A 55,347-nucleotide genomic window follows, 5' to 3' on the forward strand; every position below is an offset into this window, starting at 1 on the left:
TGGGCGTCGTCGCCGGCGGGACGTCGACCTGGGCCGCCCTGGTCGACGCCGCCGGCGCGGTGCTGGGCGTCGGACGCGGCGAAGGCGCCAACCCGAACGCGCACGCGCCGCAGGTCGCCGCGGACCGGATCGCCGGCGCGATCACCGCGGCGCTCGGCGCCCACGACCCCGGCGCCGTGCGGGCGTGCGTCGTCGGCATGGCCGGGGTGAGCAAGCTGAGCGACGAGAGCGTGGCCGCGGTCTTCGACGCGGCGTGGACGCGAATCGGTCTCACGTGTGCCGTCCGGACGGTCGCCGACGCCGAAGTGGCGTACGCGTCGGCGACGCCGGCGCCGGACGGGACGGTCCTCGTCGCCGGCACCGGTTCGATCGCAGGCCGGATCCGGAAACGGCGTCTCGCGGGCACCACCGGCGGCTACGGCTGGCTGCTCGGCGACGAAGGATCCGCGTTCTGGCTCGGCCGCGAGGCCGTCCGTTCCACTTTGGAGGCACTCGGCCGCGGGCGGCCGCTCGACGGGCTCCCGTCGGCGGTGCTCGCCGCCGCGCTCGGACCGTCCGGTTTGGACGTCCGGGCCGACGCCGGCCGGCTCGCCGCGTCCCGCGCGTTGATCACCGCGGCCAACGCCGAGGCGCCGGTGCGGCTCGCCCGGTTCGCCCCGCTGGTGAGCGCGGCGCACGACGCGGGCGAGCCCGCGGCGCGCGAGATCGTCGCCCGCGCGGCCGAGCTCCTGGTCGCCAACGCCCTCGCCGCGCGCGAGCCCGGCGAGTCGACCCCGGTCGTGCTGGTCGGCTCGGTCTTGACCGGGGCGAGCCCGGTCGGCGCACTCGTGCGCCGCCGTCTGGCCGATCTCGAGGTGCTGACCAGCTCCGATGGCGTGCTCGGGGCGGCCTGGCTCGCCGCCGTGGACGCCTTCGGCGAGGGCACGCCACGCCCCCGGCCGTAAGGATCTCGAGCAAAACGCGGCGCAAAGCCGCGAAAACGTCGACTGAACCCGGGTAGTCCGGGTATCGTAGGCAGTGGCCCCCGGACCCTCCCCCCTCGCCGGGGGCCGCCTTATGCCCTGGGTACGTCGTCCGGGCGGGGTTCGGGAGCCAGGCGCAGGCCGGGGTGCTCCGGCGGCAAGGTCCGGTAGAGCACCCAGCCACTGACCGCGACGGTCAGCGCGACCAGCGGCCACGAGAGCACCGTCCGGGCGACACCGAGCGCGAGCACCTGGCCCGACCACCACAGCAGGCCGTAGACGGCCACGCGCAGCGTGTACTGGCCGAACACCCAAACCCAGCTGGCCCGCGAGTACGCCTTCAGCAGCGCCGGGTCGCGGCGCCAGCGCGTCTTCTGGCCCAGCACCAGGCCGACGACGACGCCGAGCAGCGGCCACCGCACGACGATGCTGGCCGCCCACAGCAGCGCGCTGGCCACATTGGACATCAGCTGCAGCAGGAAGAAGTCCTGCGCGCGGCCGGTGTGCAGGGCGATCAGCGCCGCCGCGACGACGGCGGCCAGGCTGACGACCAGCGCGCGCACCTTGCCGCCGCGGGCGACCCGGTAGATCCCGAGCGCGACGGCGACCACGATGGCGGCGCCGGCACCCCAGGCGACGGACTGCCCGGCCGCGAGCCAGCCGGCGACGAAGCCGACGGGCGGGATGCTGGCGTCGAGGGCGCCCCGGCGGCCACCGAGGATCTGCGCGAGCGACTCACGGGGTTCTCCGGACACGTGTCCAGCCTGCCGGATCGGCTCCGGGACACCCCGCCGAGGGAGATTTTCGCCACATCGGGGCCCCTGTTTGTGTCCGATTGTGCGGTTTCACGGCATGCCGAAGGTGAAGACTACGTAATAGAGAGGCGCAGAAGGCCGACAAGATAAGACACTGTTACCGCAGGCTGAACGCCCGGGGGTGGAGCGGGTTTGCGGTCGACGGTTAGTTGAGGTGTACAACTACATGTCGGGGTGTGTCGGTCGCAGGGACGGGAAGGGGACCCAACGTGTACGGATTCGACAGCTATGTGGCGCTCGGTGACAGCTTCACCGAGGGCCTCAACGACGACCTGCCGGACGGTTCCTTCCGGGGGTGGGCCGACCGGCTCGCCGAGGTGCTGTCGGGCGGCCGGAGCGACTTCCGCTACGCCAACCTGGCCCTGCGGGGCAAGATGCTCGACGAGATCCTGGACGAGCAGCTGCCGATCGCCCTGGAGCTGAAGCCCGACCTGGTCACGCTCTGCGCCGGCGGCAACGACATCATCGTGCCGGGCGCGGACGTCGACGCGGTCACCGCACGCCTGGAGGAGGGCGTGGCGAAGCTGCGCGAGGCGGGCATCCCGGTGCTGATGTTCAACGGCCCGGACACGAAGGTGCTGTCGGTGATGTCGGTGCTGCGCGGCAAGGTGGCGATCTACAACACGAACCTCTGGGCGATCGCCGACCGCTACGGCGCCCGCATGGTCGACCTGTGGACGATGGGCCCCCTGCACGACCGCCGCGCCTGGAGCGACGACCGCCTGCACTTCTCCCCGGAGGCCCACCGCCGGATCGCGCTGAAGGCAGCGGAGGTCCTGGGCATCCCGGCGGCGGGCGACTGGCGCGAGCCGTGGCCGGCCGATGCGGTCCCGAGCCGCTGGATCGACTCGCGCCGTTCGGACCTGACGTGGACGAAGGTGCACCTGCTCCCGTGGATCCGCCGGCAGATCCGCGGCGAGTCGATGGGGGACGGGCTGTCACCGAAGCGGCCGCAGCTGGCGCCGCTCGTGCCGTTGGACGTGCTCGAGGTGCCGGACAGCGCTCAGCAGCAGGCCAGCTGAGGGGTTGCTTTCGGCCGGGTCCGGCTCGCCGGGCGGGGCTCGGCTGGGTCGGGCTCGGTGGGAGCGGCTGGGCTGGGGCTCGATGGAGGGGCGGCTGGGCTCGGTGGGGCGGCTGGGCTGGGTCGGGCTCGGTGGGGTGGCTGGGCTGGGCTCGGTGGGGTGGCTTGGGCGGCATTGGTGCTGGGGGGGCTGGGCGGGCTGATGGTGCTCGGCGCCGGGGACAGGTCGATCAGGCCGGTGTCCAGCGGCGTCCAGCGGATGCCGCCCATCGCGATCGGTGCCCGGCGGAGCTGGCGAAACTCGCTTGAGTTCGCCTTCCGGCGCCCCTCGTTGGGGCCGCCACTGCGGCCGAGCTCCCGCCGCTGAAACGCGACTTCGGCGGGCCTGCGCCCCCCGGGTACCACTCTATCCGCCGTCTCCGACGGAAAGTGGCCGGGCGATCACTGAGGCGCGAGTTGTCCACATGTCGACTTGGCTGGGGACAACTTGTGGATCGCCACCCGGATTCAGGTCGCCAACCTTCCGGACCCGGCTTACAGTCCCCTTATGTCCGGTGGTCGGCGCTGGATCCTCGGGGTCCCGATCGCGGTGCTGGTCACAGCACTGCTGGCGGGGGTCGCCACCTGGACTCAGTCCGGGAGCATGGAACGCGACCTCACCGCGCGGGCCCAGACCGCGCTCTTCGAAGCCGGGCTGCCCACCGGGGACGTCCGGTTCGACGGGCGCGATGCCACCCTCACCGGCTTTCCGCCCGACCAGGCGCTGAGAGCACTCGAAGTCGTGCAAGGCGTCGAGGGTGTGCGGGCCGCCCAGGTCAACGGGGATGTGACGCCGGTGGCGCCGAGCACCAGCGCGAGCCCGCCGCCGCCCACGACCACCGCCACCAGCAGCAGCCCGCCGCCGCCGACCACCACCACTACCGCGCCGCCGCCCACCGACAAGGCCGGCGTGCAGGCCGAGATCGACCGGATGCTCACCGAGACGCCGATCAGCTTCGAACCGGACAGCGCCCGGCTCACCGCCGACGGGGAACAGGCCGCCCGCAGCATCGGGATCGCCCTCGCCAAGGCGCCGGCCGGCTTCCGGTACCGCGTCACCGGGCACGTCGCCCGGGGGCCCGGCGGCGAGAGCGCCGCGCTGAAGCTCTCCCGGGACCGGGCCCGGGCCGTCGCGCGGATCCTCACCGGCAATGGGCTGGCCGTCAGCCGCGTGACCTACCGGGGGCTGGGCGACACCCGGCCGGCCACCGGCGGCGACGAAGACCGGCGCGTCGAAATCACAGTCGTCTAAGGGGTGATGGCAGATGGTGTGGCTGTTCGGGCAGATCTGGCTGTGGCTGATCGTCGCCTTCGCCCTCGGTGCGCTCACGTCCTGGCTGCTCCAGCGCGTGGCGCACCGCCCGCGGCCCCAGCCGGAACCCGAGCCCGAGCCCGAAGCGCAGTACGAACCGCCGCCACCGCTGTCGACCGAGCAGACGCAGTTCATCCCCGCCGCCTGGGCGCAGCACGCACCCGAGCCCCGGCCGGCCGCCGCCGACGAGCCCGAGCCCGTCGGGCACCGCGAAGGGCACCTGCCGCTGCCGCCGCAGCGCGGGGCGGAGGCCGAGGACTGGCCCACCGAGGACGAACCGGCCTGGCCCGAGTCCGAAGAGGCCACCCCGCAGTGGCCGCACCAGCCTGGGCGCGGTGGCTGACACCCATCCTGGTAAATTCGGCTACGCACTGTGAGGGCGAGGCTGAGGAGGGGGTGGCGTGACGCTCCCCCATTGGACGGCGCAGCAGGTCCTGCCGCCGGGCCGGCACGCGTGCGACCTCGCCGACGTCTACGAGCGCCTGGTCTTCGACGCCCCGCACCAGAACGAGCGCGAGATCCTCTTCAGCGCGCTCAACAGCTACCTCGGCGTCGCCCGGCGGATCATCCCGTCCGGCCGCGCCTGGATCGGCGGCGAGCTCATCACCCGGACCGCCCACCCGCCGCAAAGCCTCGACGTCGTCCTCATCCCGGACGAGTGGGGCGCGCTCAAGCGGCTCGACGACGGCGGCCGGTCCGCGCTGTACGGCCTGCTCACCCTGCGCGGCGTCATCGTCGGGCAGCCGGCCATGTACCTCGACCAGGTACAGCCGGTCGGCGGCATGCTGGACGGCTTCCTGTGCCGTCCCGGCGACGAGGACGTCTGGGCCGAGGTCTGGGCCGAAGGCGGCAGGGGCTACCCGGAGATGATCTGGTGAGGAACGAGTTCCGGCGCATCGCCGACGAAATCCCCGGCGGCACGTGGCTCGACGACCTGGCCCGCGCCTCGGCGATGGCGGCCAACGCCAAGTTCGAGCGGACGTCCCGCTCGCCGCTGCTGCACGTCTCGGTGATCGGCGAACAGACCATCGACGCCTACACCTTCTCCGACATCAGCCGCGCGCTGCAGGACGCGACGGCGAAGATCGGGCACATCATCCGGAACCCGTCCGGCGAGGTCACCCAGGTCCAGCAGACCGACCGGGACAAGGCGCCGCTGATCCAGCGCGGCCAGGCGGGCAACGCCATCTTCTTCGGCTTCCCCGAGCCGGTGGCCGACGACGCGCTGATCGTCGACGGCATCGAGACGCTGTCCGAACGCGCGGTCAAGGAGCTCTGCGACTTCCTGCCGGCGAACGGCTCGGACGACGGCGCGCTCGACGCCGTGCTGCTGCAGCGCGACACCGTCCGCAACGCGGTGAGCGACATCGTCAACGCCGTCGCGAAGAACGCGGGCATCGGGATGGCGCTGACCCCGACCGCGGGCGAGCAGGTCACCCGCAGCATGACCACCGAGCAGGCGCGGATCCTGCAGGGCAGCCTCCGCGAGTCCCGGGAAGAGGTCGGCTACGAGACGGTCCGCGGGCGGCTCGACGGCGTCCGCACCCGGCGGCGGATCTTCTACCTCGACCGCGAATCGGGCGGCACCATCCAGGGCGCGGTGGCCCCGGATCTGCTCGACCAGATCAAGGAGAACCTCGACCGCCCGGTGACCGCCCGGTTGCGTGTCGTGCGCACGACGACGATCGACGGCCGCCGCGGCCGGCCCGTCTTCGAACTGCTCGAAATCACCCCGGAAGTAAGCCTTTTCGACTGAGAAGTCCGGTATGCGACCTTCGTCTTGAACACTGGTACCTACGGACGTCGTAGGCCTCACAGTGGTGCCGGGATGTCGGTACGATATTTACGATACCCGCTGCGAGGTCGGCAAAGACCGCGCCGAACAGTGGGAACTCCGACATTCTTCCCATTGATCATCGGGCCACGCCATGCCCGCGATGTCAGGAAATATCGACACCTGACCCGAAATGGTGGGACAATGACTTTTTCCAGAATGTAACAATTTCGTTCGGGGCCACACTTATGGGTTAACGTCGTCGCACTCCCACCCGAAGGGGTCCGCATGATGACCGACCCGCAGTACCCGCAGGCCGCCGCGCGCCACGGAAGACCCGCGCCGCCGGTGACGGCCACGGAGCGTCGTCGAGCCAACGCGAAGTCCGGACGGAACATCCTGGCCATCGTCGGCCTGCTGCTCGGCGTGGCCGCCCTGGTCATCACGTTCGTCCCCGGCGTCGAATTCGTCGCGTGGCCGCTGGCCGGGGTCGGGCTGGTCCTGGCGATCGCCGGGCTGGTCCAGGTCAAGAAGGGCACCGCGGGCGACCGTGGGCTGGCGGTCACCGCCACCGCCGTCTCGGGCGCGGCGCTGCTCACCGCGGCCGGGATGCTGCTGTATTCGACCTTCTTCAGCGGCGGGGAGACCGGGCTCCACCTGCCCGCGGTGGCCGGCGACAAGCACGCCGTCACCTTCCAGGTCACCTCCGCCGGCGGGGCGACGGTGCGCTACGGCAGCCTCAACGACCAGCGCACCGAAAATGCCCCCGCGAGCACCGACGCGTGGCAGGGCCAGGCTTCGTACAACAATGGCTCGTACTTGTTGACGCTCACCGCGGACACGCGAAATGCGGATGTCACCAACGAAATCAAGTGCGCCATTATGGTCGACGGCAAGAAGGTCGCGGAAAACAGCGGGACGACGATCGCGCTCTGCACGGCGAACGTGGGCTGAGCGCCTGGCGACCGGCCGGCCTACCCCCATCTCGGCCGGCCGGGCCGCCACGAGCCGCTCCTGGCGGCTCCCGGCCCCGCCGCGGTTTCCCGCGCGGGGCCCGGCACCGGCGTCTCAGCCTGCCCCTCCCCTAGGGCTCAGCCGGCACCGCCGAACCTACGCGGACACCGCCCGCACCCACTAAGAATCCACTAAGGATTCAGCGCGCGGGACCCCGCCGTGACCCATTCGCAACCCGGCCCCGGAAAACCACCGGAAAAGCCTTCACTGGAGATCGGCGAGTTCGGCGCGAACCTCACCGACGAGCTTCGGGTGCACCCGCTCGTAAATGCGCACGGACAACGCCAGTTGTTCCCGCGCGCCGTCGATGTCGCCGCGGGCCCGCAGCACCCGGCCCAGCGTCAGCCGCAGCGCGCCCTCCCGCGCGACGAACCCGCGGCTGATCGCCAGGTCGATCGCCTCCCAGACGTCCCGTTCCGCCGCTTCGGCGTCCCCGGTCCGCAGGCTGAGCTCGGCCAGCTTGTCCAGCGCGGCGACGACCCGGTCGTCGTCGCCGAGTTCGCGGTCGATCCGCAGGCCGGCGCGCTGGTGGGCGATCGCGTCGGTGAGCCGGCCCGCCCGCTTCTCCGCCTGCGCGCAGCTGCTGAGCGCCTGCCCGCGCAGGGTGACGTCGGGTGCTTCTTCCACGGCCCTGGTGAGCCGCTCGATGGCGGTTTCGTGCCGGCCGAGCCGGCTCAGGGCGCGCCCGAGGTGCAGGTCCACCGAGGTGGCCAGCCGCCGGTCGGCCAGCACGGCCGCGAGCTCCGCCGCCCGTTCGGCGTCCGCGAGCCCGTACCCGGGCAGCTCGAAGGTCAGCGCGATCTCGCACCGCGCGAGCCGCAGCCAGCACTGCCCCGCGACGTCGCCCGCGGCTTCGGCGGCGGCGACGCCGAGGTCGGCCATCCGTGTCCACTCGTCGAGCAGCGGGCAGGAGACCCGGTAGGTGTGCGCGAGCCGAGCCAGCCGCCAGACGTCGTCGTGGCGGCCCGCGGCGTACGCGGCGTCGAGGACGGCCAAGAGGTTCGGCCACTCGGCCGCGAACCAGTGGTTCGCCTCGTCGAAGCCGGGCAGCGGCGGCAGCACGTCGTCGGCGAGCACGTTCGAGAAGTCGAGCGGGTCGGCGACCCGGCCCAGCCGGCGCCGCGCCCGGTCGGCCACCGCCTGGTAGTAGCGGATGGTCCAGCCCAGTGCCTCGTCGCGCTCCTTCTCCCCGAGCTCCTTTTCCACGAGCTCGCGCAGGTACAGCCAGACGAGGTCGTGCGGTACGAAGACGTCCCGCTCGGTCTCGGCGATGAGGTTGTGCGCGGCCAGCGCGCGCAGCCGCCGCCGGGCCTCGGCCACCGGGATCTGCGCGACCGCGGCCATCACGTGCGGCCCGACCAGCACCCCGGGGATCGCGCCCAGCTGCAGGAACGTCTGGGCGATCTCGTCGGGCAGCCCGCGGAAGGAGACGTCGAACGCCACGCGCACGCTGTCGTCGGCGCCGTCGACCTGCAGCCCCGCCAGCCGGGTGCGTTCGTTGCCGAGTTCGTCGACGAGCTCCTCCGCGGTCCGCTGCGCGCCCGCCGAGAGCCGGGCGCCCGCGATCCGGAGCGCGAGCGGGAGGTAGCCGCACAGCCGCGCGAGGGCGTGGTTGAGGCTCGCCGGACCGGCGAGCTCCTCGATCAGCTGCACGGCGTCGTCGGGCGCGAGGGTGCCGAGCACGCGCTGCTTGGCCGCGTTCGACACGGCGAGCCCGTCCAGGCGCGATCGGCTGGTCACCACCGTCATCGTCCGCGCGCTCGGCGGCAGCAGCGGACGCACCTGCTCGGCGGTGCGGGCGTCGTCGAGCAGCACCAGCATCCGCCGTCCGGCGATCAGCGACCGGTAGAGCGCGACGCGTTCGTGCAGCAGCTCCGGGATCTTCGCGGTGTCGACGCCGAGGCCGAGCAGGAACTGCGTGAGCAGCTCGGCCGGCTCCAGCGGCGGGTGATGCGGGTCGAAGCCGCGCAGCGACGCGAACAGCACCCCGTCCGGGAACCGCGCCGCGACGCGGTGCGCCCACCACACGACCAGCGTGCTCTTGCCGACGCCGGCGGTGCCGGTGACCACGGCGATCGTCGTCTCCCCGGCTTCGACGCGGGTCACCAGGCCGTCGAGCCAGGCCAGCTCCTCGGCGCGCCCGGCCAGGCCGGGCACCGCGGCGGGCAGCTGCGAAATCGCTTTCGCCGGCTCGCTGCCGACGGCCGGCGCGACGACGTTGCGCGCCGGGAGGTCGTCGTTGAGCACCCGTTCGTGCAGCCAGCGCAGTTCGGTGCCCGGCTCGACGCCGAGGGTGCGCAGGGTCGCCCGGGAGACCGTCCGGTACAGCTCGAGCGCGTCGCCGCGGCGCCCCGCGTGGTACAGCGCCCGCATCAGCTGGCCCGCGGTGCGTTCGGCCAGCGGATCGGCCCGGACGATCGGGCTGAGCTCGACGATCAGCTCCGCGTGCCGGCCCAGTTCGAGGTCGGCGTCGACGCGGGCGCCGTGCACGGCGAGGCGGAGGTCTTCCAGCTCGGGCGCCCGCAGCGAGTCGGGCACCCCGCCCAGCGCCGGGCCCTGCCACAGCGCGAGCGCTTCGGCGAGCAGCGCGGCCGCGACCTCCGGCGTGGCCACCGACGCGCGGTCCAGCAGCGTGCGCGCCCGGTGGACGTCGATCCGGTCGGGCTCGACGTCCAGCCGGTAGCCCGGCGGGGTGGTCAGGATGCGCGGGCCGTCGAGGTCGCGCAGGATCCGCCGCAGGTGGGAGACGTTGCCGTGGACGATGGTGCGGGCGGTCGCCGGCGGGTCGTGACCCCACAGCGCGTCGATGATCTCGTCGAGCCCGACGACCTTGCCGGGCTTGAGCGCCAGCAGCGCGAGCAGGCCGCGGACGCCGGGACCGCCGATCGGGACGGGGTCGTCGCCGTCGAACAGCTGGACGGGCCCGAGCAGCTGGAGGCGGGTCCGGGCCATGCGCGCGCCCACCTCCCCGGTTCTGCGATGTGCCGGCGTCGCCCCCGCCGGAGACGTCAACCTACCGTGCTCGGGGGACGGCGAATACCACCCGGCCGGGCCGGGACCAGGACGTTTCGTAGCGCTGCGGAATCCGCAGCACCGGTGTCCGGGCCGTACGGCATCCACTGGCTTACCCGTCCGGACGAGGCGCGTGCCCGGCCGCACCACAGGGCGCACCCGGCCGGGTCGTGCGTGTCGTCCATCCGGGTACCCGTGGCGTCCACGTGGGTACGCGTGCCGTCCGCCGGGGTACGAACAGGACAAACCCCGTACCACCGGTCCCGATCCGGTGGTACGGGGTCTGTTGAAACTTCGGCCGGGCCGCCAGGGGGCCGGTCCGCCCGTCCGTCGCCATCGATGACCGGGCGGGTGTGCTCACCCCGAGCGAAGCACCCGCCGCCGGTCGTCAACGAAGACGTGTTGCGCGGACCACACGCCCACGCGGTGGCGACACGGTAACAAAGCGCACCGGACCGGTCACCGGCGGGGCTGGGTGAACCTCACCTCGTGATCGGCGTCGAGTCGCGGCCGGCGATGAACGCGGGCCGCGGTGCGCCGGCCGCGAACGGCTCCTGCAGGGCGTTGTCCACGCTGTTGAACACCAGGAAGATGTTCGAGCGCGGGTACGGGGTGATGTTGTTGCCGGAGCCGTGCATGATGTTCGAGTCGAACCACAGCGCCGAGCCCGCCTGGCCGGTGAACTGGTCGATGCCGTGCTCGGCCGCCAGCTTCGTGATGTCGTCCTCGCTCGGCACGCCCACCCGCTGGTCCTTGAGCGAGCTCTTGTAGTTGTCGTCCGGCGTCTCGCCGGCGCACTGGACGAACGTCCGGTGCGACCCCGGCATGATCATCAGACCGCCGTTGAAGGGGTAGTTGTCGGTCAGCGCGATGGAGCAGCTGACCGCGCGCGGCGACGGCATGCCGTCCTCCGCGTGCCAGGTTTCGAAGTCCGAGTGCCAGTAGAACCCGGTGCCCTTGAACCCGGGCATGTAGTTGACCCGGCTCTGGTGGACGTACACCTCCGAGCCGAGCAGCTGCCGCGCCCGGTCCAGCACGCGCGGGTCGCGCACCAGTTCGGCGATCAGGTCCGAAATCTCGTGGACGTCGAAGATCGACCGGACCTCACCGGTCTTCGCCTCGGTGATCACGCGCTCGTCCCGGGCGAGCTCCCGGTCGGCGGACAGCCGCACCAGCTCCTGCCAGTACGTCTGCACCTCCCCGACCGACAGCAGGTCGTCGACCACGGTGTAACCCTTGGTCTCGTGGTTCGCCAGCGTGGCGGCGTCGATCGGGCCGTCGGCTTCGGTACCCCACACGGTGGGGTGCACGCGCGGCAACTGCTCCGGCGTACCGGTGATCCGGGTCGGATAGGTGTCGTCGACCCGGGTGTCCGTCAGCGTCACGGGCTTCGCCTCCTGTTCCTCTCCGGTGCTTACGCGTCCTCGGTGATCAGCGGGTACACGCCGTTTTCGTCGTGCACTTCGCGGCCGGTCACCGGGGGGTTGAACACGCACACGCACTTGATCTCGGTCTTCGGCCGGACCTGGTGCTTGTCGTGGTCGTTGAGCAGGTAGAGCGTGCCGGGCTTGAGCTCGTACACCTTGCCGGTGGCCAGATCCTCGATCTCGCCCTCGCCGGAGGTGATGAACACCGCCTCGATGTGGTTGGCGTACCAGAAGTCGTTGACCGTCCCCGCGTAGAGCGTGGTCTCGTGCACCGAGAAGCCGACGCCCTCCTTGGCCAGGACGATCCGCTTGCTGCGCCAGTTCTCGGTCTTGATGTCGGCGTCGGTGTCGGTGATTTCGTCGAGCGTGCGCACGAGCACGGGCGAACTCCTTACTTCTTCAGGACGGCCTTCACGGACTCGTCGATGATCGACAGGCCCTGCGTCAGCTCGTCGTCGGTCAGCGTCAGCGGCGGCAGCAGCTTCATCACTTCGCCGTCGGGCCCGGAGGTTTCCATCAGCAGGCCGCGCGCAAACGCTTCCGCGCAGACACGCCCGGCCAGGTCGCCGTTTTCGAACTCGAGGCCGCGTGCCAGGCCACGGCCCTTGGCGATCAGGTTCGCTTCCGGGTACGCCTCGACGATGCCGGAGAACGCGGAGGCGATGCGCTCGCCCTTCGCCTTGGTCGACTTCTCGAGCGCGTCGTCGCTCCAGTAGAGGTCGATCGCTTCCTTGGCGGTGACGAACGCCGGGCTGATCCCGCGGAAGGTGCCGTTGTGCTCGCCCGGCTCCCAGACGTCGAGCTCCGGCTTGATCAGCGTCAGCGCCATCGGGATGCCGTAGCCGCTGATGGACTTCGACAGGCAGACGATGTCCGGCGTGATCCCGGCGTCCTCGAAGGAGAAGAACGGGCCGGTGCGGCCGCAGCCCATCTGGACGTCGTCGAGGATCAGCAGGATGTTGTGGCGCTTGCAGAGGTCGTCGAGCCCCTTCAGCCACTCCAGGCGCGCGGCGTTGATGCCGCCCTCGCCTTGCACGCCTTCGACGATCACCGCGGCCGGCTCGTTGAGCCCGCTGCCGGAGTCCTGCAGGAGCTTCTCGAAGTAGAGGAAGTCCGGCATCGCGCCGTCGAAGTACTGGTCGTACGGCATCGGGGTGGCGTGCACCAGCGGGACGCCGGCGCCGCCGCGCTTCATCGAGTTGCCGGTGACCGACAGCGCGCCCAGCGTCATGCCGTGGAAGGCGTTGGTGAAGTTGATGACCGCTTCCCGGCCGGTCACCTTGCGCGCCAGCTTCAGCGCGGCCTCGACGGCGTTCGCGCCGCCTGGACCGGGGAACACGACCTTGTAGCCGAGCCCGCGCGGGTCGAGGACCTTGTCGCGGAAGGTCTGCAGGAAGTCGCGCTTGGCCACGGTGAACATGTCCAGCGCGTGGGTGACGCCGTCGCGCTGGATGTAGTCGATCAGGGCCTGCTTCAGCTGCGGGTTGTTGTGCCCGTAGTTCAGCGCACCGGCCCCCGCGAAGAAGTCCAGATAGGGCTTCCCGCTTTCGTCGTACAAGTGGCTGCCCCGCGCGCGGTCGAACACGACCGGCCAGCCGCGGCTGTAGCTGCGTACTTCGGATTCGAGCTCTTCGAAGATGCTCATGTGTTTCTTTCTCTCCTACTCGCCCGGATTCGTCGGCGGCGTCAGCGGACCGATGCGGTAAAGCTCTTCCGGCAGGTGCCCGGCTTCGGGGAATTCCCCGCCGTCGAACAGCACACTGGTTTCCATTGCGGCGTTCCACCGCTTCGCGAACGACGTGAACAGCCGGATGGACGCCTCGTTGTCCGGGGTGATCGTGGTCTCGAGGTAACGCACACCCTCACCGACCAAGCGCGTGTACAGCGCGTCGAGCAGGGCCCCGGCCAGGCCCTTTCCGCGCTGGGACGCGTCGACCGCGACCTGCCAGACGAGCGCCGCCGCGGGCTCGTCCGGTCTGCGGTAGGCGATGACGAAACCGACCGCCCGGCCATCCTCACGCGCGACCACCGAAGACCCGGCGAAATCGCGGCACCACAGCATGTAGGCGTACGGCGAGTTGAGATCCAGCTTGGCGGAATCGCGCGCGATTCGCCACAGCTGCGCGCCGTCCGCCTTGGTCGGCGATTCGATCAAGTGCGTTACGGACATACTCAGGAAACGTAACAGAGATTTTTCCGCATGCCAGCGACGCAGCTCACGACCCCCGCGATGACCTGCGACGACGCCGAGTACCCGGTGAGCAGTCACACAAACATGTTTGGAGTGGACGGTGCCTGGGCAAACGCCCGCGGCGGATCGTCAGCGTGAGCGTCCGGCGACGTCGAGCGCGCCGGCCTTCGCCCGGCGGCGGTGGCCGAGGCGGCGCACGATCGCGCTCACCGGCATCACGATCGCGGGCAGGATCAGCAGCCCGGACACCACCAGCCACCACACCGCGCCTTCGCCGCGGCGCCAGCCGGCCACGACGTCACCCAGCCAGCCGAAGAACGGGCGGGCGAGCGGGGGCAGGAACGCGGCCAGCAGCAGCGCCGCCACGACCAGCGCGCTCAGCGCCGCGAACAGCGACCGCACCTTGCGGCCCGTCGTGAGCAGCGCTGTCGCCAGGTAGACGACCGCTCCCGCGAGGACCGGGAGGCCGATCCACTGCAGGACCGCGCCGCCGTTGCTGCCGATCACCAGCCCGGCCAGCAGCGCCAGCACGCCGGCCACGAGCGAACCCGCCGTGCCGAGCCGTGACGCGCCCTGCGCGACCCTCGCCGTGCTCCTGGCGACCGTCCGCAGGATGCTCGCCACGGTCTGCGGCCAGCCACCCGGCAGCCGGAACGCGACGGTCCCGGCGTTGACCGTGGCGGCGCCGAGCGCGACCAGGGTCCGGGTCAGCCGCGCGGTGCCCTGTTCCCCGGCGAGCTTTTCGGCCGAGACGCGGCAGCCCTGGAACTGCGCCTGCGCGGCGGCCACGTCGACCCGGGGCAGCTCCTCGGCCAGCGCCTTCTCGATGCCGGGGCGGTCCTCGGCGTCGTAGCGCGCCGCGAGCGTGACGACCGGGAGTTCCTCCGCGGCGATCGCTTCCTGCCGCCGCCGGGCCAGCACCATGGCCGTCACCGGCATGCTGAGCGGGCGTCCGGCGTCCGGCTTGTCCACCGGATTGAGGTCGGCGTCGAGGCCGAGGAAAGCGAGTTCGGCCGTCAGCTGGTCGGTCAGCTGCCCCGCCTCGGCCGCCGTGCAGCGGTCGCGCTCGTCCGGCTTGCGCCAGCCGGGCTTCAGCACCGCGAGGAGCTCGTCGCGGAACCGGTCCCGGCCGACGACGTCCCGCAGCGTTTCGAGGCGGACCGGGTCGAGCAGGCACTGGACCAGCCAGCCGGCGCCGTCGATGCGGCCCCACATCCAGTCGCTGGCCCGCCACGACGCCTTGTAGAAGGCGCCGAAGTAGCTCGCTTGCATCCCGGTCAGCTTGTCCCACGACCGGCGCCGCGTCATGTCGAGCAGCGTCCGCGAATCGGCGCTGACCTGCACGAGGTCGACCCGCTGGTCGACCGACGGCGCCTGCGCGAGCAGCCCGCGCGTCGCCACGTGCAGGGTGAGCAGCCGGCCTTGCACGACGTCGTCCGGCACGTCGGGCGTGAGCGCGAGCCAGTCCAGCAAGGTGGTGACCGTGCCGCCGTCGTCTTCGGCGGCCAGCGCGCGCAAGGTCGGGGCCGCTTCGCGCAGGCCGGCGACCACCTTCGGCCACGCCTCGGCGACGGCGGCCGAGCGGCCCAGCCCGGCCCACTCCTCGGCGAGCTCGCCGATCCACGTCTCCAAGGTGCTGCTCGCGCCGGGCGGGGTGTGCGCGGCGACCCACTGCGCGAGCCGCACGCCGCGGCCGGAGGTCCGGCGTGCCTCGTGCAGCTCGGCACGCGCGTCGTTGAGCACCTTCGCCTGCGCGCCGTCCGGCCGGAGCCGGAAGCCGGCGTTGACCAGCTGCAGGCCGGTCGCGACGGCGTCGTCGAGCGCGGTCGTCCGGTAGCCGACGAGGGCGGCCACGGGCAGGCTGGCGGCCGGCGGCCCGGCCGGGACGCCGCTGCTCAGCCCGGCCACCGCGATCGTGCGCAGCTGCTGCGACATCCCGGACGCCCACTCGCGGTCCGGGGTGTCCGCGTCGGACAGCGCATACCGCCGGGCGGCGGCCCGCACCAGCTCGGCGGCGTCCTCCGCGGTCCGGCGCTCGAGGTAGGCGGCAGCGATCCGCGCGTCCACCAGGCATTCCGGCCCGCCGCGCAGGCCGAGGGCGGCCAGCGAGACCCGGGTGTCACGCGCGCGGAGCACGGCGTCGTTGTGCCGGGTCAGGTCGTCGAGCTCGGCGCTGATCGACTGGCTCATCACGGTGTTGACGACCCTGGCCATCGCACCCGACAACAGCGGCGGGTTCGCCGCATCGCACCCGACGGCGTCGGTCTCCCCTTCGCCGGTCGGCACGACGTAGAGCAGCAGCCGCCGGACGTCCACGTTCGACGTGCGTTCGAAGATCTCCCGCAGGGCCGGGCGCAGCGGCTTGTTGAGCAGCACCCCGCCGTCGGTCAGCCAGTGCGACCGGGTCAGTTCCGTGTACGGCGTCATGTCGGGGTGCAGGCGGTCGGTGCCCTCGGTGCCGATCGGCATCCGGGACAGCTCGAACGCGCCGGGGAAGGACGCGGTGGAGCGGGCCGCCAGCGCGAGCGGCCCCTCGACCCCGGTGGTCCACAGTGGACCACAGAAGCGGAAGAGCATCCGGTGTTCGGTGTCCCGCACCAGGTTCCCCAGCGCATCGTCGAACCGGGTGGTCTCGCCGTCGATCATCGTGCCGGTGAGCAGCACGGTGATGTCGGGATCGTCGGCAGGCGGCGTGCCCTGCGCGGTGATCTGCCGCAGCGCCCGCTCGACGTCCCCGAGCAGCACGCGGTCACCGTCGAGCACCGACCGCGGCTGCGGCTCCCGCGCGTCCCGCACGAGGTTTTCCAGCGAACCGGTGGAGATCCAGGTGTCACGCAGCACCTGCGGCGTGGAGCCGAAGGCCTCGGCGAGCCCCAGGCAGGCGGCGTTGATCCCGCCGGCACTGGTCCCGGTCAGGACGTCGATGGAGACGCTCGCCCGCAGCACATCGAGCAGCCCGCGGTAGAGGCCGGCTCCGGTCCGCGGATCACGCCGCGACTCCCGCAGCAGCTGCGACGTCTCGGTGGCGACCCCGCCCATCCAGATGGCCAGGCTGGCCCCGCCGACCATGGTCATCGCGAGGCGGATTTCCTGCTGCCACGGTTCCGCGGTCCCGTCCATGGAGTCTCCCGGCGGTCGGTCGTCCTGACGCAGAGTAGAGGCGAAAGGTGAGCGCGGGGATACCAGCGGGTGTACGGCTGTTCGGGTGGACTTGTTCGCCCGTCAAGCCGCCAGGTGCTCCAGGACCAGCACCTGCGCCTCGCCGACCGCGAACCCCAGCACCGCCCCCGTCGCGATCAGGATCCACTCGTCCTGTTCGAACGCCGGCCGCAGCAGCCGTTCGAACTCCCGCGGGGACAGTTCCTTCATCTTCGACACCAGTACGTTGCGGATGTCCATCGCGTCCGTCGCGTAGTCCTCGATGTACCGCATCGTCTCCGGGAGGCGGGACATGATCTGGGACGCGATCGCCAGCTTCATGTCCTGGTACTTGCGGCTGCCCACCGCGAACACCAGCAACGGCTTCGCGACGCTGCCCAGCTCGCGGTCCAGCTGACGCTGGATCAGCGCCAGCACCCGGTCCGACAGCGGCCCGTACAGGATCGCCTCGATGACGTTGTGCGGGGTGATGATCTCCTTCGCGATCAGCGATCCGTACGCTTCCGCGACCTCCGCGCGCCGCTTCAGGAACAGGCCCTGCCACTGGATGCCGAAATAGCGCCGCGGCTCGATCGGGTAGAAGATCATCCGCAGCGCCAGCCAGTCCGTGAACCAGCCGGTGAACAGGCCGAACACCGGCATGATCGGCGGGAACTTGAACAGCACCCACGCCACCATCTGGATGACGCCGATCGCGCCGCCGAACACCAGGCCCGAGCGGGCGATGAACTTGAACTCCTTCGCGCCCGCCTCCTGGAAGATCCGGTTGAGCAGGCGCTTGTCCTTGACCAGGCTGGTGACCACCATGCCCTTGAGGTCGAACACGCTGTCCACATCGGACTTGATCAGGTCGAGCACGGCGGCGACCATCCGCGGAGACTCGTGCTGGACGCGCTGGACCACCAGCCGCCGGACCCGCTCCGGCAGCGACTCCCACAGCCCCGGCCGGTAGTGCGCCGCCACCTCGCGCACGATGTCCTCGACCCCGGCGAGCAGTGGCTTCTCGATCTCCTGGGCGATCCGGGACGCGTCGAGCCGCGCCACCACCTCGGCCGGTTCGATCAGCTGCTCGGTCATCGTGTCGCAGGCGATGCTCGCCATCCGCGCCGCGCGCTTCGGCACGATGCCCTGCCAGCCCAGGAACGGCTTCACGCCGATGAACTCCACCGGCTGGAACATCATCCGGATCGCGACCAGCTTGGTGCCGTAGCCGATCAGCGCCGCGACGACCGGGATCGAGACGTAGAGGGGCCAGTGCTGCGCGAAGTCGGCGACGATGCCGCTGAGGAAGGCCCCCATCCGGTCAGCCGAGACTCGGGTCGCAGGCCTGCCAGAATTGCGCCCCGAGGCGCGAGACGTGGATCGTCCGCCGGACGAACTTCGCGCGCCGGACGTGCTTCTCCGCCTCGCGCACGGTCTCGTCGGTCAGCAGGATCTCGTACTGCGTCTCCAGCGACGGCACCTCTTCGTCGAGGTCGACGAGGCCGAGCCCGATCAGCCGGGTGACGTAGCCGGGCACCTGGTCGGGCAGCGACACCCCGGCCGCCTTGCCGACCGTCGAGGCGTTGCGCAGCACGACCCGGCCGGCGCCGCCGAGACCGGTCCGCTCGACGACGTCGACGGCGGGGAACGGCGAGCCGTCGGACAGCGCGGACAGGATGCGGGCCTCGTCCGGCGTCAGCTGGCGCAGGATGATCGCGTAGAAGTACTCGCGGGCGCGTTCGCGGCCGAAGCCGATGGAGTGGTTGAGCAGCTCGGCCATCGCCGCGCGCAGCGGCTCGGCGTGGTTGTCGCGCGCCGGCACGAGCGTGACCGTGGCTTCGGCCTTCCCGGGCACGGCCGCACGGTTCATCGCCGACGCCGCGGTCAGCGCCGCGTGGTACGGGTCGTCGACTTCGTCGAGCCGGCGGCGCAGCTCGGTCAGCAGCTGCCGTTCGACCTGCCGGACGCTGCGTTCGGCGGTCTCGACACCGGGGAGCTTGCGGCCGAGCGCGAAGCCGGTCCGCGCGGCCCAGCCCGCCAGCCGGCCGGCGCGGCGGGCCAGGTCGGCCACCTCGTCGGTGGTACCCCGGCCGTTCGGTCGCTCTGCGTTCACCGGTGGGCTCCCCTCTGCTTACGCGAAACGTGATGCTACCTGCGGGTAGGCCGAATGGAGGTGTGACTTGCGTGTTGGATGGACGCATGAGCCCGACGCGCTGGGGTCCGCCGATCGACGTCCTCCCGTACTTCTCGAAAGAAGAACAAGCGCTGATGACGCTGCTCGGCGCCCTGACCGAGGAGGACTGGACGCGGCCGACCATGTGCGCCGGCTGGACGGTCAAGGACGTCGCCGCCCACCTGCTGGGCGACAAGGTCGGCCGGCTGTCCCGCGGCCGCGACGGGCACACCGCGGATTCCCCCCGGCCGGGTGAGGCGTTCCCCCGGTTCATCGACCGGATCAACGAGGAATGGGTCGTCGCCTGCCGCCGGCTCTCGACGGACGTCCTGCTGACGATGCTGTACGAATTCATGGGCCAGACGACCGAGTACTGGGCGCAGCTGGACCTCGACGCCCTCGGCATGCCGGTGAGCTGGGCCGGCGACGAGCCCGCCCCGCGCTGGCTGGACGCGGCCCGCGACTACTCCGAGTTCTGGGTCCACCACGTGCAGATCCGCGAGGCGCTGGAGCACACGCCACTGGAGGCGGAGTACGCCGAACCGATCGCGGACACGTTCGTCCGCGCGCTGCCGCACACCCTGCGTGACGTCGACGCCCGCATCGGCAAGCAGGTCGGCTACACCGTGACCGGCCAGGGCAAGTGGTACGCGCGCCGCGAGCGCGACGGCTGGGTCCTGGACCGCGGCGCGCCGCCGTCGCGCACCCCGCTGGCGTCGGTGACGACGGACCTGGACACGTTCTGGCGGCTCTGCACCCGCAATGCCGCGAACCTCGACGGCGTCCGCACCACCGGGGACGAAAACGTTTGCGCAACCGTCCTCGGGATGACGTCGATCATCGTCTAGCGGCGGCGCGCCTGCTTCCGCAGCTGCAGGATCCGGGCGCCGCCGATCAGGGCGACCAGCACCGCCCCGCCGATGGCCGAGAACAGCATGGCGATGGCCAGCGGCAAACTGCCCTCGGCGCCGAAGAACCGGACCGTCGCCGGGGCGAGGTTCTGCAGGATGAAGACCAGCAGCACGGCCAGCACGACCAGGCCCGCGATCACCGCGACCCAGGTGCCGCTGATCCGCGTCGGCCGCGTCTTGCCCGCCGGGGTGGCGGCCCCCGGCCGGGCGGGCGCCGGCCGCACCGGGGTCACCTCCTCCGCGCCCGGACGAACGTCGCCGGCACGCAGCTCGGCGGGTTCCAGGGCGCCTTCCGGCACGTCGGTGCCGGGCAGGTCGTGGTGTGCGGGACCGGTGGGGCGGTCGGCCGCGCCCCCGCGCGCGTGCGTCATGTCCTCAGTGTCCGTCCGGCGTGCGGGGAGCGCTGGCTCAAACCCCCTAACGGGCGAAGCCGTCGACCTCACGGAGAACGCGGAGGGTGTTCTTGCCGGCCAGTTTCTCGCAGTCGTCCTCACTCCACCCGCGCTCGAGCAGGGCGGCGAACAGCACCGGGTACTTGGACGTGTCCTCCAGCCCTTCCGGCAGCGAGGCGACGCCGTCGTAGTCGCCGCCGAGGCCGATGTGGTCGATCCCGGCGACCTCGCGGGCGTGCTCGACGTGCGCGACGACGTCCTCGACGGTGGCGAGCGGCTTGGGCGGGCCGTCCCACTCCTTGACGAACTTCCCGCGCAGGGTGAGGTTCCGGTACTCGAGCCCGGCCTCGGCCATCGCGGTCTCGAGCCGCTCGTTCCAGGCGGCGACCTTCGGCGAGACGAACGCGGGCACGAAGGTGATCATCGCGACGCCGCCGTTGCCGGGCAGCTGGGCGAGGACGTCGTCCGGGATGTTGCGGGGGTGGTCGTTCACGGCGATGCAGGAGGAGTGGCTGAAGATCACCGGCACCGAGCTGACCTCGATCGCGGCCCGCATCGTCGACGGCGCGACGTGCGAGAGGTCGACCATCATCCCGATCTTGTTCATCTCGCGGACGACGTCGCGGCCGAACTCGGTGAGCCCGCCGTGCACCGGCTCGTCGGTGCCGGAGTCGGCCCAGGTCGTGTTGAAGTTGTGCGTCAGCGTCATGTAGCGGACGCCGAGCCGGCGCAGGATTCGCAGCACCCCGAGCGACTCGGCGATGCTGTGCCCGCCCTCGGCCCCGAGCAGCGACGCGATCCGGCCGTCGGCGAAGGCGGCCTCGGCCTCGTCGGCGGTGGTGACGAGCCGCAGCCGGTCCGGGTAGCGCTCGGCCAGCTGGTGGACGACCTCGACCTGCTCGAGGACGGCGGTCACGGCGCTGTGGCCTTCGAACTCACAGGGCACGTACACCGACCAGAACTGCATGCCGAGCTTCCCGTCGGCGAGCTTCGGGAAGTCGGTGTGCAGCGCGGGCTGCCGCACGGTCAGGTCGAGCGACGCGGCCGCCTCGACCGGGTTCGGGCCACCGTGCTGCCGCAGCTCCCACGGCAGGTCGTTGTGCCCGTCGGCGAGGATGACCGCGTCCAGCAGTTTGGTAGCACGCTGTAGTGCCTCGTTAGTCATCGCCCGATCGTAGGGATGACCGGTATATGGTTCGTACAAACGGGCTGACATCTTCCCCGAAAGAAATAATCCGGCGAGGCGTGGCGGTAAAGTACGTCCCGTGGACACCGACGACGACGAGATCGTCACCTGGTGGGGCCTGGTCATCGAGGGTTACCTGGCCACCCAGGACAAGCTGATGGGCGAGATCGCCGACCGGTTCGGGCTCGCGCCCGCGTCGTTCGACATCCTGCTGCGGCTGGTCCGCTCGCCCGAGCACCGGATGCCGATGACCCGGCTGGCCACGGAGGCGGCGCTGTCCAGCGGCGGCTTCACCAAGGTGGCGGACCGGCTGGTGGCGGCCGACCTGATCTGCCGGATCCCCAGCCCCGACGACCGCCGCGTCACGTTCGCGTCCCTGACCGAGCACGGCCTGGACGTGGCGAACCAGGCCCGCGCGGCCGCCGCGGACATCCTGCGCCGCATCGTGCTGACCCCGCTGGGTGACGACGCCCCCGCACTCGCCGAAGCCATGCGGACACTCCGGGCGTTCAACGACGGCCGTTGAAAAAGCCGAGGTCACCGCGGTGGTCGTGACGGCGCACCATGAGAACCATGCTGACCGAGTCGACCATCACGACGATGCTTCCGGTGACCGACAGTGAACGCGCCGGCCACTTCTACGCGGACTCCCTCGGCCTGAAGCAGACGGGGAAGGGCGAGGACGGAACCCTCTACTTCGCCGCGGCCGGCGGCGCCATCGGACTTCGGCCGATGCCGGCCGGCACGCAGAGCGAAAGCACGGCGCTGAGCTTCGAAGTCAGCGACCTGCCCGCCGAGGTGAGCGCCCTGGAAAGCCGCGGCGTGCGTTTCCAGGACTTCGAAATGGAGGGCCTGAAGACCGTCGACCACATCGCCGAGCTGGGCACCGAGCGTGCGGCGTGGTTCAACGACTCCGAAGGCAACGTGCTCTGCCTGCACGAGGTCCGGGGCTGACCCGCTGGGGGCGCGGGGGCGCCGGATGTGTCACCGGCACCCCCGCGTGCGAACCACTAGGCCAGCGACGGCATCAGCTTGATCGCGTTCCCGGACAGCACCCCGCTCAGCACCTCCTCGGGCAGGCCCAGCCCGGCCAGCGTCCGGACGTTCGCGGCCACCGACGGCACGCCGGGCCAGTCGGTGCCGAACACGAACTTCCCGGCCAGCCGGGCCAGGTCGAACCGCCGGTAGTACTCCGGCAGCTTCTTCGGTGGCAGCCCGGCGAGGTCGAGCCAGACGTTGTCCCGCGCCAGCGCGAGGAACGCCGCGACGTCGTACCACCACCCGCGGCCGCCGTGGGCGAAGACGAATTGCAGCGCCGGGAAGTCCTCGACCACGTCGGAAAGCAGCTCGGGGTTGCCGAAACTGGTGCGGGAGCCCGGAAAGCTCGACGTTCCCGAGTGGAGGATCACCGGCACCCCGCGGTCGAGGCACAGCTGGTAGACCGGGTACAGCTCCTTGTCCGCCGGTGAGAACGCGCCGTGCACGGGGTGGATCTTCAGCGCCACCGCGCCCAGGTCCAGCTGCCGCTCGACCTCCGCCGCCGCCGGGTGGTGCAGGTACGGGTTGACGTTCGCCACCAGCCGGAACCGCTGTGGATTGAAAGAAACCAGCGGCAGGTTGTCCTCGATCGGCTGGATCCCGGTCGCCCGGGGGCTGTACTCGCAGAACAACAGGACCCGGTCGACGCCTTCGGACTCCATCAGCTCGTCCATCGCCTCCGGGACGACCTCCCCCGAAGCGGAATACACCGAACGCCACGGGTACGAGCCCGCGAAGTCGTGGGCCCACTGCAGCCACGCGGGTTTCAGAGTCGGCAGCCGCGGCGTGTGGACGTGCGCGTCGACCACGAAGTGCCCGTCGATCATGGCTGCGGCGCCACCGCCCGCAGCACGTCGCGGACCTGCTCGCGGATGACGTTGCGGCGGATCTTGCCGGTCGCCGTCTTCGGCAGCTCGGCCAGCTCCACCACCCCGCGCGGGCGCTTGAACGCCGCCAGCCCCTCGCGGCAGAACTCGATCAGCTCGTCCGGGTCGACGGCGAACCCCGGTGCGGGCACCACGCACGCCACCGGCTTGTCGAGCCCGTCGGCGTCCGGCGCGGCGACGACCGCGACCTCCGCCACCGCCGGGTGCTGCCGCAGCCGTTCCTCCACTTCGGACGGTGACACCCAGATCCCGCCCGCCTTCAGCATGTCGCCGAACCGGCCGAGGCAGGTGTAGGTGCCGTCCTCGTTCCGGACGTAACTGTCGCCCGTCCGCAGCCATTCGCCCTGGAAGACGAGCTTCGTCGCGTCGTAGCGGGCCCAGTACCCGGTCGCCGTCGACGGCCCGGACACGAACAGCTCACCCGGCTGCCCGGCGGCGTCGACCACCGCGCCGGCTTCGTCGCGGATCTGCAGGGAGTACCCGGGCACGGCGACGCCGGTGGTGCCCGGCCGCACCGCGCCGGGCCGGTTGGACAGGAAGATGTGCAGGGCCTCGGTCGACCCGATGCCGTCGAGGATCTCCAGCCCGAAGCGCGCGCGGAACCGTTCGAACAGCGATGCGGGCAGCGGCTCGCCTGCCGAAACCGCGTACCGCACCGAAGCGAACGAGTCGTCCGGGACGTCGCTGGCGAGCAGCGCCGCGTAGAACGTCGGCACCGCGAAGAACAGCGACGGCTGCTCCGCGCGAGCGCGTCTCGCGAACAACGCGGGCGTCGGACGCGCAGGCTCCAGCAGCGTCGTTCCGCCCGCGCCGAGCGGGAAGAAGCACGAGTTCCCCAGCCCGTAGGCGAAGAACAGCTTGGGCACCGACAGGAACCGGTCCGCCGCGGACGTCGCCAGCACGCCGCGGGCGTAGGTCTCGCAGACCGCGCGGATGCTCGCGTGCCGGTGCATCGCGCCCTTCGGCTGCCCGGTCGTGCCGGAGGTGTACAGCCACAGCGCGGGCGAGTCCGCCCACGTCCGGCCGTCGCGGAACTCGCCGTCCAGTTCGGACCACCGGTGCGTCCGGACGCCGTCCGGGACGCCGGTCGCGTCGGACCGGTCGAGCAGGACGTCCGTGACCTCGGGGGCGAGGCCGAGCGCGGTCACCGCCTGCTCGGTGAACTCGCCGGACACGCACAGCACCCGCGCCCGCGAGTCGGCCAGCACGTTGCCCAGCTCCAGGCCGGTGACCATGGTCGACACCGGGACGGCGACCGCGCCGGCCAGCATCGCGCCGAGGATGCCGGTGAGCAGCTCGACGTCGTCGACCATGCAGAACATGACCCGTTCTTCGGGCCGCACCCCGAGTTCCGTCAGGCCGCCGGCGACGCGCCGGGACTCGGCCGCGAGCTCGGCGTAGGTGAGCGAACGGCGAGGCGACACGACCGCGGTCGCGTCCGGGTGCCCGGCCGACAGCAGGTACTCCGCGGCATTGAACCCTGTCGCCACCAGGCCTCCTACGTGAGGTACACGTACTCGTAGTCGATGGGCTTGCCGTTGATGCCCTGCCGCGGCGGCGCCACCCAGCTCGCGATCTTCCCCCGTTCGTACACCGGGTGCATCAGCGAGCGGACGAACGTGAGGTCTTCGGTCGTGGGCAGCCACTTGCGCTTGCCTGCCTCCCAGGTCGCCTCGTCGACGATGGTGCCGTCGGGAGTGACGTGGTGGCCGGAGTTTATGCCCACTTCGCGGTTGAAGCCAGGGTGCGGCAGGCGGAACGCGAAGCCGATCCCGGCGTCGGCGAGGATCTTGTTCCAGCGCTTCACGCCGGTCTGGCAGTCGGCCACGTACTCGCTGCGCAAATCGAGGTTGAGCAGCAGGATCGCCTGCTGTTCCTCGGTGGTCCACGTGCCGTCGCTGTTCGGCCGCTCCAGCGTGCGGGCGTCCCCGGTGAGCTTGTGGTCGTCCTTGCGGCGGGTTTCCTGCCAGCGGCCCTTGAGGCCGGCGGTGTAGTAGTTCGCCGCGTTCGTCGACGTCTCGCTGCCGAACAGGTCGAGTGAGACGGTGTAGTGGAAGTTGATGTACTTCTGGATGACCTCCAGCGGGATGCCGCCGTGCGGGCCGATGTCGAGCGTGTCGTGCTCGCGGATCAGCTCGGCGCTGCGGGTCACCACGCGGTCGACGCCGGTGGTGCCCACCATCATGTGGTGCGCTTCTTCTTTGAGCATGAACTCGCAGGTGCGCGAGAGCGGGTCGAAGGAGCTTTCCTTGAGCGTGCCGAGCTGGTACTTCCCGTCGCGGTCGGTGAAGTAGGTGAACATGTAGAACGCCAGCCAGTCGGCGGTTTCCTCGTTGAACGCGCCGAGGATGCGGGGCGCGTCCGGGCTGCCGGAGTTGCGCATCAGCAGTCCTTCGGCCTCGTCACGGCCTTCGCGGCCGAAGTAGGCGTGCAGCAGGTACACCATCGCCCACAGGTGGCGGCCCTCTTCGACGTTGACCTGGAACAGGTTGCGCAGGTCGTACAGGCTCGGCGCGGTGAGGCCGAGGAGCTTCTGCTGCTCGACCGACGCCGGCTCGGTGTCGCCCTGGATGACGATCAGCCGCTGCAGGTCGGCGCGGTATTCGCCGGGCACCTGCTGCCACACCGGCTCGCCCTGGTGCTCCCCGAAGGCGATCCGGCGGTCGGGGTCGCGCTCGGCGAGGAAGATCCCCCAGCGGTAGTCGGGCACGTTGACGTGGTCGAAGTGCGCCCAGCCTTCGCGGCCCACGCTCACGGCGGTGCGCAGGTAGACGCCGTGGGTCTCCAGCGTCGGGCCCATTTCGCCCCACCAGTGCAGGAACTTCGGCTGCCAGCCTTCGAGGGCGCGCTGCAGCCTGCGGTCTTCGGAGAGGTTGACGTTGTTGGGGATCTTGGCGTCGTAGTCGATCTTCTCGGGCATCTGCGCTAGACCCGCTTCCTGTCGAAGACGGCCTTCTGCCCCGTACCGTATCGGCGCAGCGCGCCTTCCGGCCCGGATGCGTTCGGGCGGGTGAAAATCCAGTTCTGCCAAGCCGCCAGCCGGCCGAAGATCTTGGTCTCGATGGTCTCCGGACCCACGAACCGGTGGTTGGCCTCCATGCCGGTGAGCGCGTCCGGGGACAGCGACGCGCGGCCTTCGAGGGCGATCCGGATCTCGTCCTCCCAGTCGAGGTCGTCCGGGGCGTCGGTGACCAGGCCGAGTTCGCGGGCTTCGGCGGCGCTCAGCTCGCGGTTCTTCTCGCGCGCCAGCCAGGTGAGGTGGTCGTCGTCGCCGTAGAACCGCGCCTGCAACCGGGTCAGGCCGTTGCCCATCGGGAACGCGCCGAAGTTGGCGTCGGTGAGCCGGATGGACGCGCGTGCGTCGCTGTCTTCGTCGTCGATCGGCGGCCCGTCCAGGATGTACTGCCGGTCCGCGGCCAGTGCGACCTCCAGCAGCGCGCCCGCGAAGCAGCTGCCGGGTTCGATGAGCGCGATCAGGCTGCGGCTGGTGACGTCGAGGCGCTTGAGCGTCCGCTTGAAGTAGTGCGTGATCTCGTTGGCCAGCCAGTCCTTCTGCCCGAGGACGGCCTGCTCGTGCGCCAGCACCTTTTCCGGGTCGCCCTGGGTCTTGAGGATCCACGTGCCGGCTTCGACCTCGTTGGTGCGCAGCCGCAGGATGGCGTCGTCCAGCTCGCGGGTCATGGCGAGGAACCAGCCGCCCGCGCCCTCCTCGTGCAGGTCACCCGGGTCGTCTTCGGGGCCCTTGATGGTGATGGTGACCTGATCCTTGGCCACGTCGATGTCGACATGGCGATGTTCCAGCGGCGTCAGCTCGATGCCGTGGTCACCCTGCTTTTCCGACCGGCGCGCGAGTTCTCGCGCCTTTTCGAGGACCTTCTCGCGGAAGTCCTGGCGCGGCACCAGTTCGTCGACCAGCCGCCAGTCGACCGCCGTGCGGCCCTTGACGCCGTCCGGGCGGGTGGCGAAGACGTCGGCGAGATCCCGGCGCACGCGCCGCTTGTCGACGACGCGGGTGAGGCCGCCGGTGCCGGGCAGCACGCCCAGCAGGGGCACCTCCGGCAGCGCGACCGTCGAGGAGTTGTCGTCGATCAGGAAGATCTTTTCGCAGGCCAGCGCGATCTCGTAGCCACCGCCGGCGCAGGTGCCGTTGACCGCGGCCACGTAGACCTGGCCGGAGTGCTCGGTGGCGTCCTCCATGCCGTTGCGGGTCTCGTTGGTGAACTTGCAGAAGTTCACCTTCCAGTGGTGCTCCGACGCGGCGAGCATCCGGATGTTCGCGCCGGCGCAGAACACCTTCTCCTTCGCGCTGGTCACGATGACCACGCGGACCTCGGGGTGCTCGAACCGCAGCCGCTGCGTGGCGTCGTAGAGCTCGATGTCGACGCCGAGGTCGTAGGAGTTGAGCTTGAGCTCGTACCCCGGGACCAGACCGCCCTGCTCGTCGACGTCCAGCTCGAGCCAGGCCACCTCCCCGTCGATCCGGAGGCGCCAGTGGCGGTACTCGTCGGGACGGCGGTCGAAGGCAACCGGTGTGGTGGTGGTCACTCACCCGATTGTCTACATGAGTCAGACGGAGGTCAATGTTGTGTAGAAAGTTGATCTCGGGTGGTCACCCGGTTGAGCGTCGTCCAGGCCCAGGTGAGGAACACCCACAGCGCCAGCCCGGCCGCGGCGTCGGTGAAGATCGTCGCGAACCAGAACGCCGGGATCTGCGGCACGCCGGTCAGGAAGTGACCGAGAGTGACCATTCCGGTCAGGGAATAGATCAGCAGGAACCCCAGTGCCCGCGAATATCTGCGGTCCACGTACGCGCGGTAGCCGAGCCAGCCGGACGCCGTGAGCAGCACCCAGGCGACGGCAACGACGATGCCCGCCGCGAGCACCGGAACACCCGGCAGCTGCGGGTAGTCCGCGACACGAAGGGCGTTGTGCGCGTAGTGCAGCGTCGTGCTGAGCAGCGAGAAGCCCAGAATCACCCGCAGTACCGGCAGCCCCTTGTCCATCATGCCCCCGATTTGATAGATCGCTCTAGCGACGGTACCGCCCGGCGATCGTGAGTGGCAAGGCGCGTTCTAACCCGCCTTGCCACTCACGACGGGTGTCACACGAAGTCGATGCGGTGCTGCACCACGGGGTAACCCGCCTTCGCGAAGGCCTTGGCCATCGGGACGTTGCCGACGTCGGTGCCCGCGACGATCCGGTCCGCGCCGTAGCCGACGAGGTCGTGCGTCGCCTCGACCAGGAGGTCGTACGCGTAGCCCTTGCCCCGGTGCTCCGGCACCACGGCCACGTAGCCGACCACCGGGTCGTAGACGTTGCGGCTCGGCAGGACGAGGCCGGCCAGCTCGCCCTCGGCCGTGTACGCGAGCCGCCACCAGTCCCGCGGCGCCGGCATCCACTTCATCAGGTCGAAGTCTTCCCGCGCGGCCGCTTCGAGGCCCTGCTCTTCGATGGCCTTGCGCGCGTGCGCGTCGAGGCTGCCGACGTGCACCCGCCTGAAGACGTCGAGGATGACGTCGTCGTCCGGCTCCGGCCGGAACTCGAGCCGGCCCGGCCGCTCCGGCAGGCCGTTTTCCGGGGTCCAGCGGAAGCGGTAGCGCTCGACGAGCTTGCGGTAGCCCGCCGCCTCGGCCGCCTCGACCCGGCCGTTCACTTCGGCCGCGACCTGCGGATCGTCCTGCCACGCCGGCGGGGTGTGCAGTGCGTACTCCGCCCGCAGCGGTGCGGTTTTCAGCAGGTGGACGGCCGCGTCGAAGTCGGTGAAGTCGAACCAGTCCAAGGCGACCGGCTCTTCGTCCCCGGCCTTGGCCCACCAGGCGGCGCGGGCCACGACGACGTCATCGCGCAGCGCGACCCAGGTCCACTCGGGCCGGTACTCGCCCCTCTTCGCCATCTCGACGAAGTCGTCACCGAGCAGCGTGCGGCCGACGAGACCGCGGTCGGGCAGGGAGGTGAACAGTGCTTCTTCGCCCGCTTGGAGCGGGCGCACGACCAGTTCGGTCATGGAAATCCTTCCAGGAGTACGCGCTCCCGGTCAGACAGCCGGCACCCTCGCTGCGAGGTGGGAGCGCGTGATCGGTTGCGTGATCATCGGTCCCACCTCCTTTCGCTGTTCAAGGTGCCTGCACAAGACCTTAGGGGATGCGCCCGCGGTGATCAACGGATTTTCTGCAGCACCACGCGCGTGCTCAGCCGCGGTTCGGCGTAGGAGTGTGATGCCTCCAGGACGTACTCGCCGGCGATGTGCTGCCAGCCGTCGCGCCAGGTCTCGGCCGACCTCGGCGCGATGGTGACGTCGGCTTCGACGGCCTGGCCGGGCCCGGCTTCGACGCTCGCGAACCCGGCCAGCCAGCGGTGCGGCCGGTCGCCACGTTCGGTCGGGGCCAGGTAGAGCTGGACGACTTCGCGCCCCTTGCGCGTTCCCGTGTTGCGTACGCGGACCCGGACGCGCGCGCCGCCTTCGTCGTCCGGGTAGGCGTCGAGTTCTTCGTACACCCAGGTCGTATAGCCCTGGCCGTGGCCGAACCAGTAGGCGGGTTGCTGCTCGACACGAGACCATGCGCTGTAGCCGATGTACACGCCTTCGCCGTACTCGAGCACGCCGTCTTGAGGCGTCACGTCGGTGACCGGAGCGTCTTCGAGCTTCGCCGGCCACGTCGTCGGCAGGCGGCCGCCGGGCTCTTCGCGGCCGAAGAGGACGTCGGCGAGCGCGTCGCCGCCGGCCTGGCCGGGGAACCAGGTGAGCAGGACCGCGGCGACCTCGCCCCGCCACGGCAGCTCGACCGGCGAGCCGGCGTTGACGACCACGACGGTGTTCGGGTTGGCCCGGGCGACCCGGGTGACGAGCTCGTCCTGCCGGCCGGGCAGCGCGAGCGACGTCCGGTCGAAGCCTTCGCTCTCGACCTCGGCGGTGGTGCCGACCACGACCACCGCGACCTCCGATTTCCCAGCCAGGGCAACGGCTTCCTCGATGGCGGCGTCCGGGTCGAGCACGGGACCGCGGTGGCCGAGGGCGAAGGTGACCCAGGCGAAGGTGCCACGGGCGAACTCCGCCATCTCCGACGGGATCCAGTACGTCAGGCTGACGTCGACCGGCTCGCCCGCGGTCAGCTCGACGTCCCGCCGCTGCTCGTGGACCTGCATGATGGACGTGAAGATGTCCCCGCCCTCGGGCAGGTTCACGCCGTCGAAGAGGGGCTGGCCGCCGACGGTCAGGCGGAGGTCGCCGGGGCCGGTGACGCCGAAGGTGTGCGTGCCGCTGCGGTCCGGGAGGAACGTGCCGGCGATCTCGACCGAGACGAGGGTCCCGATGTCGAGCCCGGCCGGGAGTTCGCCGATCCAGTCGATTCTGGCTTGGCGCAGGGAAAACTCCGCGAGTCCGGTGCCGTCGGCGGCGCGGGCGGTCGCGCGGAGCCGGAAATTGTCGGTGGCCGCCGGTAACGTCGTCCGCGGATCGGCACCGGGGGCGTAGGTGAGCTCGGTGCCCGGGGGAACGGCCGCTCTCAGGCCGTCGAGAGGGGAGACGACGTGGTCGGGGAACACGGTGGCGCTGCCACCGCCGAGGATCTTCGGGTCCGCGGCGAGGGCGCCGATGAGCGCGATGCTCTGCGGCTCGCGCAGCGGGAGCACGCCGGTTTCGTTGCTGAGCAACACGAACGACCGGTGCGCGACCTCGCGCGCGACCGCGTCACCATCCGAAGTGGACTGGTCGGCTGCCGGGCTGTCGCCGAGCGCGCCGGCCCGGTGGGCGAGCAGGAGCACGCGGCGCACCATGGCGTTCACGACCGCTTCGTCGACTTCGCCGCCGCGGACGGCTTCGGCGAGCCGTTCCCCGAACACCGTGCGAGGGCCGGGCATCGCGACGTCGAGGCCGCCGTTGGCGGAGGCGACGGTGTCGCGCGCGGCCAGCCAGTCGGAGACGACGAAGCCGTCGAAGCCCCATTCGTCGCGCAGCACGCCGTTGAGCAGCGCGGCGTGCTGGGTCATCGTGATGCCGTTGACGCTGTTGTAGGCGGCCATGATCCCCCACGGCTTCGCCCGCCGGACGATGAGCTCGAAGGGGGCGAGGTAGAGCTCGCGCAGCGCGCGTTCGCCGACGTGCACGTCGGCGGTGAAGCGTTCGGTCTCGAAGTCGTTGGCGACGAAGTGCTTGACCGTGACGGCGACCCCGCCGTCCTGCACGCCGGTGACGTACCCGGCGCCGATCATCCCGGTGAGGAGCGGATCTTCGGAATAGCACTCGAAGTGCCGGCCGCCCAGCGGCGACCGGTGGAGGTTGACCGTGGGCGCGAGCAGCACGTGCACGCCCTTGCGCCGGGCTTCCTGCGCGAGCAGGCGGCCGACGCGCACGGCCAGCCGCGGGTCCCAGCTCGCGGCGAGCGCGGTCGGGCTGGGCAGCGTCACCGAGGGGTCGTCCGGGCTCCACCGCGTCCCGCGTACGCCGACCGGGCCGTCGGAGAGAACCAGGGACGCGAGCCCGATCCGGGGCAGCGCGGGCAGGGACCAGACGTCCTGACCGGCGAGCAGGCTCGCCTTGGCGTCCAGGTCGAGCTCGGCCAGCAGCGCGTCGACGTCGAAGCTCATGCGCACCCTCCCGGGTCGGTCCTGCCGTCACCCTACCTGGCGCCGGGTAGTGAACGTTATGGTTCCGTGACGACTTGTCCCGTAGGCTCGGGATCATGACCCGGGCCAGGGGCGCCGACCGCCGAGCCGGCATCGTCCGAGCGGCGTTCGAGGTGATCGCCGAACGCGGCTACCGCGGCACCTCGCTGTCCGCGGTCGCCGAGCGCGTGGGGCTGACCCAGCAGGGGCTGATGCACTACTTCCCCACCAAGGAAGACCTGCTCACGGCGGTGCTGGAGACCCGGGACGAGTGGGACCTGCTGCACTTCGGGCACGCCCCGCCGGGCGACCCGTCGGCGATGACGGTGAACCAGCTGGCGGACCTCGTCGACTACAACGCGACCCGGCCGGGCATCGTCCAGACGTACACGGTGCTCTCGGCGGACAGCGTCACCGACGACCACCCGGCGCGGAAGTACTTCCACGACCGGTACGCCCGGGTCCGCGCGGGCATGACCCAGATGCTCGAACGCCACCGCGACGAACTCCCGCCGGGCACCACCCCGGAACAGCTGGCCCCGATCGCCATCGCGGTCCTCGACGGCCTCCAGCTGCAGTGGCTCCTCGACCCGGCGGAGGTCGACATGTCCGCCGGGTTCCGCACGTTCCTGACCCTGCTGGGCGTCAAGCCGGACTGACGTCACCGCATCCCGACGCTCTGCCGCTCGACCTCGATGAGCGCGACGACCCGCGGCTGCTCACGCGAGTAGGGCGCCCCGATGTACTTCGTCGCGATCCGGTCGACGATCTCCCAGGCGGCGTCCCCCTCGACCCACTCGGCGACCCGGCCGCGGATGATCACCGGCTCGAACGGGTTGTCCACCGGGGTCAGGGAGAGCGCGACGCGGGGGTCGCGCCGCAGGTTGCGGGCCTTGCGGGAATCCGGGCCGGTCAGGATGGCGATCCGGTCACCCTCGGGGTCGACCCAGACCGGCACCGAGTGGGGTGCGCCGTCGGGCAGGACGGTGGCGAGGTGGCCGATCGCGGTGGTGGCGAGGATGCGCCGGACGTCGGCTTCGAGCATGGTGGTCGGCTCCTTTGACGAGGTGGGTGTTCAGGCGACGGCGTAGTGGAGGTGGGTGACGCCGGGCGCGGGCACGGCCTCCACCAGGCTGAGCCGCACCTGCGCGGGCAGCTCCCGGAAGAACGACCGGCCGCCGCCGAGCAGGACGGGGACCTGGTGCAGCACGATTTCGTCGACCAAGCCGGCCTGCAACGCCGAGGCCAGGACACCGCCGCCCATGAGGCCGACGTCCTTGCCGCCGGCCGCCTCGCGGGCCGCCCCGATCGCGTCCTCGACGTTGCCGGCGAGGGTCTGCCGCTCGGTCAGCTCCGGCGCGGGGCGGTGGCTGACCAGGAAGAGCGGGGCGCCCGGGTGCGGGCTGCCGCCGCCGAAGCGTTCCGAGTCTTCGTAGGTGTTGCGGCCCGCCACGACCGCGCCCACCCGGCCGGCGAGGGAGTCGAAGACGCGGGCGCTCGGCTCGCTGAGGTTGAAGAAGCCGAAGACCCGGCTCTGAGTGTCCCCGTCGGAGTACCAGTCGAAGAGCGTCCCGCCGTCGCCGAGGCCGCGCCCCGGACCGGCGTCGCGGCCGGTGATGTACCCATCGACCGACACGGAGAGGGCGCTGAAGACCTTGCTCATCGCGGCTTTCCCTTCTGAGTTCCTTCAGGAGACTCCAGAACCGTAGCAGCTTCAGTTCCTTAAGGGAACCCCGAGTGCTAAACTGGCCGGCATGCAGCGCACGAACTTCAGCGAACTGGCCGCGTGCTCGATCGCGCGCACGCTCGACGTCATCGGCGAACCGTGGTCGCCGCTGATCCTGCGGGACGTCTGGGCCGGGTTCAGCCGGTTCGAGCAGCTCCAAGCCGACCTCGGCATCTCCCGCAAGGTGCTGACCGAGCGGCTCAACCACCTGGTCGAGGAAGGGGTCCTCGAGCGCCGCCCGTACGACCGGCGGCCGCGCTACGAGTACGTGCTGACGGAGAAGGGCACCGAACTGGTCGACATGCTGATGGTGATGACCCGCTGGGGCGACAAGTGGCTGGCGGGCAAGGCGGGCCCGCCGGTGCTCTACCGCCACCACGCGTGCGGCGAAATCAGCAGCGTCGACCTGCGTTGCGCGCACTGCGGCGAGTCGATGCACGCCAACGACGTGGACGTGCTCGCGGGCCCCGGCGCGACCCGCTGAAAGCAGTTACGACGACGGCCGGACCATCAAGGCCGAGCCACCTGATCGACGGCGCTCACAGCAACCGCGGCTGAGCCACGGCTTCCCGCAGCCGCCGCAACGTCCGCAGCGTCGTCTCCAGATCCTCCGGCGGCACCTCGGCCGCCATCTCCTCCGCCCACTCGACCTGCGCCTCCCCCAACGCCCGCATCGCCGCGCGAGCCTGCCGCGTCAACGACAACAGCGGCGCCCGCGCGTCGGCCGGGTTCGGCAACCTGTCGAGCATTCCGTTGCGCAGCAGGCGGTTCACCGTCTCCTGCACGCTCTGCCGCCGCAGCCCGCGCCGGCGTGCCACCTCCGCGGCGGTCGCCGGGCCGTCCTCGAGGAAGCCGAGCACCTGCCACTGCGCCGCGGTCAGCCCGACCGGCGCCGTCAGCGCGTCGCCCGCCGCGAGGAAGCCGCCGTTGCACGCGAAGACCGCGTCGATCACGCGGGTGAACGTCTCGGCTCGAGGGGACCGCATGCGTGCTAGTCTCGCACATCGACAGGCACCTGTCGAAATGGAGACACCATGGACATGCCCCGCCTCGGACCCGCGCACGACGCGCTGAAGGCGCTCGTCGGCGACTGGACCGGCACCGAGGAACTCGCCGCCTCGCCGTGGGCGTCGGCCTCGACCGCGCACGCGGACTGCGAATACCGCTTGGCGCTCAACGGTTTCGCCGTGATCCAGCACTACCGGCAGCGCCGCGAGGACGGCTCGGAGTTCCTCGGCCACAACGTCTTCACCGCCGACCCGAACACCGGCGAGACGCTCTGGTACGGCTTCGACAGCTACGGCTACCCACCCGAGTCGCCCGCCCGCGGCGGTTGGACCGGCACCACGCTGACGCTCGAAAAGAAGACCGCGCGCGGGATCGCCCGGCACCGGCTCACCCCGGACGGCGGGACGCTGACGCACGAAATCGACATCCGGATGGGTGAAAACCCGGAGTACAGCCCGTTTTTGCGCGCGCGGTACACCCGGAAGGAGCAGTAGCGGGCCCGGAACTGTCGGACCCCCGGAGTACAGATGAGGGCGTGACCAGAACCGCCGACCCCACCGCGGACCCGCCCCCGCTGATCGGGGTCGAGAACGTGAAGATGCCCGAGTGGGCCCGCGTCGACGAACGCGTGGCCGCCGCGGGCTTCGGCCAGGCCGTGCGTGCGCTGCCCGCCGCGGTCTCGGTCGTGCTGCGCCTGGCGTGGCGGACGTCGCCGCGGCTGACGCTGCTGGCCGCCGTCGTGCACGTCGTTTCCGGCTGCGTCACGGCGTTCGGGCTGCTCGCCACCGCGAACGTCTTCACCGCGCTGCTCGAACAGGGCCCGACTCCGGATCAGATCCTGCAGTCGCTGCCGGCGATCGCGGTCGTCACCGGGTCGTACGCGGCGCGCGCGGCGCTGGACGCGGCCGTCGCCGCCGTCGAAGGTGCGCTGCGGCCGCGTGTCACCGCGGCGGCGGACGACGCCGTGACGTCCGCGGTCGTGCGCGTCGGGCTGATCGCGTTCGAGGACGCGGACTTCCGGGAACTGGCGCGGCAGGGCGCGCGGTTCGGGGTGCGGGCCATCGAAACCAGCCTGCGGCGGCTGGCCGACCTGACGTCGTCGGTGATCTCGCTGGCGGCGGCGATGATCACCGCCGGGCTGCTCAACCCGTGGCTGGCACCGGTGCTGCTGCTCGCCGCGGCGGCCGACGGCTGGGCCGCCGCGCGCGTCGCGAAGCTGAACTACCGGCACTTCCTGGACACCGTCGGGCGCAACATCCGCAAGTCGGTCGTCGAAGAGGTTGCCACCTGGCGCTCGATGGCCCTCGAGCGGCACGCGCTGACGCTGCAGGAGCCGCTGCTCGGCGAGTACCGGCGCATCTCGCGCAGCCTCACGCGCGAAGAAATCCGGCTGGCGCACCGGAGCAACCTGGTGCGCACCACCGGGCGGGCGGCGGCCGGCTTCGGCACGGCCGTCGCGTACCTGGTGCTCGGCTGGCTGCTCTACACCGGCGGGATGGAGCTGGCGCTGGCCGGCACGGCGGTGCTGGCCATGCGCACGGCGTCGACGGCGCTGTCCAGCACCATGCGCGCGGTCAACTCGCTGTACGAAGACTCCTTCTACATCGGGTTCTACAACCAGCTGCTCGTGGAGTCGGCGAACCGGCAGCCCCCGCCGACGTCGGTCACCGCGCCCGCCGACCCCGGCGAGATCCGGCTGGAGGGCGTCACGTTCACCTACCCGGGTGGGAAAACCCCGGCGCTGCGGGACATCTCGGTGACGATCCGGCGCGGCGAGGTGGTCGCGCTCGTCGGCGAGAACGGCTCGGGCAAGACCACCCTCGGCAAGCTCCTCACCGGGCTCTACCCGCCGGACGAGGGCACGGTGCACTGGGACGACGTCGACCTGGCGCGGGCCGACCCGGCCTCGGTGCACGCGAACATCGCGGTGATCGCGCAGGAACCGGCGGAGTGGCCGATGACGGCGGCGAACAACATCACGGTCGGGCGGCTCGGCCGGCCCGACCCGGACGGGCTGGCGTGGCAGGAAGCCGTCGGCTACTCGGGCGCGGACGAGGTGATCTCGGCGCTGCCCGGCAAGGAGCACACGGTCCTGTCGAAGAAGTTCGACGAAGGCCACGACCTGTCCGGCGGCCAGTGGCAGCGCATGGGCATCGCCCGCGGCATCTACCGCGACGCCGCGGTCCTGGTCGCCGACGAGCCGACGGCGGCGCTCGACGCCCGCGCCGAAGCCCGCGTGTTCGCCGGGCTGCAGCACGCGAGCCGGTCGGGCCGCGGCCGCCGCACGACGGTGCTGGTGACGCACCGGCTGGCCAACATCCGGTCCGCCGACCGGATCCTGGTCCTGGAAAAGGGGAGGCTGATCGAAGAAGGTACCCATGACGAGCTGATCCGCGCCGGCGGGACCTACCACGAGCTGTACGAGATCCAAGCCCGCGCCTACCGGAACGAGCCACCATGACCGAGCACCTGACCCGCGTCAACGGCGTCGAGCTGTGCCACGAGACGTTCGGCGCCCCCGGCGCGCGGCCGCTCCTGCTCATCATGGGCCTGGGTGCCCCGATGACCTGGTGGGACGACGAGTTCTGCGCGGACCTCGCCGGGCAGGGCTTCCGCGTGATCCGGTTCGACAACCGGGACGCCGGGCGCTCGAGCCGGATGCGCGGGCGGCCGAACCTCGCGCAGGCGTACCTGCTGCGCAGCGCGCCGTACTCGCTGGCGGACATGGCCGAGGACGCCGCCGGGCTGCTGGACGCGCTCGGCGTCGACGCGGCGCACGTGGCCGGGGCGTCGATGGGCGGGATGATCGCGCAGACCTTGGCCGTCCGGCACCCGGCGCGGGTGCGGTCGCTGACGTCGATCATGTCGAGCACGGGCGGCCGCCTCGTCGGCCGGCCGAGCCCGCGGGCGATGTCGATGCTGCTCGCCGCGCCACCGCGGACCCGCGCGGACTACGTCGAGCTGCTCGTGCGCACGTTCCGGGTGATCGGGTCGCCGGGCTACCCGTTCGACGAGGAGCGGATGCGGCGGCGGGCCGAGCGCACGTACGACCGGGGCGTGCCTCCGGGCGGCTCGCTGCGCCAGCTGGCCGCGATCATGGCCGACCGCGACCGCGCCCCACGGCTGCGGAAGATCCGCGTACCGGCCCTGGTGGTGCACGGCGCCCGCGACCCGCTGGTCCACGTCTCGGGCGGCCGAGCCACGGCCCGCGCAATCCCGGGCGCGGACCTCGACATCGTCCCCGGCATGGGCCACGACCTCCCCCGCGAGGTCTGGCCCCGGGTGACAGCGGGCATCACCCGCATCGCCAACCGCGCCGACGCAACCGGTTGACGCACCCACTCGCCTACCCAGCCGGTCGGTACGCGTCACTCGCGTGATTGGGCGCGTCACTCGCGTGATTGGCGGGGCATCTCGCGTGATTGGCGGGTCATCACGGTCAGGTGGCGAGGGTCAGGGAGCCCAGGTGGGAGAAGTGGGCCGCGACGCGGGAGCCGGGGCGGAGGGGGACCGCGTCCGTCATGCCGCCGGTCAGGACCAGCCAGCCCGGCTCGAGGGCCAAGCCACGGGCGGCCAGCGCGTTCGCCGCCAAGGCCAGCGCCTCCGCGGGGTGGCCCTGGACCGCTGCCCCCGTTGCCGTGTCGACTATCTGGCCGTCGACCTCCAGGAGGGCCGCCTCCAAAGACAGGTCCAGCGAAGCCGGCGGCAGACCCACGGGACCCACGCTGAAGTACGCCGACGAGCCGTTGTCCGCGACGGCGTCCGGGAGCGTGAAGCGGTAGTCCGCGTACCGGCTGTCGATGACCTCGATGCCGCCGTACACGCGGTCGACCGCGGCCGACGCCGTCGCCGCCGTCACGCCCGGGCCGGCCAGGCGGCGGCCCAGGACGAAGACCAGTTCCGGCTCCGCGCGCGGGTGGATCAGGACGTCGTGGGGCACCGGGACGCCCGCCGGCAGCACCATCGCGTCCGTCAGCCAGGCCAGCAGGGGCGAGTCGATCCCCATCCGCTGCTGCTTGGCCCGGGACGTCAGCCCCAGCTTGACCCCGACGAGCGTCTCGCCGCGCGCCCGGCGCTGCCGCAGGGCCTCGTCCTGGATCGCGTACGCCGTGTCGACGTCCAGATCCGGCCATTCGGCGGAGAGCGGCGCGCGCTCCGAGACCGTCCCCAGCAGCGCAGCCGCCGCCTCGCGCACGTTCACGATTCCTCCGAATACACCGCGGTGACACTGCCGATGCCGGCGATCGTGGCGACGATCGTGTCGCCCGGGGACACCGGGATAGCCCGGGTCATCGAGCCCGGCAGCACGACGTGGCCCGGCTCCAGGGTGACGCCCAGCGGCCCCACCGTGTTCGCCAGCCACACCAGCGAGTTCAACGGCGAGCCCAGCACCGCGCCGCCCGCGCCCGTCGCCGCCACCGAACCGTTCTGGTACAGCACGCAGCCCGCCAGCCGGAGATCCACCGAACCCAAGGCCGTCGGGCTGCCGCCCAGCACCACCCCACCCGACGACGCGTTGTCCGCGATCGTGTCGAACAGGGAGATCTTCCAGTCCTGGATGCGGGAGTCGACGATCTCCAGCGACGGCAGCACGAAGTCGACCGCCCGCACCGCGTCGGCGACCGTCACGCCGGGGCCGCGCAGGGCCGAGCCGAGCACGAAGGCGATCTCCGGCTCGATCCGCGGCTGCAGGAACGCCGCCGTCGGGATCGGCTGGTGCTCCAGGTGGAACATGCTGCCGGTGAGATGCCCGTAATCGGGCTGGTCGACGCCCATCTGCCGCTGCATCGCCGCCGACGCGAGGCCGACCTTGTGCCCGCGGACGGCGCCGCCGCCCTCGACCCACTGCCGCACCTGCTCCTGCTGGATCCGGTAGGCGTCTTCGACGCCCGCGTCCGGATACGTCTTGATCAGCGGCTCGACCGGTTCGCGCGTGGCATAAGCCCGCGCCAGCACGGCGGCGGCCTCCTGCACCTTGCTGACATCCACCACCGGAACTCTGCCGTGCGTGCCCGGCGCACACAAGCGACGACGTTCCACCCAGCGGAACTCTCGCCAGTCAATCTCTTGCGCGCGAGATAAATCGGGCGTAGCGTGAACAGCACCACCAGGAAGGGACGTGAGGGACATGGCACCAACCCAGGCCGAGGTCGCCAAGCTCGCCGAGGTCCGCGACGCGCTGCGCGAGCGCCACCTGCGCCCGGCCGCCGAACGGCCGGCGACGAACGGCCGCGGCATCCACCACACCGCGCTGATCTCCAGCGACGTCGAGCGGACCATCGAGTTCTACCAGGACATCCTCGGCTTCCCGCTCACCGAACTGATCGAGAACCGCGACTACCCCGGCTCCAGCCACTTCTTCTTCGACGTCGGCAACGGAAACGCGGTCGCCTTCTTCGACCTGCCCGGCCTGGACCTCGGCCCGTACGCGGAAGTCCTCGGTGGACTGCACCACCTGGCCCTCTCCGTCACGCCCGAACGGTGGAGCGCGATCAAGGACAAGCTCGACGAGGCCGGGGTGAAGTACCTGCTGGAGAGCAAGACGTCCATCTACCTGTCCGATCCGGACGGTGCCCGCGTCGAGCTGATCTCCGACCCGCTCGGCGAGATGTACGGCGAGAAGATCGGCTGAAAGCGTGGTCCGGGCCTCGCGCGCCAACTAGCCTGTGCGCGACGTCTGGAGGTGCGATGTCCGATTGGTCGCTCTCGCGCGCGAAGGCGCGGCTCGATCACCGCGAGGTGCTCGACGAGCTCACCGCACGTACCCGGTTCGAGGTGCGGCTGCACCTGAACGAACCGGCGACGAACGGCGCCTACGACGAGCTCACGAGCATCTTCGCCATCGGGCACGGCGAGTGCGCCGCCCTCCTCCGGCACCACCGCCTGCTGCCGTGGTGGGAACGCACGCTGCTGTTCCGGTACGCGCGACGCATGCACGGCAAGGCGATCACGCGCAGTGTCGGCGTCGTGCCGGCCGAAATCGCCCCGCAGGCCGCCCGCGCGTTCGGTGCCGAGATCGCCGAACTCGCCCCCGGCTCCGGGGACACCGGCGCGAAGTACGACCTGCAGGGCCGCGGCCTGCTGACCGTGTTCCGGATCGCGATCGGCGCCAAGGGCGCCATCTGGCCCGACCGCCACGAGGTCGCGACGACGTCCGCCCGCAACATCCTGACCTGCGCCGCGACCTTCGCCCGCCGGAAGCCGTGGCACGTCCTGTGGCCGGTCTACCGCGTGCGCGGCCTGCGGCTCTGGAAGCTTTGACACCCGTCGTGCGTTCCACCGGTATGAACGCAGAGGAAATCCTCGCCGGCGCGAAGACCATCGCCGTCGTCGGCCTGAGCCGCGATCCGGCCAAGGCCGCGCACGGCGTCCCGGCGGTCCTGCAGGCGCACGGCTTCCGGATCATCCCGGTGCACCCGAGCGCGACCGAGCTGCTCGGCGAGAAGGTGTACCGGTCGCTGAAGGACATTCCCGAGCCGGTGGACCTCGTCGACGTCTTCCGGCCGTCGCCCGAAGCGCCGGGCATCGCGCGGGACGCCGTCGAGATCGGCGCCAAGGCGCTGTGGCTGCAGCAGGGCATCGTGTCCGCCGAAGCGCGCCGCATCGCCGAAGAGGGCGGTCTCGCCTACGTCGAAAACCGGTGCACCGCCGTGGTCCGCGCGACGGCGGGTATTTCCCGGAACTAGCCGGCCGCTCCGAAGTGGACGATGCGGTGGTTGCCCGTCTCGGCGACCCAGACACCGCCCACGCCGTCGTCGGCCATGTCCCGCGGGGAGCCGATCGGCTCGACCGCGTCCGCAAGGGCCGCGCCCGTGCGGATGTCGAAGCGGGCCATCCGCCCGGTGTCGTCGACCAGCAGCTGCCCGGCGGCATCGAGCGCGACTCCGCGCGGCCGGACCAGGCCGCCGAACTCGCGCATGAACCCGCCCCACCACGAGAACTGCACGATCCGGCGGTTGCCGGTGTCGGCGACGTAGACGTTGCCCGCCGCGTCGACCGCGACCGCTTCGGGCGCCTTGAGCCGCCCGGCCAGGACGCGCACGAGCGCGCCGTCGCGGGTGAACGCCTGGACGCGGTCGTTTCCGGTGTCCGCCACCCACACGCGGCCGCGGGTGTCGACGGCGATCCCCGACGGCGCGCGGAACTGCCCCGGCCCGGCGCCGGGTCCGCCGAACGCCCGCGGGAGCGCGGCGACTTCACTGCTGGTCACGGCACCAGGATCACCGGCCGCGAGCCACGGTAGCCAGGGCCGGCCCGAGTGTTCAGCGACTGTTCCGCCCGCGCTCACCAGCTCCACCGGGAGCACGTCCGCCGGTCCAGGAAGCTGTACGCGGGCAGCGGCCCGAGCCAGTCGGCCTGGACGCCGTCGTCGCGGGCCAGCCCGGCGACCGTGTCCCGGACGACGAGCAGGTCGCCCAGCCCGACCAGGAACGCCCACCGCTCGTCGGCGCTCTCCCCCGCCGGCAGCGCCACGGAGTCGCGGGCCCGTTCGGCGACCTGCGCGAGCAGCACGTCCGAGCGGGCCGCCCGCCACGCCGACCCGGGTTCGGTGAACCGCAGGCAGACGTGCACCTCGGCCAGCCCGTCGAGCCGGTCGAGGTCGGCGCGGTAGGTGCCCGCGGCCGGGGCGAGCACCTCGGTGCGGACGCTGTCCTCGTCCTCGGCCACCGTGCCGAACCGGACCGGCAGCACCGGGCCGCCCTCGACGAGCGCGGACACCACCGCCAGGTGCGCCGCCGGGTCGGGCTCGGGCTCGCCGACGACCATCGCGAGGTCCTCCCAGCACACCGTCCGCGGCGCCCGCGGGTGCCCGGCCCGTACGACGCCGTAGAGCTGCAGCGTCACGGCTGGTCGACGGGGACGGCCGGCTCGACCGGCACGGCCACGGCGGGCGTCGGCGGCGGAGGCGGGATCAGCCCCGTCGTCTGGCCGAGCCCCTGGGAGATCTGCCCGGGCACGGTGGTGTTCTGGAGGCGTTGCATCGCTTCGAGGTACCGGATGTAGGTGTCGACGCTGGCGATGACGATCCGGGCCTCGATCGCCAGGAGCTCGATCCCGATCACCGACACCCGCACCGAGGCGTCGATCACGAGTCCCTTGTCGAGCAGGATGTCGAGCGTGTCGGCGAGGCCGCCGCCGGCCTGTCCCGGTCTGGTCACCTGGGTCCTTTCGTCGCGGGGATGTCGTCGAGCGCGGCGCGGATCTCGGCGAACCGGAGCTCCAGCGCGATGAGGGCCTGGCCGAGCGCTTCGACCTGGTCCGGGGTGAGGGTGCCGGCGTCGAGCCGCCGCAGCGCCTGGCGCTCCAGCACCTCCTTGAGGATGTCGAGCACGGTGACGACCAGGTGGCCGAGCCCGCGGCCGGCGTCGGCGGCGATCCGTTCGGTCATCCGGGCGTTCCTTCGATCCCGAGGAGCAGCAACCGCAGGTCGAGCCGCACGAGGTCGATGCCGGCGAGCGAGATGACGACGTCGCCGGTGACGACGGCACCGCGGTGTACGACCCGGTCGAGCAGGTCGACGACGGCTTCGGCGGCGTTGGTGCCGGTCGGCGTGAAGACCTCGGCGAGCAGGTCGTCACTCAGCCCCGGCACGCCGGTCACCGCCTGGGTGTCAGGCATCGGCGGCCGCGCCGAGCTCGACGTCCGTGAACGAATACGGCGGCCACGGGCCCGAGGTCTCCACCGTGGCCCCGCCGCGCGCAGTTCGCGGGCGAACCACTCCACCTCGGCGTGGAACTCCGCCTCGCGGCTCGTCTCCACCAGGTACGCCGTGTTCACCAGCACGCCGTGGGGCCGCGCGCGCCCCACGGTGTCCGCCGCCTGACGGCGCAGCGCCTCTTCGAGCCGGTTCGCCGCGCCGATCACGTCCTCGCGGGCTCGCTGGATCGCCTTCAGCCGTTCGCGGCGCCTGACCAGGTACTGCGTGCCCGTCAGGCCCGCCGCGTCCGGGCGGGTGGTCGCGGCCGGCTCGGCGTGCCGGATCCGGATGCCCCACTCGCGGTGCCCGGCCACTTCGTCGAGGCAGTCGCGAGCCTGGTCGTATCCCGCGACAAGCAGCCGGCGGGCCGCGTCCTCGCCGTCGAGGACCGTGCCGAACCGCAGCGGCAGCACCGGTTCGCTGCGGAACACCGCCCGCACCACCGCGTCGTGCTCGCGGGCGAGTTCGGCGAGCGTGCCGTCGACCGGGTCCAGCGTGTCGATGCGGTCGAAGCGGGCCGGCGCCACTTCCGAGACCACCACGCCGAGGTCGCGGTAGCCGATGAGCCGCGGCGCCGGCTCGACGTCCCACGTGGACGGCCGGTTGCGGGTGATCGCGTACGCGCAGAGCCAGTTTCCGGTGGTCACCGGGGTTCGTCCCTCCCGCCCGGCACGGGCAGCCGGGCCTCCAATTCGGCGACGCGCGCCGCCAGTTCACCGCGGTGGGCATTCGGCGCGAAGAACGGGTCGTTCGTCCACCAGTCCATGCCCATTTCCCGGGCGGTCTGCGCGGACGCGATGAACAGGCGGATCCGCAGGGTCAGCAATTCGACGTCGACCACGCTGACGCCGATGTCACCGGCTATCACCACACCCTTGTCAAGCACGCGTTCCAGAATGTCCGCCAATGAATCGGACGAAGCGGCCAATCGTGTCGACCTTCCTTTCAGGAATCGGTGGCGCCCCGCGTGAACCGCCGCAGGCGCTCGCACGCGGCGAGCTCGCCGCCGGTGTCGATGTCCACCCGGTAGGTGGCCATCACACTGGTGGAGTCCGGGATCCGGGCCAGCTCGACGACGTCGACGAGCACCGACCAGCCCCCGTCGCCGCGGCTGCGGATGCCGGTGACCGCGTGCGGGGTCTGACCCGTCACCACGCCGAACTGGGCCGTCGCCGCCTGGATGGCGTCGGCGGCGCGGAGCCGGGAAACGGATTTCCCGGCGGGTTCCGGCGCATTTTCGCCGAGGGCAGGGAAAAGTGGTGGCGATTCCGTCATCGCTTTCCTCATCGCGGGTGGGTTGCCCACCGTAGCAACCGGGCGGATCATGCGCACGGCGGTCGCGACACGGTATTTTTCACCGGTTCGCACGCACGATTGGGCAATCCGCGGCAACCCGGGGAGGCAAACGGCGCAATGCCGGAACGGCCAGCGGAACCAATTTCCGGTAAACGGCCGTCACGTCACGATCGAGTAACGTCCACCAGCCGGTAGCCCACCCCGCGGACCGTCTCGATGGTGTGGGTGCCGAAGGGCGCGTCGATCTTGCGCCGCAGGTACCCGATGTACACCTCGACGACGTTCTCGTCGCCGTCGTAGTGCGCGTCCCAGACGTGGCCGAGGATCTCGTTCTTCGACAACGCCGTCCCCGCGCGCCGCAGCAGGAACTCCAGCAACCCGAACTCCCGCGCGGTCAGCTCGATCCGCTTCTGTCCCCTGTGGACGGTCCGGGCGGACGGGTCGAGCCGCAGGTCGCCCGCCTCCAGCACGGCCGGACGCGCCGGCGCTCCGCGGCGCAGCAACGCCCGCAGGCGCGCGATCAGCACGACGAACGAGAACGGCTTGGAGAGGTAGTCGTCGGCGCCGAGGTCGAAGGCGTCGGCTTCGTCGTACTCGCCGTCCTTCGCCGTCAGCATCAGCACCGGCGTCCAGTTCTCCGCCGCCCGCAGGCGTTTGAGCACCTCGTAGCCCGACAGCTCGGGCAGCATGATGTCGAGCACGACGACGTCGTACGCGTGCTCGGTCGCCCGCCAGAGGCCCTCGCGGCCGGTGTGCGCGACGTCGGCGGTGAAGCCTTCGGCGACCAGCCCGCGCCGCAGCGTCTCCGCGAACTCGCGCTCGTCTTCCACGATCAGCAGGCGCACTACTCCTCCTTCGGCAGTTCGATCACCGGCAGCTCGATCACGAACCGCGCGCCCGGCTCCTCCGACGCGGCGTACCGCGCCCGGCCGCCGTGGCGCGCCGCGATACCGGCCACGATCGGCAGGCCCAGCCCGGTACCACCGTGCCCGCGCTGCCGCGACGCATCGAGCCGGACGAACCGTTCGAAGATCCGCTCGCGGTCGGCCGGCCCGACGCCGGGGCCGTCGTCGCTGACCTCGACGACGGCGAGATCGCCGCGCACCGCGCTGCTGACGCGGATGCGCGAGCGCGCGTGCCCGCGGGCGTTGTCGACCAGGTTGCGCACCGCCCGCCGCAGCTGGGCCTCGCTGCCGTGCACCTTCGCCGGGCCGGCGCGCACTTCGACGTCCACCGTGCTCTCGCCGCGGACGCGCTCGGCTTCGGCGCGGACGATGTCGTCGAGGTCGACCTCGGTGCGCTGCGGCCGGTCGGTCGCGTCGTCGGTGCGGGCCAGCATCAGCAGGTCGTCGACGAGCTCGCGCAGCCGCGCGGTCTCGCGGCCGATCACCGGCACCAGGTCCCCGGTGCTTTCCGGGTGCCGCCCGGAGACGTCGAGCGCGGTGCTGATCGTCGACAGCGGCGAGCGCAGCTCGTGGCTGGCGTCCGCGACGAACCGGCGTTGCGCGGCCTGCGCCGACGCCAGCCGCGCGAGCATCTCGTTGAGCGTCACGGCCAGGCGATGTACCTCGTCGCCGCCCGGCGGCAGCGGCACGCGCGCGGCGAGGTCGCGCGTCGAAATCTCCGCCACGGTCCGGCGCATCCGCTCGACCGGGCGCAGCGCCGAGCCGACCGCGCGGTACACCGCGAGCCCGGAGGTCGCCAGCAGCGGCACGGCGATCAGCCCGAGCAGCAACCCCAGCCGCGTCGACGCCTCCGTGACCGGTTCCAGGGAACGCGCGGAGATCACGGTGAACGGCCCGCCCGGCCCGTTCACCTCCTGCGACACCACGCGGTAGTCGTCGCTGTCGCCGTTGAGCCCCAGCGGGAGGGTTTCGATGGTCTCCTGCCCGACCGCCGGCCGGGCCGTGGTCAGCGGCGGGTGCCCGACGATCGCCGGGTCGCTCGCGATCGGCGTGCCCCGCGCGTCCAGCACCTGCGTGACGGCCTCGGTGTCGCCGGTGCTGGCGACGTCGCTGGCGCTCAGGTCGCGCGCGCCTTCGCGGACGAGCTGGATGGCGACCTGCCGCCCGGTGCTGCGGGCACTCTCGGTGACGCTGCGGTCGAGCGACTCCTCGAGCAGGAACACCACGACCACGCCCGCGGCGGCGATGGCCAGCGCGAGCGCGAACACCGCCACCGCGGTGGTGCGCATCCGGACGCCGGTCGCGGCGATCACCCTGCCGAGTTTCACCAACGCAGCGTAGCCACGAGCGAGCGTCTCGCCCCGCCCGACCAGCCGCGGCACGCTCGTCGCCACCGCGTCACGCGCCTCGGCGGCGCCGCGGGACGGCCAGCCGTTCGCCGCGCAGGCGCTCGACCTCGGGCAGGGGCAACGGGCCGAGCGGGTGCCCGATCGTCCAGGCCAGCAGCAGGTCGGCCAGCGCGGGGTTGCGGGCGAGCGCCGGGCCGTGCAGGTAGGTGCCGACGACCCGGTCGGTGACCGCGCCTTCGGTGCCGTCGCCGTTGCCGGTGCCGCGCACGACCCGCCCGAGCGGCTCGCTGCCGCTGCCGAGCTTGCTGACGCCCAGGTGGTTCTCGAACCCGGTCAGGGCCTCCCCGTCCAGCAGCGGTGACGGCGTCGCGACCAGCTCGGCGACCGCGCGCTGCGGGCCGGGTTCGGTGGTGACGTCGAGCAGGCCGAGGCCGTCGTGGTCGACGCCGTCGAGGCCGCGGAAGCGGGTGCCGAGCACCTGCAGGCCGGCGCACACGCCGAACACGACCGCGCCGGCCGCGACGGCCCGCCGCAGGCCGGGGTACTTGCGCAGGTGCGCGGCGGCCAGCGCCTGCGCGCCGTCCTCGCCGCCGCCGAGCAAGTAGAGGTCCAAAGTGGATGGCACCGGGTCACCGAGCCCGACCGGCACCACCTCGGCGTCGAGCCCGCGCCACTGCAGCCGCTTGCCGAGCACCTGCGCGTTGCCGGTGTCACCGTAGGTGCCCAGTACTTCGGGCAACAGCAGTCCGATGTGGACGATCGAGTCAGCCACCGGGCAACCTGCCGACCAGCTCGCGGAACGCGGTGTAGTTGGCGACGAGTTCGACGGCGCCGGGTGGCAGCGCGTCGATCGCGGTGACCGGGTCCGGCTCGGCCCAGTGCGCGACCTCGGCGTAGCAGAGCCGGACGGAGAGGTCGGCGCCGCGGTCGCCGGTCACCACGACCTGGCGCCCGCGGAGCCGTTCGAAGTGCACGTCCCACAGCCAGGACAGGTCGCGGCCGTCGGCCTCCTGGGCGTTGACGGCGACGACGACCGGGGTGTCCTCGTCCAGGACGCGTAGGGTTTCCACCCAGCCGGCCGGGTTCTTCGCCAGCATCAGCCGCACGGAGTGCCGCGACCGGCGGATCGTCCGGTAGCGGCCGCCGATGTCGGTGATGGTCCGCAGCCGCGCCGCGGCGGTGTGCGGCGGCACGCCGAGCCGGTGCGCCGCGGCCAGCGCGAGCGCGGCGTTCGCGCGGTTCACCTCGCCGGGCAGCCGCAGGTCGAGGTCGACCTCGCGGCCGCCGGGGGTGCGCACAAGATCTCCCGCCAGGGTCCAGCCGGGCTCCGGCCGGGCGAGCCCGCACTCGCAGCCCCAGTGCCGTTCGTGGGTTTCGACGCGGCCTTCGCAGCGCGGACACGCCGTCGAGTCGCCGGTCCAGCGGCGGCCGGTGCTCACCCACACGAGCTTCGCGGCCGCGCTCGCCGCGGACGTCACGAGGACGTCGTCGCAGTTCGCGACGACGACCGTGCCGGGCAGCTTCGCGATGGCGGCTCGCAGGTCGCGTTCGGTGGCGCGGACCTCGCCGACCCGGTCGAGCTGGTCGCGGCTGAGGTTGAGCAGCACCAGCACGGCGGGCTGCACCTGGTCCGCCACCCAGGGCAGGTAGGTCTCGTCGACTTCGAGCACGGCGTACGGCGCGTCGGGCCGCGCGGTCAGGGCGGCGAGGATGCCGTCGGGCATGTTGGCGCCGTCGCTGTTGGCGGCGACCTCGGCCAGGGTTTCCAGCGCGCGGGTGAGCATCAGGGACGTCGTGGTCTTGCCGTTGGTACCGGTGACGAGCACGACGGTGCGTTCCCGGCCGAGGCGGCGCAGGGCCTGCGGATCGAGCGCCAAGGTGACGCGGCCACCGATCATGCCACCGCGGCCGAGCCCGGAGCTGCGCGACAGCCAGGCGGTCAGCCGCCCGGCGGCCACGGACGCGCGGGTACGGAGGGGACTTCGGAGGGACACCGGCTGGATGCTGCCTGCCGGGCGCTGTGATTTTCCTGAGTCCGTGACCGCGCTCTCTAGAAGGTCACGACGACCTTGCCGTGCACGTGCCGCCCGGCCTGCAGGGCGACGGCGTCCCGGATCCGTTCGACCGGGAAGACGGCGGCGACGGGCACGGTGAGCTCACCGGCGGCGATCGCGTCGGCGATCCTCGCCAGGGCGCCCGGCTCGGCGTCGATGCCACCGGTGGCCCGTACCCCGCCGGGCGGGGTGGGGCCGGCGGCAATCGTGGCGATCCGCTCCGGCGGGACGCCGAGTTCCAGCGCGGCCTCCGCCGTCTCCGTGCCGAACAGGTCGAGCGCCGCGGTGACGCCTCGGTGCCGGACCCGGTCGGCCAGGCCCGGCCCGTAGGTGACGGGCTCGGCGCCGAGCTCGCGCAGGAACGGGAAGGTGCCCTCGGCGGCGGTGCCGATGACGGTGGCACCGGCGAGCTTCGCGAGCTGGACGGCGAAAATGCCGACGCCGCCGGCCGCGCCGCCGATCAGGACGGTATCGCCCGCTCCCACGCCGGCCGCGGCCAGCGCGGCGGCCGCGGAGGAGCCGGCCACCGGGAGCGTGCTCGCGACTTCGTCGCTGACGCCGTCCGGGGTGGGGAAGACCTCGGACGCCTTGACGACCACGAAGTCGGCGACGGCCCGCCCGAGGGCGCCACCGTGGACGCGACCGCCGGCGCCCGGTCCTTCGTCGATGACGCCGGCGAAGTCGTACCCGAACCCGGACGGGAGGGTGATGCCGAAGCGTGCGGCAGCCTCGGGCCGGGCGGCGAGCGCCCAGTCCATCGGGTTCAGGCCGGCGGCCGTGACGCGCACGCGCACCTCGTCCGGGCCGGCGTGCGGCTCCGGGACGTCTCGCAGTTCGAGCACCTCGGGACCACCGAACTTCTCGTAGACGACGGCTCGGCTCATGGGAACCTCCTCAGTGATGGGACTTGGTCCCGTCACCGTACACCCGTTGACGGGACCAAGTGCCGTAGGCTGGATCTCATGGGCCGCTGGGAACCGAACGCCCCGGAGAGGCTGAGCCGGGCCGCCCTCGAGCTGTTCGCGGAGCGCGGGTACGAGAACACGACGGTGATCGACATCGCCCAGCGCGCAGGGCTGACGAAGAGCACGTTCTTCCGGCACTTCCAGGACAAGCGAGAGGTGCTCTTCGGTGGCAGCACGCTGGCCGGCGTGCTTTCCGATGCGGTGGCCGCCGCCCCGGAGGACGCCGCCCCGCTCGAGGCGGTGGGTTTCGCCATGGAGGCGGTGGGACGGGAGGCGTTCACGGCGGAGCGGCGGGAGTTCAGCGTGTTACGCCGATCGGTGATCGCGGCGCACCCGGAGTTGCGGGAGCGGGAGGCACTGAAGGGACTCGCGCTGACGGCGGCGATGAGCGACGCGCTCCGGGGGCGCGGGGTGCCGGAGCTGCAGGCACGGGTGGCAGCGGAACTGGGGGCGCTGGCGATGACGGTCGCCTACGAGCGGTGGAGTGGCGCGGAAGGCGGGGAGTTTGGGGAGGCGGCGCGGCGGGCGCTCGAAGAGGTTCGGGCGGCGGCTGCACTCTGAGCGGGTGCCGGCTCGGGCCCGGGGGCTCGCCGCGTGAGGCCGGGTGAGTGGTGGCCGAAGTGGTCCCATCCCGCGGGGGCGCCCTCCGGGTCCAGCGTATCGGCGCGGACCGACAACAACGGCGAAAGAACGCCGCCCCGAGCCGGTTTGTCCACATTGCCCACACCCTGCCGACAACCCCACCGACCCATTCACACACATGAACAAAACCCTCGTCGAACCCGTCGATCGCCGCCGCTCACAGCTGCGCAACCGCCATAGGTAGGAAACTTAACCATCGGATGTTGAACCAATTAGCATCCACAACTACCGGCATTGTTGCGAAAAAATACAAGATCTTCCGCAGATACATCGGAGGTGTTACCGTCCAACCCCAGCCAGCGGAAAGGCGTACCGCTGAGCGGGAAACTGTCCAACGGAGGGCAACGTGGGACCGGAGCGCGGGCTGGAACAAAGCGGGACTCTCGAACGCGGACTTGCCGTGCTGGAGCACGTCGGCCGGCACCAGGAGATTTCCACCAATGCGATCGCGCGGCAACTGGGGCTTTCCCGCAGTGCCGCCTACCGCATCGTCGGCACCCTGAAGAACCTCGAGTACCTCGAAGCCGACCAGGTCACCGGGCGGGTCCGGCTCGGGACGCGGCTCGTCGAGCTCGGGGCGCGGGCGATGGCCGCCACCGATCTGCACCGGTGTGCGCCGCGGTACCTCGCCTCGCTCGCCGAACGGTCCGGGGAGACCACCTACCTCGCCGTTCCGGACAACGACACCATGGTCTACGTCGCCACCGAACGCAGTGCCAGTGCCGTCACCCTCGCCTGCCGGCTGGGGACCCGGCGGCCGCAGCACGCCACCTCCCTCGGGAAGGCCTGGCTCGCCGCGCTGCCCGAGGCCGACCGGCTCGAACGCGTCCGCCGGATGAAGCTGGATCCGCTGACGCTCAAGACGATCAGCGATCCGCACCGGCTGCTCGACGAGCTCGCGAAGACCAGCCGGCGCGGGTGGGCGATCGACGAGGTCGAGAACGAGCCCGACGTCGGGTGCGTCGCGGCCGCCGTGCGGGACCACTCGGGGCGGCCGATCGCCGCCATCAGCATCGCCGGGCCCGCGCCGCGGGTGCTGCGCCGTCTCGACGAGCTCGGGGCCTCCGTGGCCGGGACCGCCGCCGCCCTTTCCCTCCGGCTCGGGTACGTCCGCGGCCGGCCGGCCTGATCACCGAAACCGGCGAAGGAGCCGATCGTGACGTGGATCCAGGACTACCAGCCGGCGGGCGGACTGTGGGTGTCCGCGCTGCTCGCCGCGCTGCCGATCATCGTGCTGCTGGTTTCGCTCGGCGTGATCCGCTTCTCCGCGCACCTCTCGGCGGCGCTCGCGCTGGTCACCGCGCTCGGCGTCGCCCTGCTGCTGTACCGGATGCCAGCCGCGCTGGCCTTCGGCTCCGCCGCGATGGGTGTCGTGTTCGGTGTGTGGTCGGTGGCGTGGATCGCCTTCCACGCCGTGTACTTCCACAACGTCACGGTCGCCACCGGCCGGTTCGACGCCATCAAGCGCGTACTCGCCGGGTTCAGCGAAGACCGGCGGCTGCAGGCACTGCTCATCGCGTTCGGCTTCGGGGCGCTGCTCGAAGGCGTCGCGGGCGGCGGGTCGCCGATCGCGATCACCGCGGCGATGATGGCCGCGCTCGGGTTCCCGCCGGTCAAGGCCGTGGTCCTGGCGCTGCTGGCGAACACCGCGCCGGTGGCGTTCGGCGGGCTGGGCAACCCGCTGATCGTGCTCGGCAGGCTGACCGCGCCGATCATGCACCTCAAGCAGGACCAGGCGACCGAGCTGTTCTCGGCCGCCGTCGGCCGGCAGGTCCCGGTGCTGGCGCTGATCATCCCGGCGTTCCTGGTCGTGGTGCTGGCCGGCTGGAAGCGCATGCTCGAAGTGTGGCCGGCCGTGCTGACCGCCGGGCTCGCCTTCGCGGCCATGCAGTTCGTCGTGTCGAACTACATCAGCGCCAGCCTCGTCGACGTCCTCGCCGCGCTCACCGCGATGGCCGCGCTGTGGATCCTGACCCGGTTCTGGCAGCCCGCGGCGGTGTGGCGCTTCGACGGCGAGGAAGCCGTCCCGGCCAAGAGCCTCGGCGCCGCCCAGGCCGAGCGCGGCGCGCTGTACGCGTGGATGCCCTACATCATCCTGATCCTGGCGATCTTCCTGTCCCGGATCGGCACGATCTTCAAGAACCTCCCCGCCTGGCTCGACCTGACCAAGCTGCTGCACAAGGCGGACTGGGTCTTCGCCTGGCCGGGCCTGCACAACCACGTCGTGCAGCACCCGCCGATCACCGCGAAGAACACGCCGTACGCGGCGACGCTGACCGTCGACTTCCTGTTCTCGCCGGGCACGGTCGCCCTGATCGCGGCGGTGATCGCCGGGTTCGCCATGGGCGCGCGGCCTGGCCTGCTGCTCAAGACCTACCGCAGCACGCTGTTCCAGATGCGCTGGGCGCTGGCGACGATCTTCATGATCCTGGCCATCGCGTTCGTGATGAACTACTCGGGCGCGACGCAGACGCTGGGCCTGGCCCTGGCGACCACCGGCGCGGTGTTCCCGCTGTTCTCGGCCTACATCGGCTGGCTGGGGGTGTTCCTGACCGGTTCGGACGCGTCGACGAACAGCCTGTTCGGCCCGATGCAGGTGATCTCGGCGCAGCAGCTGAACCTCAACCCGATCCTGGCCGGCGCGACGAACACCTCGGGCGGCGTGATGGGCAAGATGATCTCGCCGCAGAACCTGTCGATCGGCGCGACCGCGATCGGGCAGAGCGGCAAGGAGGGCTCGCTGCTGCGGCAGACGTTCCTGTGGTCGCTGCTGCTCACCGCGGTGGTCGGGGTGATCTCCCTGCTCCAGGCGACGATCCTGACGGCGATGGTCCCGTCGCCCTAGGCTGGGCGGCATGAGCGAGTCACTGGCGTCCTTCGGCTACGAACTGGGGCTCCTGAAGCGGATCCGGCGGTCGGGCTGGTGGCACGCGGGCGTCCGCGACCCGGAATCGGTCGGCGAGCACAGCCTGCGCGCCGCCCAGCTCGCGGCGCTGATCGCGGTGGAGGAGGGCGCGGCCCCGGAGCGGGCGGCGTTCCTCGCGCTCTGGCACGACACGCAGGAGACGCGCACGGGTGACCTGCCGCTGACGGCCGGGGACTACCTGCGCAAGCCGGAACCGCGGCAGATCACCGCCGACCAGACGGCCGCGCTGCCGTCGCGGTCACGCGAGCTGGTGCGCGACGCCGTCGACGAATACGAGACGCGGGAATCGGCGGAAGCCTTGTGCGCCAAGGACGCCGACAAGCTGGAGATGCTGCTGCAGGCGCTCGAATACCGCGATATCGGCGTACGCCCGGTCGGCGAGTGGATCGAATCCGCGCAGAAGGGCCTCAAGACGGAGACCGCGCGGAAGATCGCCGAAGCCGCGTTGACGCTGTCGCCGCTCGCCTGGCGGGACCGCTAGCGGCTCACCGCCGTCGCGCGGTCCAGGAGCAGGGCGCGCTCGCGGGTGTTCTCCGTCAGCTCCGCCGCACGCCGGAACTCCTGCTCGGCCTCCTCGAGCCGGCCCAGTTTCTGCAGCAGGTCGCCGCGGACGCTGGGCAGCAGGTGGTAGTCCTTCAACGCGGGTTCTTCCCGCACCGCGTCGACCACTTCCAGGCCCGCCGACGGCCCGAACGCCATCGCCACCGCGACCCCGCGGTTCAGCTCGATCACCGGGGACGGCTGCAGCTTGCCGAGACCTTCGTACAGCGCCGCGATCCGCACCCAGTCCGTCTCCTCGGCCGTGCGGGCCCGCGCGTGGCAAGCCGCGATCGCCGCCTGCGCGGAGTACGGGCCGTACGCGCCTTCGGCGATCTCCTCGGACAGCGTCAGCGCCGCGAGGCCGTGCTGGATCAGGAACCGGTCCCAGCGGGAGCGGTCCTGGTCCAGCAGCAGCACCGGTTCGCCGTTCGGGCCGGTCCGGGCCTTCGCGCGGGACGCCTGCAGCTCCATCAGCGCGACCAGGCCGTGGACCTCCGACTCGCCCGGCATCAGCCCGGCGAGCACGCGGCCGAGCCGCATCGCCTCCTCGCACAGCGCCGGCCGCATCCAGTCGTCGCCGCGGGTGGCCGAATACCCCTCGTTGAACACCAGGTAGATGACCTCGAGCACGGACGACAGCCGGGCGATGCGCTCGTCGCCCTCCGGGACCTCGAACGGCACCTTCGCCGCCGAGAGAGCCTTCTTCGCCCGGACGATCCGCTGGGCGATCGTCGATTCGCGGACGAGGAAGGCGCGCGCGATCTCGTCGGTGGTCAGGCCCCCGAGCATGCGCAGCGTCAGCGCCACCCGGGCCTGCGTGTTCAGCACCGGGTGGCAGGCGACGAACAGCAGGCGGAGGACGTCGTCCTCGATGTGGTCGTCGAGCGCGGCGTCGAAGTCCGGCAGGACGCCGTCGCCCAGCCGCTGGTCGCGCCCGACTTCCTCGAGCTTCTCCGCGTACCGCTCGTTGCGGCGGAACTGGTCGACCGCGCGGCGCTTGGCGATGGTCATCAGCCACGCGCCGGGGTTGCGGGGCACGCCGGACTCCGGCCACTGCTCCAGCGCCGCGACCAGCGCGTCCTGCGCCAGTTCCTCGGCCAGACCGACGTCACCGCGGGCCATCCGGGCCAGGCCCGCGATGAGCCGCGGCGACTCGATCCGCCAGACCGTTTCGACCGTTCTCCGGGTGTCCGCAACCGTCACCCGGCCATCAGACAGGGTGATCCCGCGCGGTGCAACCCGCTACTCGCTGATCGGGCGAATCTCCAGCACGCCGCTCTTCGCCCCGGGGTTGGGCGCCTGTTTCATCAGCGCGACGACGTCCTCCAGCGACTCGCCGTTC

General features: G+C 71.6%; 59 protein-coding genes (1 of these 59 only partly in view). 22 read left to right on the forward strand and 37 right to left on the reverse strand.

The window, feature by feature from the left end:
• Positions 1-944 (forward strand): BadF/BadG/BcrA/BcrD ATPase family protein (locus tag AB0M93_RS41075; RefSeq protein ID WP_364284894.1); only part of this gene is annotated, 944 nt, incomplete at its 5' end.
• A 110-nt stretch (positions 945-1,054) separates the two neighbouring features.
• On the opposite strand, the gene AB0M93_RS41080 is transcribed toward AB0M93_RS41075, so the two are convergent.
• Positions 1,055-1,717, reverse strand: a complete 663-nt coding sequence (locus AB0M93_RS41080) for a DUF3159 domain-containing protein (protein WP_364284896.1) — start codon at positions 1,715-1,717, stop codon at positions 1,055-1,057.
• 269 nt (positions 1,718-1,986) lie between these two features.
• On the opposite strand from AB0M93_RS41080, the gene AB0M93_RS41085 reads away from it, so the two are divergent.
• The 6 genes from AB0M93_RS41085 to AB0M93_RS41110 all read left to right on the forward strand — a co-directional run bounded on the left by AB0M93_RS41085 (position 1,987) and on the right by AB0M93_RS41110 (position 6,877).
• The gene (locus AB0M93_RS41085; RefSeq protein ID WP_364284898.1) at positions 1,987-2,799 is read left to right on the forward strand and encodes an SGNH/GDSL hydrolase family protein; all 813 of its coding nucleotides are present in this window, start codon (positions 1,987-1,989) and stop codon (positions 2,797-2,799) included.
• A 546-nt stretch (positions 2,800-3,345) separates the two neighbouring features.
• The gene (locus AB0M93_RS41090) at positions 3,346-4,089 is read left to right on the forward strand and encodes an OmpA family protein (protein WP_364284900.1); all 744 of its coding nucleotides are present in this window, start codon (positions 3,346-3,348) and stop codon (positions 4,087-4,089) included.
• 13 nt (positions 4,090-4,102) lie between these two features.
• Complete coding sequence (locus tag AB0M93_RS41095; protein ID WP_364284902.1) at positions 4,103-4,492, forward strand: hypothetical protein; 390 nt, start codon at positions 4,103-4,105, stop codon at positions 4,490-4,492.
• Positions 4,493-4,550: 58 nt separating this feature from the next.
• Positions 4,551-5,027, forward strand: coding sequence for a hypothetical protein (locus AB0M93_RS41100; RefSeq protein WP_364284904.1), 477 nt, complete (start codon positions 4,551-4,553; stop codon positions 5,025-5,027).
• Complete coding sequence (locus tag AB0M93_RS41105) at positions 5,024-5,905, forward strand: hypothetical protein (protein WP_003071616.1); 882 nt, start codon at positions 5,024-5,026, stop codon at positions 5,903-5,905. The genes AB0M93_RS41100 and AB0M93_RS41105 overlap by 4 nt, the downstream gene beginning before the upstream one ends.
• 306 nt (positions 5,906-6,211) lie before the next feature.
• Positions 6,212-6,877, forward strand: a complete 666-nt coding sequence (locus tag AB0M93_RS41110) for a DUF4190 domain-containing protein (protein ID WP_364284906.1) — start codon at positions 6,212-6,214, stop codon at positions 6,875-6,877.
• Positions 6,878-7,141: 264 nt separating this feature from the next.
• Here the strand turns inward: AB0M93_RS41110 and AB0M93_RS41115 are convergent, their stop codons facing one another.
• The 8 genes from AB0M93_RS41115 to AB0M93_RS41150 all read right to left on the reverse strand — a co-directional run bounded on the left by AB0M93_RS41115 (position 7,142) and on the right by AB0M93_RS41150 (position 18,821).
• Positions 7,142-9,889, reverse strand: a complete 2,748-nt coding sequence (locus tag AB0M93_RS41115) for a BTAD domain-containing putative transcriptional regulator (protein WP_364284908.1) — start codon at positions 9,887-9,889, stop codon at positions 7,142-7,144.
• 542 nt (positions 9,890-10,431) lie between these two features.
• Positions 10,432-11,334, reverse strand: a complete 903-nt coding sequence (gene thpD / locus AB0M93_RS41120; RefSeq protein ID WP_364284910.1) for an ectoine hydroxylase — start codon at positions 11,332-11,334, stop codon at positions 10,432-10,434.
• Between the two features lie 29 nt (positions 11,335-11,363).
• On the reverse strand, positions 11,364-11,756 hold the full coding sequence (locus AB0M93_RS41125; protein WP_364284912.1) for an ectoine synthase: 393 nt from the start codon (positions 11,754-11,756) through the stop codon (positions 11,364-11,366).
• 11 nt (positions 11,757-11,767) lie between these two features.
• Positions 11,768-13,021, reverse strand: coding sequence for a diaminobutyrate--2-oxoglutarate transaminase (gene ectB / locus AB0M93_RS41130; RefSeq protein WP_364284914.1), 1,254 nt, complete (start codon positions 13,019-13,021; stop codon positions 11,768-11,770).
• Positions 13,022-13,036: 15 nt separating this feature from the next.
• Positions 13,037-13,591, reverse strand: coding sequence for a diaminobutyrate acetyltransferase (gene ectA / locus AB0M93_RS41135; RefSeq protein WP_364285129.1), 555 nt, complete (start codon positions 13,589-13,591; stop codon positions 13,037-13,039).
• A 105-nt stretch (positions 13,592-13,696) separates the two neighbouring features.
• Positions 13,697-16,687 (reverse strand): patatin-like protein, encoded by a 2,991-nt coding sequence (locus tag AB0M93_RS41140; RefSeq protein WP_364284916.1) that lies wholly within the window; start codon positions 16,685-16,687, stop codon positions 13,697-13,699.
• Between the two features lie 102 nt (positions 16,688-16,789).
• The gene (locus AB0M93_RS41145; protein WP_364284918.1) at positions 16,790-18,025 is read right to left on the reverse strand and encodes a DUF445 domain-containing protein; all 1,236 of its coding nucleotides are present in this window, start codon (positions 18,023-18,025) and stop codon (positions 16,790-16,792) included.
• Between the two features lie 4 nt (positions 18,026-18,029).
• Positions 18,030-18,821, reverse strand: coding sequence for an Abi-alpha family protein (locus tag AB0M93_RS41150; RefSeq protein ID WP_364284920.1), 792 nt, complete (start codon positions 18,819-18,821; stop codon positions 18,030-18,032).
• A gap of 86 nt (positions 18,822-18,907) precedes the next feature.
• Here AB0M93_RS41150 and AB0M93_RS41155 point away from each other — a divergent pair, with 86 nt between their 5' ends.
• A complete protein-coding gene (locus AB0M93_RS41155) occupies positions 18,908-19,729 on the forward strand; it encodes a maleylpyruvate isomerase family mycothiol-dependent enzyme (protein WP_364284921.1) in 822 nt (273 codons plus the stop codon).
• Here the strand turns inward: AB0M93_RS41155 and AB0M93_RS41160 are convergent.
• Both AB0M93_RS41160 and AB0M93_RS41165 read right to left on the reverse strand, forming a co-directional pair.
• Entirely contained in the window at positions 19,726-20,163 is a 438-nt protein-coding gene (locus AB0M93_RS41160) for a lipopolysaccharide assembly protein LapA domain-containing protein (RefSeq protein WP_364284923.1), read from the reverse strand. The two genes, AB0M93_RS41155 and AB0M93_RS41160, sit on opposite strands and share 4 nt — an antisense overlap.
• Before the next feature lie 46 nt (positions 20,164-20,209).
• Positions 20,210-21,349: a dipeptidase gene (locus tag AB0M93_RS41165; protein WP_364284925.1), complete on the reverse strand. Its 1,140-nt coding sequence runs from the start codon at positions 21,347-21,349 to the stop codon at positions 20,210-20,212.
• A 100-nt stretch (positions 21,350-21,449) separates the two neighbouring features.
• On the opposite strand from AB0M93_RS41165, the gene AB0M93_RS41170 reads away from it, so the two are divergent.
• Positions 21,450-21,896: a MarR family transcriptional regulator gene (locus AB0M93_RS41170; protein WP_364284927.1), complete on the forward strand. Its 447-nt coding sequence runs from the start codon at positions 21,450-21,452 to the stop codon at positions 21,894-21,896.
• A 47-nt stretch (positions 21,897-21,943) separates the two neighbouring features.
• The gene (locus AB0M93_RS41175) at positions 21,944-22,324 is read left to right on the forward strand and encodes a VOC family protein (RefSeq protein WP_364284929.1); all 381 of its coding nucleotides are present in this window, start codon (positions 21,944-21,946) and stop codon (positions 22,322-22,324) included.
• 56 nt (positions 22,325-22,380) lie between these two features.
• On the opposite strand, the gene AB0M93_RS41180 is transcribed toward AB0M93_RS41175, so the two are convergent.
• The 7 genes from AB0M93_RS41180 to AB0M93_RS41210 form a co-directional block, all read right to left on the reverse strand.
• Positions 22,381-23,235 (reverse strand): amidohydrolase family protein, encoded by an 855-nt coding sequence (locus AB0M93_RS41180; RefSeq protein WP_364284931.1) that lies wholly within the window; start codon positions 23,233-23,235, stop codon positions 22,381-22,383.
• A complete protein-coding gene (locus AB0M93_RS41185; protein WP_364284933.1) occupies positions 23,232-24,785 on the reverse strand; it encodes a benzoate-CoA ligase family protein in 1,554 nt (517 codons plus the stop codon). The genes AB0M93_RS41180 and AB0M93_RS41185 overlap by 4 nt, the downstream gene beginning before the upstream one ends.
• An 8-nt stretch (positions 24,786-24,793) precedes the next feature.
• Positions 24,794-26,215 (reverse strand): benzoyl-CoA 2,3-epoxidase subunit BoxB, encoded by a 1,422-nt coding sequence (gene boxB, locus AB0M93_RS41190; protein WP_364284935.1) that lies wholly within the window; start codon positions 26,213-26,215, stop codon positions 24,794-24,796.
• A 5-nt stretch (positions 26,216-26,220) separates the two neighbouring features.
• Positions 26,221-27,840 carry a 2,3-epoxybenzoyl-CoA dihydrolase gene (boxC, locus tag AB0M93_RS41195; RefSeq protein ID WP_364284937.1) on the reverse strand — a complete coding sequence of 540 codons (1,620 nt, stop codon included), beginning with the start codon at positions 27,838-27,840 and terminating at the stop codon, positions 26,221-26,223.
• A 32-nt stretch (positions 27,841-27,872) separates the two neighbouring features.
• Positions 27,873-28,298, reverse strand: coding sequence for a hypothetical protein (locus AB0M93_RS41200; RefSeq protein ID WP_364285131.1), 426 nt, complete (start codon positions 28,296-28,298; stop codon positions 27,873-27,875).
• Between the two features lie 98 nt (positions 28,299-28,396).
• A complete protein-coding gene (locus AB0M93_RS41205; protein WP_364284939.1) occupies positions 28,397-29,299 on the reverse strand; it encodes a GNAT family N-acetyltransferase in 903 nt (300 codons plus the stop codon).
• Positions 29,300-29,451: 152 nt separating this feature from the next.
• Positions 29,452-31,878 (reverse strand): glycoside hydrolase family 3 C-terminal domain-containing protein, encoded by a 2,427-nt coding sequence (locus tag AB0M93_RS41210; RefSeq protein ID WP_364284941.1) that lies wholly within the window; start codon positions 31,876-31,878, stop codon positions 29,452-29,454.
• Positions 31,879-31,973: 95 nt separating this feature from the next.
• Between AB0M93_RS41210 and AB0M93_RS41215 the strand changes: the two genes are divergently transcribed.
• The gene (locus AB0M93_RS41215) at positions 31,974-32,555 is read left to right on the forward strand and encodes a TetR/AcrR family transcriptional regulator (protein WP_364284943.1); all 582 of its coding nucleotides are present in this window, start codon (positions 31,974-31,976) and stop codon (positions 32,553-32,555) included.
• Between the two features lie 2 nt (positions 32,556-32,557).
• Here AB0M93_RS41215 and AB0M93_RS41220 read toward each other — a convergent pair whose 3' ends face one another.
• The gene (locus tag AB0M93_RS41220; RefSeq protein ID WP_364284945.1) at positions 32,558-32,941 is read right to left on the reverse strand and encodes a PPOX class F420-dependent oxidoreductase; all 384 of its coding nucleotides are present in this window, start codon (positions 32,939-32,941) and stop codon (positions 32,558-32,560) included.
• Between the two features lie 30 nt (positions 32,942-32,971).
• A complete protein-coding gene (locus AB0M93_RS41225) occupies positions 32,972-33,559 on the reverse strand; it encodes a dihydrofolate reductase family protein (RefSeq protein ID WP_364284947.1) in 588 nt (195 codons plus the stop codon).
• A 91-nt stretch (positions 33,560-33,650) separates the two neighbouring features.
• Between AB0M93_RS41225 and AB0M93_RS41230 the strand changes: the two genes are divergently transcribed.
• Positions 33,651-34,106 carry a helix-turn-helix domain-containing protein gene (locus tag AB0M93_RS41230; RefSeq protein WP_364284949.1) on the forward strand — a complete coding sequence of 152 codons (456 nt, stop codon included), beginning with the start codon at positions 33,651-33,653 and terminating at the stop codon, positions 34,104-34,106.
• 55 nt (positions 34,107-34,161) lie between these two features.
• On the opposite strand, the gene AB0M93_RS41235 is transcribed toward AB0M93_RS41230, so the two are convergent.
• Positions 34,162-34,608: a MarR family winged helix-turn-helix transcriptional regulator gene (locus AB0M93_RS41235; RefSeq protein ID WP_364284951.1), complete on the reverse strand. Its 447-nt coding sequence runs from the start codon at positions 34,606-34,608 to the stop codon at positions 34,162-34,164.
• A 48-nt stretch (positions 34,609-34,656) separates the two neighbouring features.
• On the opposite strand from AB0M93_RS41235, the gene AB0M93_RS41240 reads away from it, so the two are divergent.
• From AB0M93_RS41240 to AB0M93_RS41250, 3 genes are all read left to right on the forward strand, one after another.
• The gene (locus tag AB0M93_RS41240; protein WP_364284953.1) at positions 34,657-35,124 is read left to right on the forward strand and encodes a DUF1579 family protein; all 468 of its coding nucleotides are present in this window, start codon (positions 34,657-34,659) and stop codon (positions 35,122-35,124) included.
• Between the two features lie 104 nt (positions 35,125-35,228).
• Positions 35,229-37,091 carry an ABC transporter ATP-binding protein gene (locus tag AB0M93_RS41245; RefSeq protein ID WP_364285133.1) on the forward strand — a complete coding sequence of 621 codons (1,863 nt, stop codon included), beginning with the start codon at positions 35,229-35,231 and terminating at the stop codon, positions 37,089-37,091.
• A complete protein-coding gene (locus AB0M93_RS41250) occupies positions 37,088-37,963 on the forward strand; it encodes an alpha/beta hydrolase (protein ID WP_364284955.1) in 876 nt (291 codons plus the stop codon). Before AB0M93_RS41245 ends, AB0M93_RS41250 begins: the two co-directional genes overlap by 4 nt.
• Positions 37,964-38,069: 106 nt before the next feature.
• Here AB0M93_RS41250 and AB0M93_RS41255 read toward each other — a convergent pair whose 3' ends face one another.
• Both AB0M93_RS41255 and AB0M93_RS41260 read right to left on the reverse strand, forming a co-directional pair.
• A complete protein-coding gene (locus tag AB0M93_RS41255; protein WP_364285135.1) occupies positions 38,070-38,804 on the reverse strand; it encodes a fumarylacetoacetate hydrolase family protein in 735 nt (244 codons plus the stop codon).
• Positions 38,805-38,827: 23 nt separating this feature from the next.
• Positions 38,828-39,619, reverse strand: a complete 792-nt coding sequence (locus AB0M93_RS41260; protein ID WP_364284957.1) for a 2-keto-4-pentenoate hydratase — start codon at positions 39,617-39,619, stop codon at positions 38,828-38,830.
• A gap of 139 nt (positions 39,620-39,758) precedes the next feature.
• Here AB0M93_RS41260 and AB0M93_RS41265 point away from each other — a divergent pair, with 139 nt between their 5' ends.
• From AB0M93_RS41265 to AB0M93_RS41275, 3 genes are read left to right on the forward strand one after another with little or no spacing between them, the layout of a single operon-like run.
• Positions 39,759-40,262, forward strand: coding sequence for a VOC family protein (locus AB0M93_RS41265; protein WP_364284959.1), 504 nt, complete (start codon positions 39,759-39,761; stop codon positions 40,260-40,262).
• A 56-nt stretch (positions 40,263-40,318) separates the two neighbouring features.
• On the forward strand, positions 40,319-40,891 hold the full coding sequence (locus AB0M93_RS41270; RefSeq protein ID WP_364284961.1) for a hypothetical protein: 573 nt from the start codon (positions 40,319-40,321) through the stop codon (positions 40,889-40,891).
• Between the two features lie 23 nt (positions 40,892-40,914).
• Complete coding sequence (locus AB0M93_RS41275; protein WP_364284963.1) at positions 40,915-41,316, forward strand: CoA-binding protein; 402 nt, start codon at positions 40,915-40,917, stop codon at positions 41,314-41,316.
• On the opposite strand, the gene AB0M93_RS41280 is transcribed toward AB0M93_RS41275, so the two are convergent.
• The 12 genes from AB0M93_RS41280 to AB0M93_RS41335 all read right to left on the reverse strand — a co-directional run bounded on the left by AB0M93_RS41280 (position 41,313) and on the right by AB0M93_RS41335 (position 49,816).
• Positions 41,313-41,840, reverse strand: coding sequence for an NHL repeat-containing protein (locus AB0M93_RS41280; RefSeq protein WP_364284965.1), 528 nt, complete (start codon positions 41,838-41,840; stop codon positions 41,313-41,315). The genes AB0M93_RS41275 and AB0M93_RS41280 overlap by 4 nt on opposite strands.
• Positions 41,841-41,914: 74 nt before the next feature.
• Positions 41,915-42,475 (reverse strand): GvpL/GvpF family gas vesicle protein, encoded by a 561-nt coding sequence (locus AB0M93_RS41285; protein WP_364284967.1) that lies wholly within the window; start codon positions 42,473-42,475, stop codon positions 41,915-41,917.
• Positions 42,472-42,789, reverse strand: a complete 318-nt coding sequence (gene gvpJ / locus AB0M93_RS41290; protein WP_364284969.1) for a gas vesicle protein GvpJ — start codon at positions 42,787-42,789, stop codon at positions 42,472-42,474. Before gvpJ (AB0M93_RS41290) ends, AB0M93_RS41285 begins: the two co-directional genes overlap by 4 nt.
• The gene (locus AB0M93_RS41295) at positions 42,786-43,019 is read right to left on the reverse strand and encodes a gas vesicle protein K (protein ID WP_364284971.1); all 234 of its coding nucleotides are present in this window, start codon (positions 43,017-43,019) and stop codon (positions 42,786-42,788) included. Before AB0M93_RS41295 ends, gvpJ (AB0M93_RS41290) begins: the two co-directional genes overlap by 4 nt.
• On the reverse strand, positions 43,016-43,975 hold the full coding sequence (gene gvpJ / locus AB0M93_RS41300; RefSeq protein WP_364284973.1) for a gas vesicle protein GvpJ: 960 nt from the start codon (positions 43,973-43,975) through the stop codon (positions 43,016-43,018). Before gvpJ (AB0M93_RS41300) ends, AB0M93_RS41295 begins: the two co-directional genes overlap by 4 nt.
• Positions 43,972-44,256, reverse strand: coding sequence for a gas vesicle protein (locus AB0M93_RS41305; RefSeq protein WP_364284975.1), 285 nt, complete (start codon positions 44,254-44,256; stop codon positions 43,972-43,974). The genes gvpJ (AB0M93_RS41300) and AB0M93_RS41305 overlap by 4 nt, the downstream gene beginning before the upstream one ends.
• A gap of 17 nt (positions 44,257-44,273) precedes the next feature.
• Positions 44,274-44,603, reverse strand: coding sequence for a gas vesicle protein GvpO (gene gvpO / locus AB0M93_RS41310; RefSeq protein WP_364284977.1), 330 nt, complete (start codon positions 44,601-44,603; stop codon positions 44,274-44,276).
• A gap of 185 nt (positions 44,604-44,788) precedes the next feature.
• A complete protein-coding gene (locus AB0M93_RS41315) occupies positions 44,789-45,469 on the reverse strand; it encodes a response regulator transcription factor (RefSeq protein ID WP_093953491.1) in 681 nt (226 codons plus the stop codon).
• A complete protein-coding gene (locus AB0M93_RS41320; protein WP_364284979.1) occupies positions 45,469-46,857 on the reverse strand; it encodes an ATP-binding protein in 1,389 nt (462 codons plus the stop codon). Before AB0M93_RS41320 ends, AB0M93_RS41315 begins: the two co-directional genes overlap by 1 nt.
• A 70-nt stretch (positions 46,858-46,927) precedes the next feature.
• Complete coding sequence (locus tag AB0M93_RS41325; RefSeq protein ID WP_364284981.1) at positions 46,928-47,650, reverse strand: glutamine amidotransferase; 723 nt, start codon at positions 47,648-47,650, stop codon at positions 46,928-46,930.
• Positions 47,643-48,836 (reverse strand): MurT ligase domain-containing protein, encoded by a 1,194-nt coding sequence (locus tag AB0M93_RS41330; RefSeq protein ID WP_364285136.1) that lies wholly within the window; start codon positions 48,834-48,836, stop codon positions 47,643-47,645. The genes AB0M93_RS41325 and AB0M93_RS41330 overlap by 8 nt, the downstream gene beginning before the upstream one ends.
• Positions 48,837-48,928: 92 nt before the next feature.
• Complete coding sequence (locus tag AB0M93_RS41335; protein WP_364284983.1) at positions 48,929-49,816, reverse strand: NADP-dependent oxidoreductase; 888 nt, start codon at positions 49,814-49,816, stop codon at positions 48,929-48,931.
• 78 nt (positions 49,817-49,894) lie between these two features.
• Here AB0M93_RS41335 and AB0M93_RS41340 point away from each other — a divergent pair, with 78 nt between their 5' ends.
• The 4 genes from AB0M93_RS41340 to AB0M93_RS41355 all read left to right on the forward strand — a co-directional run bounded on the left by AB0M93_RS41340 (position 49,895) and on the right by AB0M93_RS41355 (position 53,946).
• Complete coding sequence (locus AB0M93_RS41340) at positions 49,895-50,458, forward strand: helix-turn-helix domain-containing protein (protein WP_364284985.1); 564 nt, start codon at positions 49,895-49,897, stop codon at positions 50,456-50,458.
• Positions 50,459-50,885: 427 nt separating this feature from the next.
• Entirely contained in the window at positions 50,886-51,668 is a 783-nt protein-coding gene (locus AB0M93_RS41345; protein WP_004562351.1) for an IclR family transcriptional regulator, read from the forward strand.
• A gap of 27 nt (positions 51,669-51,695) precedes the next feature.
• Positions 51,696-53,384, forward strand: coding sequence for a lactate permease LctP family transporter (locus tag AB0M93_RS41350; protein ID WP_364284987.1), 1,689 nt, complete (start codon positions 51,696-51,698; stop codon positions 53,382-53,384).
• A 10-nt stretch (positions 53,385-53,394) separates the two neighbouring features.
• Entirely contained in the window at positions 53,395-53,946 is a 552-nt protein-coding gene (locus tag AB0M93_RS41355) for an HD domain-containing protein (RefSeq protein WP_364284989.1), read from the forward strand.
• On the opposite strand, the gene AB0M93_RS41360 is transcribed toward AB0M93_RS41355, so the two are convergent.
• Complete coding sequence (locus AB0M93_RS41360) at positions 53,943-55,208, reverse strand: RNA polymerase sigma factor (protein ID WP_364284991.1); 1,266 nt, start codon at positions 55,206-55,208, stop codon at positions 53,943-53,945. The two genes, AB0M93_RS41355 and AB0M93_RS41360, sit on opposite strands and share 4 nt — an antisense overlap.
• 39 nt (positions 55,209-55,247) lie before the next feature.
• Positions 55,248-55,347, reverse strand: the 3' portion of a protein-coding gene (locus tag AB0M93_RS41365; RefSeq protein WP_364284993.1) for a YciI family protein. Its footprint extends 251 nt past the window's final position; the window shows 100 of its 351 coding nt (coding positions 252-351); its start codon lies beyond the right edge, outside the window; it ends in the stop codon at positions 55,248-55,250.

It is taken from the genome of Amycolatopsis sp. NPDC051102 (assembly GCF_040682815.1).
Classification (GTDB): domain Bacteria; phylum Actinomycetota; class Actinomycetes; order Mycobacteriales; family Pseudonocardiaceae; genus Amycolatopsis.

Bases quoted from the DNA above. Each gene is read 5' to 3' on its own strand.
- AB0M93_RS41090 (WP_364284900.1), top strand. From the start codon at position 3,346: ATGTCCGGTGGTCGGCGCTGGATCCTCGGGGTCCCGATCGCGGTGCTG.
- AB0M93_RS41095 (WP_364284902.1), top strand. From the start codon at position 4,103: ATGGTGTGGCTGTTCGGGCAGATCTGGCTGTGGCTGATCGTCGCCTTC.
- AB0M93_RS41110 (WP_364284906.1), top strand. From the start codon at position 6,212: ATGATGACCGACCCGCAGTACCCGCAGGCCGCCGCGCGCCACGGAAGA.
- AB0M93_RS41115 (WP_364284908.1), bottom strand. From the start codon at position 9,889: ATGGCCCGGACCCGCCTCCAGCTGCTCGGGCCCGTCCAGCTGTTCGAC.
- ectB (WP_364284914.1), bottom strand. From the start codon at position 13,021: ATGAGCATCTTCGAAGAGCTCGAATCCGAAGTACGCAGCTACAGCCGC.
- AB0M93_RS41140 (WP_364284916.1), bottom strand. From the start codon at position 16,687: ATGGACGGGACCGCGGAACCGTGGCAGCAGGAAATCCGCCTCGCGATG.
- AB0M93_RS41145 (WP_364284918.1), bottom strand. From the start codon at position 18,025: ATGGGGGCCTTCCTCAGCGGCATCGTCGCCGACTTCGCGCAGCACTGG.
- AB0M93_RS41155 (WP_364284921.1), top strand. From the start codon at position 18,908: ATGAGCCCGACGCGCTGGGGTCCGCCGATCGACGTCCTCCCGTACTTC.
- AB0M93_RS41160 (WP_364284923.1), bottom strand. From the start codon at position 20,163: ATGACGCACGCGCGCGGGGGCGCGGCCGACCGCCCCACCGGTCCCGCA.
- AB0M93_RS41165 (WP_364284925.1), bottom strand. From the start codon at position 21,349: ATGACTAACGAGGCACTACAGCGTGCTACCAAACTGCTGGACGCGGTC.
- AB0M93_RS41175 (WP_364284929.1), top strand. From the start codon at position 21,944: ATGCTGACCGAGTCGACCATCACGACGATGCTTCCGGTGACCGACAGT.
- AB0M93_RS41180 (WP_364284931.1), bottom strand. From the start codon at position 23,235: ATGATCGACGGGCACTTCGTGGTCGACGCGCACGTCCACACGCCGCGG.
- boxB (WP_364284935.1), bottom strand. From the start codon at position 26,215: ATGCCCGAGAAGATCGACTACGACGCCAAGATCCCCAACAACGTCAAC.
- AB0M93_RS41200 (WP_364285131.1), bottom strand. From the start codon at position 28,298: ATGGACAAGGGGCTGCCGGTACTGCGGGTGATTCTGGGCTTCTCGCTG.
- AB0M93_RS41205 (WP_364284939.1), bottom strand. From the start codon at position 29,299: ATGACCGAACTGGTCGTGCGCCCGCTCCAAGCGGGCGAAGAAGCACTG.
- AB0M93_RS41210 (WP_364284941.1), bottom strand. From the start codon at position 31,878: ATGAGCTTCGACGTCGACGCGCTGCTGGCCGAGCTCGACCTGGACGCC.
- AB0M93_RS41215 (WP_364284943.1), top strand. From the start codon at position 31,974: ATGACCCGGGCCAGGGGCGCCGACCGCCGAGCCGGCATCGTCCGAGCG.
- AB0M93_RS41220 (WP_364284945.1), bottom strand. From the start codon at position 32,941: ATGCTCGAAGCCGACGTCCGGCGCATCCTCGCCACCACCGCGATCGGC.
- AB0M93_RS41225 (WP_364284947.1), bottom strand. From the start codon at position 33,559: ATGAGCAAGGTCTTCAGCGCCCTCTCCGTGTCGGTCGATGGGTACATC.
- AB0M93_RS41230 (WP_364284949.1), top strand. From the start codon at position 33,651: ATGCAGCGCACGAACTTCAGCGAACTGGCCGCGTGCTCGATCGCGCGC.
- AB0M93_RS41235 (WP_364284951.1), bottom strand. From the start codon at position 34,608: ATGCGGTCCCCTCGAGCCGAGACGTTCACCCGCGTGATCGACGCGGTC.
- AB0M93_RS41240 (WP_364284953.1), top strand. From the start codon at position 34,657: ATGGACATGCCCCGCCTCGGACCCGCGCACGACGCGCTGAAGGCGCTC.
- AB0M93_RS41245 (WP_364285133.1), top strand. From the start codon at position 35,229: ATGCCCGAGTGGGCCCGCGTCGACGAACGCGTGGCCGCCGCGGGCTTC.
- AB0M93_RS41250 (WP_364284955.1), top strand. From the start codon at position 37,088: ATGACCGAGCACCTGACCCGCGTCAACGGCGTCGAGCTGTGCCACGAG.
- AB0M93_RS41265 (WP_364284959.1), top strand. From the start codon at position 39,759: ATGGCACCAACCCAGGCCGAGGTCGCCAAGCTCGCCGAGGTCCGCGAC.
- AB0M93_RS41270 (WP_364284961.1), top strand. From the start codon at position 40,319: ATGTCCGATTGGTCGCTCTCGCGCGCGAAGGCGCGGCTCGATCACCGC.
- AB0M93_RS41275 (WP_364284963.1), top strand. From the start codon at position 40,915: ATGAACGCAGAGGAAATCCTCGCCGGCGCGAAGACCATCGCCGTCGTC.
- AB0M93_RS41295 (WP_364284971.1), bottom strand. From the start codon at position 43,019: ATGACCGAACGGATCGCCGCCGACGCCGGCCGCGGGCTCGGCCACCTG.
- gvpO (WP_364284977.1), bottom strand. From the start codon at position 44,603: ATGACGGAATCGCCACCACTTTTCCCTGCCCTCGGCGAAAATGCGCCG.
- AB0M93_RS41335 (WP_364284983.1), bottom strand. From the start codon at position 49,816: ATGAGCCGAGCCGTCGTCTACGAGAAGTTCGGTGGTCCCGAGGTGCTC.
- AB0M93_RS41340 (WP_364284985.1), top strand. From the start codon at position 49,895: ATGGGCCGCTGGGAACCGAACGCCCCGGAGAGGCTGAGCCGGGCCGCC.
- AB0M93_RS41355 (WP_364284989.1), top strand. From the start codon at position 53,395: ATGAGCGAGTCACTGGCGTCCTTCGGCTACGAACTGGGGCTCCTGAAG.